Annotated in this window: 42 protein-coding genes; 23 read left to right on the top strand and 19 right to left on the bottom strand. The window is 69.6% G+C overall.

Annotated features, from left to right (window positions below; genetic code table 11):
- Positions 1 to 401: 401 nt before the first annotated feature.
- The 3 genes from ACGF3I_RS32850 to ACGF3I_RS32840 form a co-directional block, all read right to left on the bottom strand.
- A complete protein-coding gene (locus ACGF3I_RS32850; RefSeq protein WP_393138548.1) occupies positions 402 to 644 on the bottom strand; it encodes an exodeoxyribonuclease VII small subunit in 243 nt (80 codons plus the stop codon).
- Positions 645 to 815: 171 nt separating this feature from the next.
- On the bottom strand, positions 816 to 2,030 hold the full coding sequence (gene xseA, locus ACGF3I_RS32845; RefSeq protein WP_393138546.1) for an exodeoxyribonuclease VII large subunit: 1,215 nt from the start codon (positions 2,028 to 2,030) through the stop codon (positions 816 to 818).
- A gap of 9 nt (positions 2,031 to 2,039) precedes the next feature.
- Entirely contained in the window at positions 2,040 to 3,512 is a 1,473-nt protein-coding gene (locus ACGF3I_RS32840; RefSeq protein WP_393138544.1) for an APC family permease, read from the bottom strand.
- A 168-nt stretch (positions 3,513 to 3,680) separates the two neighbouring features.
- On the opposite strand from ACGF3I_RS32840, the gene ACGF3I_RS32835 reads away from it, so the two are divergent.
- Together ACGF3I_RS32835 and ppgK are read left to right on the top strand one after the other, a co-directional pair.
- Positions 3,681 to 4,670, top strand: coding sequence for a 4-hydroxy-3-methylbut-2-enyl diphosphate reductase (locus ACGF3I_RS32835; RefSeq protein WP_393138542.1), 990 nt, complete (start codon positions 3,681 to 3,683; stop codon positions 4,668 to 4,670).
- Positions 4,671 to 4,718: 48 nt separating this feature from the next.
- On the top strand, positions 4,719 to 5,465 hold the full coding sequence (ppgK, locus tag ACGF3I_RS32830) for a polyphosphate--glucose phosphotransferase (RefSeq protein WP_393138550.1): 747 nt from the start codon (positions 4,719 to 4,721) through the stop codon (positions 5,463 to 5,465).
- Between the two features lie 239 nt (positions 5,466 to 5,704).
- Here ppgK and ACGF3I_RS32825 read toward each other — a convergent pair whose 3' ends face one another.
- Positions 5,705 to 6,439, bottom strand: coding sequence for a DUF6542 domain-containing protein (locus ACGF3I_RS32825; RefSeq protein ID WP_393138540.1), 735 nt, complete (start codon positions 6,437 to 6,439; stop codon positions 5,705 to 5,707).
- A 249-nt stretch (positions 6,440 to 6,688) separates the two neighbouring features.
- Here ACGF3I_RS32825 and ychF point away from each other — a divergent pair, with 249 nt between their 5' ends.
- The 5 genes from ychF to ACGF3I_RS32800 all read left to right on the top strand — a co-directional run bounded on the left by ychF (position 6,689) and on the right by ACGF3I_RS32800 (position 9,924).
- Positions 6,689 to 7,777, top strand: coding sequence for a redox-regulated ATPase YchF (gene ychF, locus ACGF3I_RS32820; protein ID WP_393138538.1), 1,089 nt, complete (start codon positions 6,689 to 6,691; stop codon positions 7,775 to 7,777).
- A 331-nt stretch (positions 7,778 to 8,108) separates the two neighbouring features.
- On the top strand, positions 8,109 to 8,300 hold the full coding sequence (locus ACGF3I_RS32815; protein ID WP_069572180.1) for a hypothetical protein: 192 nt from the start codon (positions 8,109 to 8,111) through the stop codon (positions 8,298 to 8,300).
- Positions 8,284 to 8,829 (top strand): DUF6879 family protein, encoded by a 546-nt coding sequence (locus ACGF3I_RS32810; protein WP_393138535.1) that lies wholly within the window; start codon positions 8,284 to 8,286, stop codon positions 8,827 to 8,829. The genes ACGF3I_RS32815 and ACGF3I_RS32810 overlap by 17 nt, the downstream gene beginning before the upstream one ends.
- Positions 8,826 to 9,656 carry a helix-turn-helix domain-containing protein gene (locus ACGF3I_RS32805; protein WP_393138533.1) on the top strand — a complete coding sequence of 277 codons (831 nt, stop codon included), beginning with the start codon at positions 8,826 to 8,828 and terminating at the stop codon, positions 9,654 to 9,656. The genes ACGF3I_RS32810 and ACGF3I_RS32805 overlap by 4 nt, the downstream gene beginning before the upstream one ends.
- Before the next feature lie 82 nt (positions 9,657 to 9,738).
- Positions 9,739 to 9,924, top strand: coding sequence for a hypothetical protein (locus ACGF3I_RS32800; RefSeq protein WP_393138531.1), 186 nt, complete (start codon positions 9,739 to 9,741; stop codon positions 9,922 to 9,924).
- Between the two features lie 590 nt (positions 9,925 to 10,514).
- Here the strand turns inward: ACGF3I_RS32800 and ACGF3I_RS32795 are convergent.
- Both ACGF3I_RS32795 and ACGF3I_RS32790 read right to left on the bottom strand, forming a co-directional pair.
- On the bottom strand, positions 10,515 to 10,787 hold the full coding sequence (locus ACGF3I_RS32795; RefSeq protein ID WP_393138529.1) for a hypothetical protein: 273 nt from the start codon (positions 10,785 to 10,787) through the stop codon (positions 10,515 to 10,517).
- Positions 10,788 to 11,035: 248 nt separating this feature from the next.
- Positions 11,036 to 11,428, bottom strand: a complete 393-nt coding sequence (locus ACGF3I_RS32790; RefSeq protein WP_393138527.1) for a hypothetical protein — start codon at positions 11,426 to 11,428, stop codon at positions 11,036 to 11,038.
- Between the two features lie 369 nt (positions 11,429 to 11,797).
- On the opposite strand from ACGF3I_RS32790, the gene ACGF3I_RS32785 reads away from it, so the two are divergent.
- From ACGF3I_RS32785 to ACGF3I_RS32770, 4 genes are all read left to right on the top strand, one after another.
- On the top strand, positions 11,798 to 14,866 hold the full coding sequence (locus ACGF3I_RS32785) for a type I restriction-modification system subunit M (RefSeq protein ID WP_393138525.1): 3,069 nt from the start codon (positions 11,798 to 11,800) through the stop codon (positions 14,864 to 14,866).
- Positions 14,863 to 17,976 carry a type I restriction endonuclease subunit R gene (locus ACGF3I_RS32780; protein WP_393138523.1) on the top strand — a complete coding sequence of 1,038 codons (3,114 nt, stop codon included), beginning with the start codon at positions 14,863 to 14,865 and terminating at the stop codon, positions 17,974 to 17,976. Before ACGF3I_RS32785 ends, ACGF3I_RS32780 begins: the two co-directional genes overlap by 4 nt.
- A complete protein-coding gene (locus tag ACGF3I_RS32775; RefSeq protein ID WP_393138521.1) occupies positions 17,963 to 18,685 on the top strand; it encodes a M48 family metallopeptidase in 723 nt (240 codons plus the stop codon). The genes ACGF3I_RS32780 and ACGF3I_RS32775 overlap by 14 nt, the downstream gene beginning before the upstream one ends.
- A 167-nt stretch (positions 18,686 to 18,852) precedes the next feature.
- Positions 18,853 to 20,847, top strand: coding sequence for an ATP-binding protein (locus ACGF3I_RS32770; RefSeq protein WP_393138519.1), 1,995 nt, complete (start codon positions 18,853 to 18,855; stop codon positions 20,845 to 20,847).
- Positions 20,848 to 21,396: 549 nt separating this feature from the next.
- Here ACGF3I_RS32770 and ACGF3I_RS32765 read toward each other — a convergent pair.
- A complete protein-coding gene (locus tag ACGF3I_RS32765; protein WP_393138517.1) occupies positions 21,397 to 22,344 on the bottom strand; it encodes an AAA family ATPase in 948 nt (315 codons plus the stop codon).
- 112 nt (positions 22,345 to 22,456) lie between these two features.
- On the bottom strand, positions 22,457 to 22,621 hold the full coding sequence (locus tag ACGF3I_RS32760) for a helix-turn-helix domain-containing protein (protein ID WP_393138515.1): 165 nt from the start codon (positions 22,619 to 22,621) through the stop codon (positions 22,457 to 22,459).
- 143 nt (positions 22,622 to 22,764) lie between these two features.
- Between ACGF3I_RS32760 and ACGF3I_RS32755 the strand changes: the two genes are divergently transcribed.
- The 4 genes from ACGF3I_RS32755 (at position 22,765) to ACGF3I_RS32740 (ending at position 25,374) form a co-directional block, all read left to right on the top strand.
- On the top strand, positions 22,765 to 23,328 hold the full coding sequence (locus ACGF3I_RS32755) for a hypothetical protein (RefSeq protein WP_393138513.1): 564 nt from the start codon (positions 22,765 to 22,767) through the stop codon (positions 23,326 to 23,328).
- Positions 23,303 to 24,502 carry a tyrosine-type recombinase/integrase gene (locus ACGF3I_RS32750; protein ID WP_393138511.1) on the top strand — a complete coding sequence of 400 codons (1,200 nt, stop codon included), beginning with the start codon at positions 23,303 to 23,305 and terminating at the stop codon, positions 24,500 to 24,502. Before ACGF3I_RS32755 ends, ACGF3I_RS32750 begins: the two co-directional genes overlap by 26 nt.
- A 192-nt stretch (positions 24,503 to 24,694) precedes the next feature.
- Positions 24,695 to 24,979, top strand: coding sequence for a hypothetical protein (locus tag ACGF3I_RS32745; RefSeq protein ID WP_393138509.1), 285 nt, complete (start codon positions 24,695 to 24,697; stop codon positions 24,977 to 24,979).
- The gene (locus ACGF3I_RS32740; protein WP_393138507.1) at positions 24,961 to 25,374 is read left to right on the top strand and encodes a DNA-binding protein; all 414 of its coding nucleotides are present in this window, start codon (positions 24,961 to 24,963) and stop codon (positions 25,372 to 25,374) included. The genes ACGF3I_RS32745 and ACGF3I_RS32740 overlap by 19 nt, the downstream gene beginning before the upstream one ends.
- Positions 25,375 to 25,390: 16 nt before the next feature.
- Here the strand turns inward: ACGF3I_RS32740 and ACGF3I_RS32735 are convergent, their stop codons facing one another.
- Positions 25,391 to 26,056: a hypothetical protein gene (locus tag ACGF3I_RS32735; protein ID WP_393138505.1), complete on the bottom strand. Its 666-nt coding sequence runs from the start codon at positions 26,054 to 26,056 to the stop codon at positions 25,391 to 25,393.
- Positions 26,057 to 26,464: 408 nt separating this feature from the next.
- Between ACGF3I_RS32735 and ACGF3I_RS32730 the strand changes: the two genes are divergently transcribed.
- Together ACGF3I_RS32730 and ACGF3I_RS32725 are read left to right on the top strand one after the other, a co-directional pair.
- Positions 26,465 to 26,776: a trypco2 family protein gene (locus tag ACGF3I_RS32730; protein ID WP_393138504.1), complete on the top strand. Its 312-nt coding sequence runs from the start codon at positions 26,465 to 26,467 to the stop codon at positions 26,774 to 26,776.
- Positions 26,766 to 29,729 (top strand): trypsin-like peptidase domain-containing protein, encoded by a 2,964-nt coding sequence (locus tag ACGF3I_RS32725; RefSeq protein WP_393138502.1) that lies wholly within the window; start codon positions 26,766 to 26,768, stop codon positions 29,727 to 29,729. Before ACGF3I_RS32730 ends, ACGF3I_RS32725 begins: the two co-directional genes overlap by 11 nt.
- A 97-nt stretch (positions 29,730 to 29,826) precedes the next feature.
- Here the strand turns inward: ACGF3I_RS32725 and ACGF3I_RS32720 are convergent, their stop codons facing one another.
- The 5 genes from ACGF3I_RS32720 to sbnB form a co-directional block, all read right to left on the bottom strand.
- Positions 29,827 to 30,507 (bottom strand): 4'-phosphopantetheinyl transferase, encoded by a 681-nt coding sequence (locus ACGF3I_RS32720; RefSeq protein WP_393138500.1) that lies wholly within the window; start codon positions 30,505 to 30,507, stop codon positions 29,827 to 29,829.
- Positions 30,504 to 30,800, bottom strand: a complete 297-nt coding sequence (locus ACGF3I_RS32715) for an acyl carrier protein (RefSeq protein ID WP_393138498.1) — start codon at positions 30,798 to 30,800, stop codon at positions 30,504 to 30,506. Before ACGF3I_RS32715 ends, ACGF3I_RS32720 begins: the two co-directional genes overlap by 4 nt.
- On the bottom strand, positions 30,797 to 32,677 hold the full coding sequence (locus ACGF3I_RS32710; RefSeq protein WP_393138496.1) for a fatty acyl-AMP ligase: 1,881 nt from the start codon (positions 32,675 to 32,677) through the stop codon (positions 30,797 to 30,799). The genes ACGF3I_RS32715 and ACGF3I_RS32710 overlap by 4 nt, the downstream gene beginning before the upstream one ends.
- Before the next feature lie 442 nt (positions 32,678 to 33,119).
- On the bottom strand, positions 33,120 to 34,097 hold the full coding sequence (gene sbnA, locus ACGF3I_RS32705; protein WP_393138494.1) for a 2,3-diaminopropionate biosynthesis protein SbnA: 978 nt from the start codon (positions 34,095 to 34,097) through the stop codon (positions 33,120 to 33,122).
- 15 nt (positions 34,098 to 34,112) lie between these two features.
- Positions 34,113 to 35,171 (bottom strand): 2,3-diaminopropionate biosynthesis protein SbnB, encoded by a 1,059-nt coding sequence (gene sbnB, locus ACGF3I_RS32700; protein WP_393138492.1) that lies wholly within the window; start codon positions 35,169 to 35,171, stop codon positions 34,113 to 34,115.
- A gap of 302 nt (positions 35,172 to 35,473) precedes the next feature.
- Between sbnB and ACGF3I_RS32695 the strand changes: the two genes are divergently transcribed.
- The 3 genes from ACGF3I_RS32695 to ACGF3I_RS32685 are packed head-to-tail and all read left to right on the top strand — an operon-like array spanning position 35,474 to position 38,861.
- Entirely contained in the window at positions 35,474 to 37,024 is a 1,551-nt protein-coding gene (locus ACGF3I_RS32695; protein WP_393138490.1) for a tryptophan halogenase family protein, read from the top strand.
- Between the two features lie 23 nt (positions 37,025 to 37,047).
- Positions 37,048 to 38,340, top strand: coding sequence for a cation:proton antiporter (locus ACGF3I_RS32690; RefSeq protein WP_393138488.1), 1,293 nt, complete (start codon positions 37,048 to 37,050; stop codon positions 38,338 to 38,340).
- Positions 38,337 to 38,861, top strand: a complete 525-nt coding sequence (locus ACGF3I_RS32685) for a flavin reductase family protein (protein WP_393138486.1) — start codon at positions 38,337 to 38,339, stop codon at positions 38,859 to 38,861. Before ACGF3I_RS32690 ends, ACGF3I_RS32685 begins: the two co-directional genes overlap by 4 nt.
- Before the next feature lie 114 nt (positions 38,862 to 38,975).
- Here ACGF3I_RS32685 and ACGF3I_RS32680 read toward each other — a convergent pair whose 3' ends face one another.
- The 3 genes from ACGF3I_RS32680 to ACGF3I_RS32670 form a co-directional block, all read right to left on the bottom strand.
- Positions 38,976 to 39,986 (bottom strand): ArsR/SmtB family transcription factor, encoded by a 1,011-nt coding sequence (locus ACGF3I_RS32680; RefSeq protein ID WP_393138484.1) that lies wholly within the window; start codon positions 39,984 to 39,986, stop codon positions 38,976 to 38,978.
- A gap of 323 nt (positions 39,987 to 40,309) precedes the next feature.
- Positions 40,310 to 40,921 carry a DNA-binding response regulator gene (locus ACGF3I_RS32675; protein ID WP_393138482.1) on the bottom strand — a complete coding sequence of 204 codons (612 nt, stop codon included), beginning with the start codon at positions 40,919 to 40,921 and terminating at the stop codon, positions 40,310 to 40,312.
- Entirely contained in the window at positions 40,918 to 42,234 is a 1,317-nt protein-coding gene (locus ACGF3I_RS32670; RefSeq protein ID WP_393138480.1) for a sensor histidine kinase, read from the bottom strand. The genes ACGF3I_RS32675 and ACGF3I_RS32670 overlap by 4 nt, the downstream gene beginning before the upstream one ends.
- A 480-nt stretch (positions 42,235 to 42,714) precedes the next feature.
- On the opposite strand from ACGF3I_RS32670, the gene ACGF3I_RS32665 reads away from it, so the two are divergent.
- The 3 genes from ACGF3I_RS32665 to ACGF3I_RS32655 all read left to right on the top strand — a co-directional run bounded on the left by ACGF3I_RS32665 (position 42,715) and on the right by ACGF3I_RS32655 (position 45,758).
- Positions 42,715 to 43,656, top strand: a complete 942-nt coding sequence (locus tag ACGF3I_RS32665) for an ArsR/SmtB family transcription factor (RefSeq protein WP_393138478.1) — start codon at positions 42,715 to 42,717, stop codon at positions 43,654 to 43,656.
- 241 nt (positions 43,657 to 43,897) lie between these two features.
- On the top strand, positions 43,898 to 44,635 hold the full coding sequence (locus ACGF3I_RS32660; protein ID WP_393138476.1) for a BTAD domain-containing putative transcriptional regulator: 738 nt from the start codon (positions 43,898 to 43,900) through the stop codon (positions 44,633 to 44,635).
- A gap of 154 nt (positions 44,636 to 44,789) precedes the next feature.
- A complete protein-coding gene (locus ACGF3I_RS32655; protein WP_393138474.1) occupies positions 44,790 to 45,758 on the top strand; it encodes a LysR substrate-binding domain-containing protein in 969 nt (322 codons plus the stop codon).
- 32 nt (positions 45,759 to 45,790) lie between these two features.
- Here the strand turns inward: ACGF3I_RS32655 and ACGF3I_RS32650 are convergent, their stop codons facing one another.
- A complete protein-coding gene (locus ACGF3I_RS32650) occupies positions 45,791 to 47,710 on the bottom strand; it encodes an FtsX-like permease family protein (RefSeq protein ID WP_393138472.1) in 1,920 nt (639 codons plus the stop codon).
- Positions 47,710 to 48,465, bottom strand: a complete 756-nt coding sequence (locus ACGF3I_RS32645; RefSeq protein WP_393138470.1) for an ABC transporter ATP-binding protein — start codon at positions 48,463 to 48,465, stop codon at positions 47,710 to 47,712. The genes ACGF3I_RS32650 and ACGF3I_RS32645 overlap by 1 nt, the downstream gene beginning before the upstream one ends.
- Positions 48,466 to 49,308: the final 843 nt, after the last annotated feature.

Here is a 49,308-nt window from a genome sequence, read left to right as displayed (position 1 = left end):
GGGGTCCGAGGGGCGGAGCCCCTCAGGGGGTCTGGGGCGCAGCCCCAGGGCCAGGCACCCTCCAACCCCCCGCACGGGCGGGCGGGTGGGCAAACTCCTGGGGGTCTGGGGCGCAGCCCCAGGGCCAGGCACCCTCCAACCCCCGTCACGGGCGGGCGGGTGGGCCAATTCCTCGGGGTCTGGGGCGGAGCCCCAGGGCTCAGCCGATGCAACCCGCTGCACGGGCGGGTGGGTGGGCAAGCGCCCCGGGGTCTGGGGCGGAGCCCCAGGGAGCCGAGCCAGTGGCAACCCCCCGGGGCGGAGCCCCAGCCCGGCCGGGCCGCTCACCCCCGTACGGGCAGGAAAGACCCCCGGCCCCAGGGCCGACCCGGGTCAGGCGGAGCCGTAAGGGGAGCCGGGGCTCAGGATTCCCCGGCCGGCTCCGCCAGCGCCGCATCGAGCCGAGCCCGAGCCCCCTCGAGCCACCGCCGGCACACCTTGGCCAGCTCCTCCCCCCGCTCCCACAGCGCGAGCGACTCCTCAAGGCTGGTCCCGCCCGCCTCCAGCCTCCGTACGACGTCGATCAACTCGTCCCGGGCCTGCTCGTACCCCAGCGCCGCGTCACCCGACACGACCGCGTCCTCGTCCTCGTCCGTCTTGGCCATGGGCCCCACCCTAAGTCCGGGGTACGACAGCGAGGCGCGGCTCGCCCTCGGGGCCCGGGCCGACAGCGCCCCCGCACCAAGCAGGCAAGGCGCAGTCGACCCACCTGCAAGCACCCGGGGCCCCAGCCACCCGCGCCCCCAACGCACCCCAGCCCCAAGCACCCCCCGACGCTAACCCCCCCGCACCACACTCACATGCAGCTCCCCCTCAGCCACCCGCGCCCGCAGCTCCTCGCCGGGCGCCACCTCCCCCGCCGAGCGCACCACCTCACCCCCCGCCCGTTGCAGCACCGCGTACCCCCGCTCCAGCGTCGCCGCGGGCGAGAGCGCCACCACGCGGGCGTGGGTGTGCGAGAGCTCCGAGTCGGCCCGGTCCAACAGGTGGCCGAGGACTCGGCGCGAGCGGTGGACGAGCGCGTCCACCTCGTCCTCCCGGTCGTCCACCATGCGCTGCGGCCGTTCCATCCAGGGCCGCCCGAGCACCCCCGCCAGACCCCGCTCCTCGCGGTCGACGAGCCCGACGACATGGCGGCGCGCCCGGTCCCGCAGCAGCCGTACCCGCTCCAGCTCCTCGCCCACGTCCGGCACGACCTTCTTCGCCGCGTCCGTCGGCGTGGACGCGCGCAGGTCCGCCACCAGGTCGAGCAGCGGCGCGTCCGGCTCGTGCCCGATCGCGGAGACGACCGGCGTACGGCACCGGCCCACCGCCCGCACCAACTCCTCGTCCGAGAACGGCAGCAGGTCCTCCACGCTGCCGCCGCCCCGCGCCACGATGATGACGTCGACGTCGTCCAGCTCGTCCAGCTCCCGCACCGCCCGCACCACCTGCGGCACCGCGTGCACCCCCTGCACCGCCACGTTGCGCACCTCGAAGCGCACCGCGGGCCAGCGTCGCCGCGCGTTCTCCAGGACGTCCCGCTCGGCCGCCGACGCCCGCCCCACGACGAGCCCGACGAGCTGCGGCAGGAAGGGCAGCGGACGCTTGCGGTCGAGGGCGAACAGCCCCTCCGACGCCAGGCTCCGCTTCAACTGCTCCAGCCTGGCGAGCAGTTCACCGATGCCGACCGGCTTTATCTCCACCGCGCGCAGCGAGAGCTGGCCCCGCGGCGCGTACCACTCGGGCTTGGCGTGCACCACGACCCGGGCGCCCTCGGACACCACGTCGGCCACCGCGTCGAACACCTGGCGATAGCAGGTCACGCCCACCGAGATGTCGTGCGAGGGATCGCGCAGCGTCAGGAAGACCACACCCGCGCCGGGCCGCCGCGAGAGCTGGGTGATCTGCCCCTCGACCCACACCGCCCCGAGCCGGTTGATCCACCCCCCGATGAGCCGGGACACCTCGCCGACGGGAAGCGGCGCGTCCGCACTCGTATTCAGAGCCATGTACGCAGGCTAGCCCGGCCCACCGACAGATCCGCCCCGCGCCGTCGACCGCTCCGGGCGGTCCGGGTGGTCGGGCCCCGAACGCCGCCCCCACTGCATCGCCAGGACCACCAGGCCCACCGCGAGCCAGCCGAGGCCGACCAGCTGGGCCGTCGCCGTCGCCTCCCGGACCACCGCCACGATGACGGCCGCGCCGAGCACCGGGACCACCACGTGCCGCAGCCAGCTGAACGCGCCCTCCATGCGGCGCACCGCGTACCAGACGACCACCGAGGCGTGCAGCAGGAAGAACGCGGTGAGGGCCCCCATGTCGACCACCGACACCAGGTGGTCCATCCCGTCGTCGCGCCGGGCCGCCCACACCGCGGCGACCAGCGTCACCACCGCGGCCAGCAGCAGCGCGGCGCGCGGCACCCCCGACTCGGTCCGCGACAGGACGCGCGGCAGCCGCCGGTCGCGGGCCATCGCGAACACCAGCCGCCCCGCCGCCGCCTGCCCGGCCAGCGCCGCGAACGCCGCCCCGATCGCCTTGCTGACCGCCACCAGGGTGTGCAGCCAGCCGCCCACCGAGGTTTCGACCGTGTCGTAGAACGCCGAGCCCTGCTTGACCGGGTCGGCCGCCAGCTGCGCCGACGACATCGGTTCGAGCAGCGCCGCCAGATAGGACTGCACGACGAACAGGGTCCCCGCGAGCACCAGGCAGAACAGCACCGCCCGCGCCACCTTCGCCGAACCCCCCGTCACCTCCTCGGCGAACGTGGCGATCGCGTCGAAGCCCAGGTACGACAGGACGGCCACCGACACCGCCCCGAGCACCGCCCCGAGCGTGAACCCGGCGTCCCCGCTCAGCGGCGAGAGCCAGCCCCGCTGCGCCCCGTCCCGTACGAGCACGACCACCGCCGCCACCACGAAGACGAGCAGCACCACGATCTCCATCGCGAGCACCGCGAAGCCGACCCGCGCCGCGGCCCGCACCCCCCACAGGTTCAGGAGCGTGGTGATCACCACCGCGGCGGCCGTCCACACCCAGCGCGAGACCGACGGCACCAGCGAGTTCATCGCGATGCCGGAGAACAGGTAGGCGACGGCCGGAATCAGCAGGTAGTCGAGCATCGCCATCCAGCCCGCGATGAACCCCGGCCCCTCGCCGAGCGCCTTGCGCGCGTACGCGAACACCGACCCGGCGAGCGGTACGACCCGCACCATCTGCGCGTAGCTGTACGCGGTGAACCCCATCGCGACCGTGGCCACCAGGTACACCAGGGCGACCGCGCCGTGCGACTTGGCGTCCAGGGTGCCGAAGATGCCGACCGGCGCCATGGGCGCGATGAACAGCAGCCCGTAGACGACCAGGTCCCGGAACCCGAGACTCCGCCGCAGCTGCCCGGTCCCCTCGGCCACCTCGCCGCCCTCACCCGGCTCGGCGCCCCGCCGGTGGCGGGGCTCTCCCGGGTCCTCGTGCTCCTCGCGTACGCCACTCATGCGGCCAGTCTCACCGGCCCCGCGATCTTTGGCCCGCGGGGCACGCCGGACGGGCACGCCGGTACCGGTACGCCGGACGGGCGCCCAGGGCGGGCACGCCGGTACCAGTACGCCGACGGGCACGCCGGTACCGGTACGCCGGCCGGGCTGTCGGCGCCAGCCCCTACCATGGACGGCATGACTGCTACTGCTGCCCGCCGGGTCCTGCTCGCCGCTCCCCGTGGCTACTGCGCGGGTGTCGACCGTGCCGTGATCGCCGTGGAGAAGGCCCTGGAGCAGTACGGGGCGCCCATCTACGTCCGGCACGAGATCGTCCACAACAAGTACGTCGTGCAGACGCTGGAGAAGAAGGGCGCGATCTTCGTCGAGCAGACGGCGGAGGTGCCGGAGGGCTCCATCGTGATGTTCTCGGCCCACGGCGTGGCCCCGACCGTCCACGCGGAGGCCGCCGAGCGCAAGCTGGCCACCATCGACGCGACGTGCCCGCTGGTCACCAAGGTCCACAAGGAGGCCGTGCGGTACGCGAAGGAGGACTACGACATCCTCCTGATCGGCCACGAGGGCCACGAGGAGGTCATCGGCACCTCCGGCGAGGCCCCCGACCACATCACCCTGGTCGACGGCCCGGACGACGTGGCCAACGTCGAGGTGCGCGACGAGTCGAAGGTCGTCTGGCTCTCCCAGACCACGCTGTCCGTCGACGAGACGATGGAGACGGTCGGCGCCCTCAAGAACAAGTTCCCCAACCTGCTCTCGCCGCCCAGCGACGACATCTGCTACGCCACGCAGAACCGCCAGGTCGCGGTGAAGAAGCTCGCCGAGGACGCGCAGCTGGTCATCGTCGTCGGCTCCAAGAACTCCTCGAACTCGATCCGCATGGTCGAGGTCGCCCTCGACGCCGGCGCCCCCGCCGCCCACCTGGTCGACTTCGCGGACGAGATCGACGAGGCCTGGCTCGAAGGCGTCACCACGGTCGGCCTGACCTCCGGCGCCTCGGTGCCGGACGTCCTGGTCGACGGCGTCCTGGAGTGGCTGGCCCAGCGCGGCTACGGCGACGTCGAGACGGTGAAGACGGCGGACGAGTCGATCACGTTCTCGCTGCCCAAGGAACTGCGCCGCGACCTGCGCGCCGAGGCGGCCGAACTCTCGGGCGAGTAGCCCCGCCGGTCCGCCGCCTCCACCCGTACGGTGGATCTCATGAACGCCATGAGGAACGTGCTGGGAGTGGACGTCGGCGGAACCGGGATCAAGGGCGCCCCGGTCGATCTGGAGCGGGGCGACCTGGCCCAGGAGCGGCACAAGGTGCTGACCCCGCAGCCCGCGACGCCCGAGGCGGTCGCGGACTGCGTCGCCGAGGTCGTCGGCCACTTCGACTGGTCGGGCCCGGTCGGCATCACCTTTCCGGGAGTGATCACCGCCAACACCGTGCGCACCGCCGCGAACGTGTCCAAGAAGTGGGTGGGCGTGGACGCGGCCCGGCTGCTGGCCGACCGCCTGGGCGGCCTGCCCGTCACCGTCCTGAACGACGCGGACGCGGCGGGCGTCGCCGAGATGCGCTGCGGCGCGGGCCGGGACCACAAGGGCACGGTGATCCTCCTGACCTTCGGCACGGGCATCGGCAGCGCGCTCTTCACCGACGGCCGGCTCGTCCCGAACACCGAACTCGGCCATCTGGAACTGCACGGCCACGAGGCGGAGAAGCACGCCTCGACCAAGGTCAAGGAGGACGAGGACCTGAGCTGGTCGCACTGGGCGCGCCGGGTCCAGAAGTACCTGGCCCATGTGGAGATGCTGTTCTCGCCGGACCTGTTCATCATCGGCGGCGGCGTCAGCCGCAAGGCGGAGAAGTTCCTGCCGCTGATCGAGGGGGTGCAGGCGGAGATCGTCCCGGCACAGCTGCAGAACAACGCGGGGATCGTGGGGGCGGCGATGGCGGCGGCAGCAGGGCGGTAGCGGGCGGTAGGGCGTGCGGGCCGCTTGCGGCACGGGGCCCGGGGCTGATCGGCGCGGGGCCCGGCCTGGTGCTGATCGGCGTCGACCAGCGCCGGCCGACCTGCCGCACCGCCGGTCGGCGTCGGCCGACGCCCTTGGCTCTGCTTGGCGCAGGTGGGACCCGGCTCTGCTTGGCGCACGTGGGCGTAAGCCCAGCTCAGCGCAGGTCAGCCGCAGCTCCGCTCGGCGCTCAGCTCTGCTCAGCGCCGAGCAGCCTTCCCCGCGCCACCGCCACCGCCACCGCCCCCGGCCTTGACGCCGGCCCCGGCCGCCTTGTCACCGGCAGCACCTTTCACGCCGGCGCCCCGGCCCCGGCCACCCTCAGCCTTGGCAACGCCCACCTTGCCGCCCCCGGCCTTGGCACCCCCGAGCTTGAGCGCCCCGCGCCGGCGCCGAACGAGTCGTACCTTCCGTACGGTCGCGATCACCCCGGCCACCAGGGTGCCCGCGTACAGCCACCCCGCGTGCAGGGCGAGCGCGGTGACCACGGCCATGGTCTGGCCGCCGAACCCGCCGGCGCCGCCCGCGACGGGAATGATGCCCACCGCGAAGGCGATGGGTACGCAGATGGGCGCGGTCACCAGGTCGGCCGGCCGTACCCAGAGGGCGGTCACCGCGCTGACCGGCAGGAACAGCACCCCGTACACGACGGGCGAGCCGTCGAAGAGCAGCCGGTCCAGGGTGGCGAGCACGAACATCACCGCCGCGGCGAAGAGCCCGCCGCCGAGCCCGGTGAGCCGGGGGGACGGCAGTCTGCGCAGCGCGAGGACGATGGGCGGCACCCGTCGCGAGCCGCCCGCCGCCCGGTAGACGGAGGCACTCTCACCGGCGGTGGCGGCCCCGGCAGGCACACCGAGTGGCGCCCGGGAGGTCCCCGGCGCCGAGGTCCGTGCTCGCTGTTCGTGCTGCGGGGTGCGCGTCCTGTATTGCTCCACCGGACCAACGTAGGTCGCCATGGGGGAGTAACCGCCCATTGGACACGCCCTTTGACCGAGCTTGCCCGAGCGTTCGACGGGTGGGGGGCCGTGGGGGCAGCGACCCCGGGGGCTCTTCGCAGGGCAGCACCCGCGGCCGTCCACCGGGACCCTCGACTCCGGGCCCGTCACGCCCGCCGACGGGCGCCCGTAAACTGGTGGGCGGTCCTCTCCGGACCGTCCACCGCCCTCGTACCGGGAAGTCGCCACGTGTCGCTCACGATCGGAATCGTCGGTCTGCCGAATGTCGGCAAGTCGACCCTGTTCAACGCCCTGACCAAGAACGACGTACTGGCGGCCAACTACCCGTTCGCCACCATCGAGCCGAACGTCGGCGTCGTGGGCGTCCCGGACGCCCGCCTGGCCAAGCTGGCCGAGGTCTTCAACTCCCAGCGCATCCTGCCCGCCACGGTCGACTTCGTCGACATCGCCGGCATCGTGCGCGGCGCGAGCGAGGGCGAGGGCCTGGGCAACAAGTTCCTCGCCAACATCCGCGAGTCGGACGCGATCTGCCAGGTCATCCGTGCCTTCAAGGACGAGAACGTCGTCCACGTGGACGGCAAGGTGTCCCCGAAGGACGACATCGAGACGATCAACACCGAGCTGATCCTCGCCGACCTGCAGTCCGTCGAGAAGGCGGTGCCGCGCCTGACGAAGGAGTCCCGCCTCCAGAAGGACAAGATCGCGGTCCTGGCGGCGGTCGAGAAGGCGCAGAAGATCCTCGAAGCCGGCGAGACGCTGTTCTCGGCGGGCATCACCAAGGGCACCGAGCAGGGCGACCTGCTGCACGAGCTGCACCTGCTGACCACCAAGCCGTTCCTCTATGTCTTCAACGTGGACGAGGACGAGCTGGTGGACGAGGACTTCAAGAACGAGCAGCGCGCCCTGGTCGCCCCCGCGGAGGCGATCTTCCTGAACGCGAAGATCGAGTCCGAGCTGATCGAACTCGACGACGACGAGGCCCTCGAACTCCTCCAGTCCATGGGCCAGGAGGAGCCCGGCCTGGCCACTCTGGGCCGCGTCGGCTTCGCCACCCTGGGCCTCCAGACCTACCTGACGGCCGGCCCGAAGGAAACCCGCGCCTGGACCATCCCCCAGGGCGCCACGGCCCCCGAGGCGGCGGGCGTCATCCACACGGACTTCCAGAAGGGCTTCATCAAGGCGGAGGTCATCTCCTTCGACGACCTGATCGAAGCCGGCTCGGTGGCCGAGGCCCGCTCGCGCGGCAAGGCGCGCATGGAGGGCAAGGAGTACGTGATGCAGGACGGGGACGTGGTGGAGTTCCGCTTCAACGTGTAGCGGCTGATTCCTTGATCGCCGAAAGTGGCTGGTCGAGGTAGGAAACCCCAGTTCAGGGGCCAGATCTTCGGGTCTGGCCCCTTCCTGTTTTCTCCGGCCGATTCCGGGCTTTTCCTGGTCGCGTGCTGACTTGGTGCTGACCCTGCTGAGGGCTCACGGCAGCTCTGACCTGGGGCTCCCGAGAGAGGAGGGAAGTCAGCCCACGGGAGTGACACGGACACCGTGACGGGGGAGCGGTTTCCCGTTCCGGAAACCCGAACCACTTGTGGCGCAGGCCGCCGGCTCGGAACGATGAACACGACACCGGAGCACGGGACCGAGGGGGCACCGTATGAGGCTGACCAAGCTGGCCACGACCTGTGAGAACGGGGACTGTCCCACCCTGTACGCGACAGACAAGGGAACCCTGATCGTGCAGGGAGGCGTGCCGACCGGACACGGCCTCGACGTGCCGGAGGGCGAAGCCCTGGTGGAAATCCCGATGGACCTCATCCGGAAGGCAATCCGTGATCAGCGCATCTAACGACCTGGCCGCCCGCTTCTCCACCTTCCAGGAGGAGGCGTTCCGGCTGGAGACCCTCGACGACTACAGCAACTCCGGAAACCCCGCCGCCTACCGCTCCTTCCTCGCAGGAGAGCCCAAGCCCGCGGACTACAACGCGGGCTGGCTGGAGACCGTGAGCAAGGCGACGGAGAGCGGCAAGCGCATGGTGCGCGTACACGTCCTGTCCCGCCCTCTCACGTCGTACCTCCGTTACGAGCTGGGCTGGGGCTACCTGACGAACATGACGGCGGGCGAAGAGTTCCATATCCTCGACACGACCGATCGCCCGAACCCGTTGGAGGGTGTGCCTGACTTCTGGCTCTTCGACGGCCGAGAGCCGGTCGTTCTCAACTACGACGAGAACGGCGCGTTCACTGGTCCGACCTTCATCCCGGCGGAGAGCGCGTTGCCCACAGGTAAGGAGTTCGAGTACGCCACGTATCGAAGCGTCGCTCTGGCCATGTCGGTGCCCTTCACCGAGTGGTGGGAGAAGCACGGAGCAGCGTGAATCCGGCAGAACTGGGCGCCGCGCTGCGGGCGCTACGGCAGGCATCCGGCAAGGAGGCCAAGGCCGTCGCCCGCAGCGCCGTCATGTCGACTGCCAAGCTGTCGAAGATCGAGAACGGGCGAGTAGCCCCTGCGACGGCGGACGTAGAGCGCATTCTTACAGCCTTGGACGTGTCCCCGGAGATCAAGGCCGAGTACCTTGCCGTAGCCCGCGCACAGGCCACGGAGGCGACCGCATGGCGCCTCTTCCGACGCATGGGCTACCACAAGAAGCAGGAGCAGATCAGAGCGCTTGAGTTCTCCATGACGCTCCTGCGCCTCTTCCAGCCCTCCCTCGTTCCCGGCCTTCTCCAGACCCCCGAATACATCCGTGCTGTGCTGGAGCCGAAGGGCCTCACCGACGAACAGCTCTCCCGTACGGTCTCCGCTCGGATCGAGCGGCAACGCGTCCTGTACGACACCAGCAAGGCGCTGCGCTTCGTGGTGACGGAACCCGTCCTGCGCTGGCGCCTCCTCCCACCCGCGATGATGGCGGGCCAGCTGGACCGCATCGTCTCCGTGTCCCGCCTCCCCAACGTGGAGGTAAGAGTGGTCCCCCTCGACAGACCGCAACGCGACGTTCCCGGCCACTCCTTCGTCATCCGAGACGACCGTGTGGTGACGGTCGAGACGACGCACGCCGAGATGGTGGTGACTGACCCACGGGACGTCTCCCTGTACGTCGAGAAGTTCGACCGCTTCACCTCCGTGTCTCTCACTGGGGACGCGATGCGCGACATGGTCGAGGGCATCCGGGACACGTTCTTGCGGGAACAGGAAACAGACTAGGACCAGCCCGCTGGACCGGCTGACGATGGCCTCTTCGACGAGATGCGGGGAGGCGTACGAGATGCGTGGAAAACATACGACGATGGCAGAGTCGGTGACCCTGTCCCTACCGCCGGCACGGCCGGAACCTGTCCCGGGCTGCCGGGACTGTCTCGGCTTCGCGGTGCAGCGGGTCAACGCGGGATCAGTCGGGGACTACTCCAAGGTCTCGGACATGAACGTGACCCTGCGGGCGCACCTGCGCGACGCGCACGGGAGCGCGCGATGACCCGAGCTGTCCTTCGGTACGTGGCACATCGGATCACCCAGCATCCGGACACCGACGTGACATTTGAAGCCGAGTGCCTGAGCTACGGCTGCGAGTGGACGGCCCAGCCGACGCAGGACGGTGCGGCCGTCGACATCGCATGCATGGGCCACACCGGCCGCAGTGGGCACCGCGGCTTCCGGCGTCTGTGTGCGTCGTTCGCCTTTGTGGTGAGGGCTGAGGCTGATGAACAGCCTGATGCGGCAGAGGGCGAGCGCGCTCCGAGACGAGACAACGACGATGGGCCAAGCTGCGCCCCGACGATATGCGGCCCGGAGAGTGCCACACGGCCGGTGCACGGCATGGGGACCCTGGCGAGGTAACCATGACCAGAGAGGAATGGATCGAGCGACAGCTGGCCAACGCGCCGGAGAGAAGCGACGAGTGGGTAGCTGCGATGCTGCACCGATTCGGGCTCAACCCGACGATGCCTTCGACGGCTACCGATCCTGCCGTGCCCTCCATCGCTCAAGACTGTGTGGGTGGCACCGCGACCGATGGGGCGCTATCCCAGGTTGGTGAGGACCTGCCGAGGGTGACAGGCCAGACGTTCACCTGACCGATGATGCGAACGCCAAGAGGGGCCCGGCGGCCTTGCTCCATGACTGGCCTCGCGCGAGAGCGACCGTACCCTCGGTGCGCAGGGAGTCGACCACAGGTGCGAGGAGGTCGGTTCGCCAGTGCTCTCTGGTCTCCGGCTTCATGCCGCTCGCGTCGACCACGGCCCCCACTCTGGCCTCAATGACAGCCGCCCCTTGCGCGATGTCGTCCCCGATCCACTCGTCCATGTGCTCGGCCACCAGGGCCCATGTCACCTTGATCATGCGGGGGAGCGTACGGCCGGAGCGAGTCATTCGGGAGAGCAGGCGGCACGGCGCGCAAGGGGGTGGGGGTATGACCCCTTTAGGTCGTCCTCCCCGGCCGCCGCGTCTTAGCAGCTCGGAATCTGCCACGGTTCCAGGGGCGATGACGGCCTTGCGCTCACACGGCCAAGCGGGTGCATCTCCGCAGGTCATCGAAGGCGCGAGCGTTCTGCAGGGCCTCCGCTGACGCTGTACGGGTATGAGAGGCGTTAGGCCGCAGCTTCACCAGGGTCTTCATCCTCGTCCTCCGATGAGCCGCCCCGCTCGTAACCCGATACGTCGATCTCGCGACCGTCCTTGAGCCGCCTCTTGTGCGGGACGACGTTGTGCCTGTCGGGCGATTTCCGCTGCTCGGTCTCCTCCGTGGAGTCGCCCGTCGACTCGATATCCTTCGGGCCTGTGGTGCCCTCGGTGTGCCCGGCGAACTCAGCTTCGTCTTCAGCCGTGGCGCGCGGTGCGAGGACTCCGACCACGACAGCCATGCCCACAGTAGCTACTGCGGCTTTGGCGAAGCGGACCGTCCTGGGGTGCCTCTCGGCCCAGTCCTTCGCCTTCTCGCGGAAGGTGGTGGGTTCGCCGCCCTCGGGCGTGGAGTCAGTCACGAGCACAGATCTACCGGACCTATCCCTCACTTGTCAGGCAATCACCTGACATCGCCAGATCAGGTTCCGTGGCGTCCGTACGTCTTCGCGCTTTCGCGAAGGTGCAACCTTTGGCCGCCGCAGCCGATGGCCGCCTGCGCTCTGTCCTCCGATCGACGGGCGCCCCTGCTTGGCCTCGGTCGCGAGGTGTCTCTCTTCCCATACAGGTCAGCTCGGCCGTTCTCTCTACTACGCTTCCTGCGTGGACTCGGCTGCCGCTTGCGTGGAACTCGCATCGACGGCTGGAAACGGCCGCGCGACGTGCGTCACGCCGCAGGCATCAGGGTTGGCGGCCCGCGCGACCGCCATGACTTACCGGGAAGAAGAGCCTTGGCCCTCAAGAAGACAGACCTCTACAGCTCGCTCTGGAAGAGCTGCGACGAGCTGCGCGGCGGGATGGACGCCGGCCAGTACAAGGACTACATCCTCACGCTGCTCTTCGTGAAGTACGTCTCCGACAAGGCCAAGGCGGACCCCGACAGCCTCATCGACGTCCCGCCCGGCGGTTCCTTCGACGACATGGTCGCCGCCAAGGGAGACAAGGAGATCGGCGACCGCTTCAACAAGATCATCTATAAGCTCGCCGAGGCCAACGACCTGCGTAACGTCATCGACCTCGCCAACTTCAACGACGACGAGAAGCTCGGTAAGGGCAAAGAGATCCAGGATCGACTGTCGAAGCTGGTGGCGATCTTCAGCGACCTCGACTTCCGAGGCTCCCGAGCCGAGGGTGACGATCTCCTCGGTGATGCCTACGAGTACCTCATGCGCCACTTCGCCACGGAGTCCGGCAAGAGTAAGGGCCAGTTCTATACCCCCGCCGAGGTATCCCGCGTGCTGGCCAAGGTGGTCGGCATCACCAGGGATACCCGCCAGGACCAGACGGTCTACGACCCTACCTGTGGTTCCGGCTCGCTTCTCCTGAAGGTTGCCGCCGAGACCTCACGCGGCATCTCGATCTACGGTCAGGAGAAGGACAACGCCACCTGGGCACTGTCCAAGATGAACATGATCCTGCACGGGAACGAGGACGCCGAGATCCTCAAGGGCGACACGATCACCAGCCCTCAGTTCACCAGCGGGAACGCACTCCAGACCTTCGACTTCGCGGTGGCCAACCCGCCGTTCTCGATCAAGTCCTGGAGCAATGGTCTGGAGCTGGAGTATGGCCGATTCGAGTACGGTCGGCCGCCGGAGAAGAATGGCGACTACGCCTTCCTTCTGCATATCCTCAAGTCACTCAAGAGCACGGGCAAGGCAGCCGTCATTCTTCCGCACGGCGTACTCTCCCGCCCCCACGCCGAAGCAGAGATCCGCAGACGCCTGCTTAAGCAGGGGTTCATCAAGGGCATCATCGGCCTCCCTTCGAACTTGTTCTACGGGACCAGCATCCCCGCCTGCATCATCGTTCTGGACAAGGAGAACGCGGTCGGCCGCACAGGCGTCTTCATGATCGACGCCTCCAAGGGTTTCATCAAGGACGGAAACAAGAACCGCCTCCGCAGTCAGGACATCCACAAGATCGTTGACGTCTTCACGCGGCAGACCGCGATTGAACGCTACTCGCGCATGGTTCCGCTCTCGGAGATCGCCGACCCCAAGAACGACTACAACCTCAACATCACCCGCTACATCGATTCCTCCGAGCCCGAGGACATCCAGGACCTACACGCGCACCTACACGGTGGCATTCCTGACCATGACCTCGATGCGCTCAGCGGCTACTGGGACGCATTCCCACAGTTGCGCGGCCAACTGTTCCAGCTGAACCGCCCTGGCTACAGCGACCTGACGATCGAAGTCAGCCAGGTTCAGCAGGCTATTCTTGATTCTCCCGAGTTCCAGAGGTTCACGAGCGAGGCCCGGGAGCTTGCCACCGAGTGGTTCGCTGCCCATCGCAAGCGGCTCGAAGAGATCGACGAGACCACTCGGCCAAATGACCTCATTGCCGCTCTTGGTGACGACCTTCTCACCCGCTTCAAACCAGTTCCTTTGCTTGACGAGTACGACGTCTATGAACAGCTCATGACGTACTGGCACGACGTTGTGCACGATGACGTCTTCATGGTGATGAATGACGGTTGGCTCGAAGCTGCCAAGCCACGCAAGATCGTGGTGGACAGGGACCGAAACCTTTCGGAGACACCTGACCTTGTTGTGGGGGCGGGCCGCAGTGCTGCCAAGTACAAGATGGACCTCATCCCGCCGGACCTGATCGTCACGCGCTACTTCGCAAAGGAGCGCACCGAAGTCGATGAGCTCGTGTCGGCATGGGAGGAGGCCAGTCGCGCGGTCGAGGAGTACGTCGAGGAGCACGCCGTCGAGGACGGCCTCCTGGCGGAAGCAATGGACGATGAAAAGATCAACAAGGTATTCGCATCGGCCCGCCTGAAAAAGGCGCGATACGAGGGTGCAGATGCTGACGAGGTGGCAGCCCTGTCACATTTGATCAAGCTGTACAACGCGGAGTCGGTGGCTAAGAAGGCTGCCAAGGAGGCGCAAGAGGCGCTACGCGTCGCGACGCTGAAGAAATACGGCGACCTCACGGAGGTTGACGTGAAGACTCTCGTGCTGGACGACAAGTGGTATGAGACAGTCGCTTCGCGGATCACAAGTGAAGTTACGGCGCTGACCTTCGCCTTGGTAGCCCGGATTCAGGAGCTAGGTGCACGTTATGCGGAAACCGTGGCCGAACTGAACGCGAGGCTGGAGAAGCTCGAAGCCGAGATTTCGGGGAGCTTGAAGAAGATGGGGTTGCAAGGGTCCACGCGACAACTTCTCACCGGGGAGACCCGCCTCCCCGGATTCTTTTCTGGTGAATGGACTTCCAGACCCCTCCGGGAGGGTGTGTCGCTAATTTCTGGAAATCACGTCATGGCGAAGGACTGTAACACGCAAGGAATTGGAACGCCGTACCTCACCGGCCCCGCAGACTTCCCTGATGGTCGGATTAAGCAGACGAAATTTACCACTCGGCCGGCGGTGTTGTGTAAGGCTGGCGATATCCTCATCACCGTCAAGGGGTCTGGTTCGGGTTCGATGGTTGAGGCTGATGCGGAGTACTGCATCAGTCGACAGCTTATGGCTGTACGACCTTCATCTGGATGGGATGCACGCTTCCTCTTCTACTCTCTTTGGTGCAATGCTTCGCAAATCAAGGCTGCATCTACCGGTCTAATTCCAGGACTTTCACGGTCTGACATTCTTGATCAGAAACTGCCAATCCCGCCTACGGTGGCGGAGCAGCGTGCTGTTGCTGCAGTTCTATCGGCCGTTGATCTCCAAGTTGATAATTTGGAAAGCTTGATTTCCAAGAAAGAGGAAATTAAGCAGGGCATGATGCAGGAACTGCTGACAGGCCGGACGCGCCTGCCAGCTCAGGGGGAGACTGAGGCGTGAGTGACGTCGGGCAGGTAGAGCGCGAGACTCAGAAGCGTGTCATCCGGATGTTTGAGAAGCGGCTGCGCTACCGCTATCTCGGCAACCATGAGCGCCGTGCTGGCAACTCGAACATCGAGGTCGGGCTGCTGGAGGAGAACCTCCGTACGCGGGGCTACAGCAACCTCCTCATTGCCAGGGCGATCGACCAGCTGAAGAAGGCCGCCGCGCTAGGCGGTGGCCGCGACCTGTACGAGGCGAACCGTGATGTCTACGGGTTGCTGCGCTACGGGGTAAGCGTCAATCCGGGAGGCGATGAGAAGAACAAGACGGTCTGGCTCATCGACTGGAAGAAGCCGCAGGAGAACGACTTCGCCATCGCCGAGGAAGTCACTGTCGTTGGGCGGCAGACGAAGCGCCCCGACATCGTGCTCTACGTCAACGGCCTGGCACTGTCGACTCTGGAACTTAAGCGGTCCCATGTGGCAGTGAGTGAGGGTATCCGGCAGACGATCGGCAATCAGCGGCCCGATTTCATCCGGCCGTTCTTCTCCACGGTTCATCTCGTCCTCGCCGGCAACGACGTCGAAGGGCTGCGCTACGGAGTCATCGACACCCCAGAGAAGTACTGGCTGGAGTGGAAGGAGGAGGAAGAGGCGGAGGAAGCGTCCTCCTCCGAGGGGCCGTTGGACCGCGCCCTGCTCCAACTCTGCAACAAGGAGCGGATCCTGGAGCTGATCCACGACTTCACCGTGTTCGACTCCGGTGTCCGCAAAGCGTGCCGCCACAACCAGTACTTCGGCGTGAAGAAGGCACAGGAACGTATCGGTCGTCGTGAGGGCGGCATCATCTGGCACACCCAGGGGTCGGGCAAGTCGCTCACGATGGTGTGGCTGGCGAAGTGGATCCGTGAGAACCAGAAGGACCCCCGTGTCCTCCTCATCACCGACCGCGAAGAGCTGGACGAGCAGATCGAGAAGGTCTTCAACGGCGTCAACGAGAAGATCTACCGCACCAAGTCCGGCGCGGATCTCCTGGACACCTTGAACAAGTCCACCGAGTGGCTCATCTGCTCCCTCGTGCACAAGTTCCGCAGCTCTGTGGGCAAGGTAGGCGACGAGGAGAAGGCGCAGGACAAGTTCATCGAGGAGCTCAAGGCCAACGTCCCAAAGGACTTCAAGGCCAAGGGCAACCTGTTCGTCTTCATCGACGAAGCCCACCGCACCCAGTCCGGCAAGATGCATGCCGCGATGAAGCGCCTGCTGCCCGGCGCGATGTTCATCGGCTTCACCGGAACGCCCCTGCTCAAGGCGGACAAGGGCACGAGCATGGAGACCTTCGGTACCTTCATCCACGAGTACAGGTTCGACGAGGCCATCAAGGACGGCGTCGTACTCGACCTGAGCTATGAGGCGCGTGCGATCGACCAGCGGCTGACCTCTGCCGCGCACGTCGACAAGTGGTTCGCGGCCAAGACCAAGGGCATGACGGACCTGTCCAAGGCGGAGCTGAAGAAGCGCTGGGGGACGATGCAGAAGGTCGTCTCCTCCGAGCCTCGGGCGATGCAGATCGTCCAGGACATCCTGATGGACATGGAGACCAAGGACCGTCTGAAGGACGGCCGCGGGAACGCCATGCTGGTCGGTGACAGCGTCTACCAGGCATGCAAGTTCTACGAGTTGTTCTCCAAGGCGGGCTTCGACGGCAAATGCGCCATCGTCACCAGCTACAAGCCGAATCCGGGAGACATCTCCAAGGAGGACTCCGGTGCCGGCCACACAGAGAACCTCCGGAAGTACGAGATCTACCGGAAGATGTTGGCCGCCCACTTCAACGAGCCCGAAGACGTGGCGATGAGGAAGGTCGAGGAGTTCGAGAAGGAGGTCAAGAGGCAATTCGTCGAGGAACCTGGCCGTATGCGCCTCCTCATCGTGGTCGACAAACTCCTGACCGGCTTCGACGCGCCGAGTGCCACGTACCTCTACATCGACAAGAAGATGCGCGACCACGGACTGTTCCAGGCCATCTGCCGCGTCAACCGGCTCGACGGGGATGACAAGCAGTACGGCTACATCGTCGACTACCGCGACCTCTTCAACTCGCTTCAGGACGCCGTCACCGACTACACGTCCGGGATGTTCGACGCCTATGAGCGGCAGGACATCGAGGGCCTGTTGAGCGACCGTATCGACAAGGGGCGAAAGGACCTGGACGATGCGCTGGAACGTATCCGCGCACTGTGTGAGCCGGTCGCGCCGCCCCGAGGCACACTCCAGTACCAGCAGTACTTCTGCGCCGCTGAGCAGGGCAACGCCGCACAGCTCAAGGCTAACGAGCCCAAGCGTGTCGAGCTGTACAAGGCCGTCGCAGCGGTGACGCGGGCCTTCGCCAACCTGGCGAACGACATGGAGGTAGCCAAGTACTCGCCGCAGGCCGCCGAGGACATCCGCAAGGAGGTCCGCCACTACGTGGACGTCCGGGCCGAGGTGAAGCTCGGCGCAGGCGAAGACGTCGACTTCAAGCAGTATGAGGCAGGCATGCGCTTCCTCCTGGACACCTATATCCAGGCGGACGCGTCTAGGACCGTGTCCGACTTCGAGGACGCCGGACTCATCCAGCTCATCGTCGAACTGGGTGCGGGCGCCGTCGACAAGCTGCCTACGGGCATCAAGAGCAACCCCGAAGCCGTTGCCGCGACCATCACCAACAACGTGCGCAAGGTGATCGTCGACGAGCGTGCGACGAACCCGAAGTACTTCGACGAGATGTCACAGCTGCTCGACGCGATAATCGAGGAGCGTCGCAAGGGTGCGATCGAGTACGAGGAGTACCTCGCCAAGTTGCTGGAGACGGCGGCGGATCTTGGAAACAGGAACTCAGGCGACGCCGAGCGGTACCCGAAGTGGGCTGACAACGGCGCGCGCAGAGCGCTGTGCGACTTCTTCCGCGACGACCAGCAGCTGGCTATCCAAGTCGACACCACGGTGCTGCACAACAAGCCGCACAACTGGGCGGGAAGCCCAATGAGGGAGAAGAAGCTGCGCATCGCGGTCAAGCGTGCGCTGCCCGACGACTTCGACCGGCTCGATGAGCTCTTCGAACTGGTGAAAGCAAGGCATGAGTATCACTAGCACGCGGATCACCGTCCTCGGCATCGATGTCCAGGTGGACTTCAAGGACATCAAGAACCTGCACATCGGTGTCTATCCGCCGATGGGCCGTGTCCGGGTGGCGGCACCCCAGCGGATGGATGACGACCAGGTCAGGCTGGCCGTCATCCAGCGGCTGCCGTGGATCAGGCGACAGCAGGACGAGCTGCGATCGGCTCGACGGCAGTCCGTGCGAGAAATGGTGGGTGGAGAGTCCCACTACAGCTGGGGTGTGAGGCGACGCCTGAAGGTGGTTGAACGCCCCGGACGTCCGCACGTGGAGATCGACGGAGATCGACTAGTCCTGTACGCGCTTCCGGGAACTGACGACCGGGGACGCCAAGACCTGCTCGACCAGTGGTACCGAGAGCAGCTCCGACGCGCCGTTCCTCCGCTCATCGAGCGGTGGGAGGCGAAGATCGGCGTCTCGGTGCCTTGGTGGGGCATCCGCCGGATGAAAACCAAGTGGGGCTCGTGCAACCAGGAGACCGGCCGTCTGTGGTTCAACTCCGAGTTGGCTAAGAAGCACCCGGCGTCTCTTGAGTACGTCATCGTCCACGAGATGACGCACCTCCTCGAACGCGGGCATGGCCCGCGCTTCGCCCGGCTGATGGATAACTGTCTGCCGGACTGGCGCAGTCGCCGCGACGATTTGGACGCGGAGCCGCTCGCCGACGAGCTGTGGACGTGACGCGCCAGGCCGCGCAGGCGAAGGAGGAGATCGTGGACGCACGTCCGGCGCTCGAAAACAGTGAGTGACGTTCATCAGGTACCGAGTTAATGACAATGGCGTGGGAAGCGTTCTGCCCCCTCCCCGCAGGACCTATGAGATGACGCTGACGTGAAAGGTGCCGCCCCATGGCGAAACTTCGATTGACCGTAGGGCGTGGGCACGTCGAGGAGCTTGCTCGGCTGCGTCACCCTGTCGGAGCCGTCGAGGAGCTGATCTGGAACTCGCTCGACGCGGACGCCGAGAACGTGACAGTCGTGCTTGAGCGGAACGAGATCGGTGGCGTCGACCGGGTCGCGGTGATCGACGACGGCACCGGTATCGCGGCGGAGAAGTGTGGCGACTACTTCGAGCAGATCGGTACGTCGTGGAAGAAGCGCACGCAGGTCAGTGAGGTCAAGAAGCGTGTGCTGCACGGGAAGAACGGGCGGGGTCGTGTCCGGGCGTTCGCGCTCGGGAGCGAGGTGCGCTGGAGCAGCGTGAGCGGGGAGCAGGGAAGCCGCCGTCGAGTCGTCATCGAGTCCGATCGCAGTTCCATGGACGAGTTCGACGTCAGTGACCCTGAGGCGACGGCGGATGCGACGGGGACGGCCTTCGAGGCGTTCGGCGGCGAAGATCTCCAGAAGCTGACCGAGGACGCGGCCCGCACCATGCTCACGGCTGCTTTCGCGCTCCATCTAGAGGCGTACCCGGACATCTGCATCACCTACGACGGGACGCGTCTTGACCCGGCGTCGGAGCAGGTTCACGTCGTGACGTACGAGGTGGCGGCGCCGTCGGGAAGTCCTCATCCGCCGGCCCAGCTGAAGATCATCGAGTGGTCGCGTCCGTACTCGCGGGCGCTGATCCTGTGCGACGACCGAGAGATGTCGTTGGCGCAGTTGAAGCCGGAGATCCAGGCCCCGGGCTTCCACTTCACGGCGTACCTCTCCTGGTCCGGGTTCGAGGACGAAGCGGTCGGTGACCTTGCCTTTGCCGACTGGGCACCGGAAGGGCCCGCTGCCGAGGTGTTGGCCGAGGCTCGGGAGCGCATGCGTGTGCACTTCCGGTCACGCGCCGACGAGCGGCGTCAGGAGCTCGTCGACTCCTGGCGCGCGGAAGGCTTCTATCCGTACGCGGGCGAGCCCGCCAACGACCAGGAGCGCGCGGAACGGGAGACCTTCGACGCTGTGGCGACGGCGGTGGTGCGGCATCTGCCGGCGAGCAAGCGAGCCCAGAAGGTGTCCTTCGCCCTGCTGCGTTCCGTCCTGACGCACGAGCCGGGGGAGGTGCTGCGGATCGCCGAGGAGCTCTTCGCGCTCTCCAAGCAGGAGCAGACGGAACTCAGTCGGCTGCTTGACCGTACGCCGCTGTCCGCTCTGATCAAGGCGTCGACGGCGACGACGGGACGTCTCGACTTCCTGTCCGCTCTGGAGCACCTCGTCTTCGAGCCCGTGGCCAAGAGGCGAGTTCAGGAGCGCACCGAGTTGCACCGGATTCTGGCGAACGAGTGCTGGATCTTCGGTGAGGAGTACGGACTGCATGTCAGCGACCGCAGCCTCAACGAGGTGCTGAGGCAGCACTGCCGCCTTCTCGGCCGGGACACACCGGCTCCGGCCCCTGTGCTGAGGGAGGACGGTAGCCGGGGGATCGTCGACCTGATGTTGTCCCGCGCCGCCCGGCAGCGGAAGGGAGAGCGCCACCATCTCGTGGTGGAACTCAAGAGGTCGAGTGTCACCCTCGGTATGGGCGAGTTCGCGCAGATCAACAGCTACGCGCAAGCGGTCATGAACGACGACAGGTTCCGGGACCCCAAGGTGACCTGGGACTTCTGGCTCGTCGGCAATGCCATGGACGACGGCCTTCGCCAAATCGCGCATCAGCCTGACCGGATGCCCGGCTGCGCCGTCAATCAGCCCGCCTACCGGATCTGGGTGCGTACCTGGGGCGAGATCATCGAGGACGCTCAGGAACGACTCCGCTTCTACAGCGAGCAGCTTGAGTACCAGTCGTCGACCGAGCACGCCATGGACTATCTGATCAGAGAACACGCCGATACAGTCGCGGACTTGGTGAGTGACGGCACGGTGCCCGTGGCCAGAGCGGGTGAGAGCGGGCCGGTTTGGGATGCCATCAACCGCTGACTCGCTGCCCCTGCGTCGTCCTCTTCCTGTGTGGTACGTCTGCTGTAACGAACGGACGTTGTATTAGGCGGCGGCGAGGAAGCCATGATCTACGCGGAAGTGGCCGCGTAGCGGCCCCAGCGGCAAGTGACCTTGCCGAGCACTTCACCCTGTCCGGCCCCGGCAGGGGCCGTAGTCGCCAGGAGCTTTCTGTTGCGGGCGGCCGGACGGCCGCCCAGTTCGGCGTAACCCTTTGCTCTGGGGGCGCTGTCGCGCCCGTCAATCCTTCGCCGTCGAGGCTGGCTTGTTCTGTCGGCCCCTCCAGGGCCGCGCCGTTGCTTCATGCTTGCCATGAGATTTGAGTCAGGGCCGCGCAGCGGCCCTCTTGGGCTTCCTAACCTTTTCCCAGCGGCCTGAGTGCTGGTCGGCCAGAGGCCGCCAGAGTTCAGAGATCCTGGCGTACTTGAGCAAGAGGGCAGGTCAAGTACGGAGCGAGGCTTGCCGAGCGGAGCGAGGTGGAGGTTGATGACGAAGTCTCTATAAGGGGGAGGCGTCATCATCAGCACCTCTCTACGCCGCTGCCCACCCCCCGCCGCTGCGGACGACGAGCTTCGGGAGCTCCGCGCGGATGGTGCTGGGGGCTCTGCCGACGGATTCGGCGTAGCGATGGGCGAGGCCGGCGATGGTCGCTTCTTCCGGCTGCTCCTTGAGGACCTGTTCGGCGAGGAGTGTCTGCCACTGGGGCGCTGTTCGAATGCCCGGCTCGCGCTGGAGCTTCGTGTCCAGGCGCTCCCAGATCGGCACCTCGCTGGACTTGCCGGCCGGGCGTACGGAGACTCGCAGGTTCAGATCCTCCGTGGCCCGGTTGATGGTGGTCTGGATACGGCGTCCGTACTTCTCGGAGTTGCGCAAGGCGATCACCGCCCGGGAACCTGCCGCGATCGCGCGGCCTCCGATGGGCGACGAGGCGACGGTCATGCCTTCTGCCGGTCCCTTGGGCGTATGGGTCACGAGGAGCACAGGGATGCCGGCTTCGCTGATCGGCTTCAGGCTGCGCATCATGCGCTGCGCGGTGACGGAGGAGGCGATGTCCTCACCAGGGGCGAGTGCGCCGATGATGTTGTCCAGGACGAACAGTCCGGGCTGCATGTGGATGAGGTCGTCCGCGATGCCGGGCCAGTAGCCGGAGTCCCCAGGGTCCTCGACGGGGAACACGGTCACCGAGTCTTCCGGTACGGCCCCGTGGAGGCGTTCCTTCAGCTCCTCAGGGGCGCCGTCGTCGGTCAGGCCGAACACGATGTGGTCCAGCTTCCGGAGTACTGGCTGCCCGAGGAACTCGGTCTCGCCGTTGATCAGCGCAATGCCCATCCCTGCGGCGAACAGCGTCTTGCCGGCTTTCGGCTCACCGGCCAGGGTCGTGATGCGGGTCGAGAGGAGATCGCCGATGAGGAAGGCGTCCTCGTACGGGACGCGTTCGATCTGGTGGAGCCGCAGCCCCTTGTCCTTGATGGCTCCCATGACGGGTGGCCGCCTTTCCTGCGTGGCGCTCAGGTGCGCCGGTGCCCTCCCGCCGGGCGGCGGGATCATGTGACCTCCTTTCGGTCAGATAGAGGTGAGAGGGGCGTCCTGGTCAGGCCGAGGCCGGGCACTCCCGGTCGATCCAGCGGTCGACCTCGGACAGGCGGAAGCGCAGGCTGCCGCCGACCTTCCGGGACGGGATGCCGAGTGCCCGGTGGTTGTTGTAGATCCACGCGGGCTTCTTGCCCAGGTACTCGGCCAGTTCGTTGATGGTCATGAGGCGGTTGTGGTGCAAAGGCGGGTCTCCTTCGGGAGCTGCGGGTGGACGTTCACATCTTGAGCTCCTCATCCGGCTTGGTCAAGTCCGGCTGTGTCGCATCCGGACTTGACGGAGCTGGGTGATCGACTTACGTTTCGACTATGAACACGACACCTCAGCCACCCGGAGCGGAGAGCCGTTCCGGTGTGACCGTCATGAAGCGCATGGGTGCATGGATGGTGACCATGTACTGGCCGGAGGGCACTGGCGGAACGGTAGGCCCGCGAGAGATCCAGATCGTTCCTGCGGACGACGCTGACCCGCAGGAGGTGGCGCGCGGCATCTCCAGCACCGTTCTCCGGCGGATCAACACCACGCCGAGTAAGGACTTCGCCGCGATGCGGTCGCTGGCGGAGGCCGTCGACGTGGACGTCCGCGAACTCGGTGAGCGGTTGGCCGTCATGCCGGACGGAGTCACGGATGAGCGCCTGGCGGTGCTTTCCGCTCTCTATGTGCATTACGTCGATGCGGGAGAGCGGGCCCCGGCGCAGCGCCTCGCGCTCGGGTTCGACTTGAACCCGGCCACCGTGAAGGGCCATCTGCGCGCCGCCCGGCAGAGGGGATTCCTGACGAAGGTTGAAGGGAAAGCCGGCGGTCGACTGACGGAGAAGGCCAACGAAGTACTCAGGGGGATGAAGCATGGCGCAGGTACTGAAGAAGTGTGACTGCCGGAACAAGACCCGGTGCGGGCACCGGTGGACGGTCCGCTACCGGGAGCCGGGAGGGCGTAGCGCACGACAGCGGGAGAAGTCGTTCCCCACGAAGAAGGAAGCCGAGAGCTTCGGCGTCAAGGCGGAGAACGACAAGCGCCAGGGTGTCTACATCGACCCCCAGCTCGGTCAGATCTCGCTGCGGAAGTGGGCCGAGGAGTGGCTGGAGCAGCACCAGGTGAACGAGTCCACGCGGCGCAACTACCAGGGCTTTCTCTCCAACTACCTGATCCCCGAACTGGGCTCCCGCACCCTCTCCGGTCTGGCCGTCGCGGACGTGAAGAAGCTCCAGACCACGATGGTGGGCCGAGGGCTGACGGCCGCGACGGTCAACGACCGCCTGAACATCCTGCGCAGCATGATGACGGCGGCCGTGAAGGAGCGCCGGATACCCGACAGTCCGTGCGACGAAGTGGCGCCGCTCAAGACGGCAGGTGCTGCGGTCGATCCGGACGAGATCCCGATGCTTGCCGAGGTGTACGCCATCGCGGCAGCCATGTCCGAGCAGTACCGGCTCACGGTGTGGCTCCAGGCAGGCGCTGGCCTGCGAATCAGCGAGACCCTCGGATTCTCGGCTGACTGTCAGCGTGACGGCTTCCTTCGGCTGCGACGTCAGATCAGCGCGAAGGCGAACCAAGGCGACTGCGTCACGCGGTTCGTGCCGTTGAAGCACCGCACGGCGGAGGAGTTCCGAGACGTACCCACGCCGACCTTCCTTGATCAGGAGATCGGACTGCACCTGAAGCGCTGGGGAACGGTCGAGCTTGATGGCCTGGAGGTCCTGTTCGCGCCTCGCGAGCGTGGCAAGGGCAAGATGCCCACGGCGTCGACGTACGGCTACCACTGGCGCAAGGCGTTGAAGGCCTCCGGAGTGACGACGCCGGACGGGAAGCCGAAGTACACGCCGCACTCATTGCGGCACTTCTTCGCCTCGACGGCGTTGGCGAACGGCGTCCCGATCCACGAAGTGAGCCGCTGGCTCGGTCACCGCAACATCAAGACGACCGTCGACACGTACGGGCACCTCGTACCGGAGGCGTGGGACCGCTGCCGGAACGTCATGCAGGAGGCGCTGCGTCCGTCCGTTCCCCGTCAGCCATCGGCTCCGGCGAAGGCGTTGGCGGCGTGACGTGCTGGCTGTTCGACACCGTGCTGACTTGGTGCTGACCCTGCGCCCCATTGAAGGGCTGAAACTCTTGGAAATACTGGGGAGTGAGGGGTTTCATGAACGTTCCGCTTCAACGTGTAGCCGGGCGCCGGCCGTGCTGTGAAGGTAGTGCGGACGTGGCACTCTTCCTACTCGTTTGACACAATCGGGGGCATGGCTGAGGCGACGTACGGCATCGGGGAAGGGCCGGCGACGCGGGTGAGCCTGTCGCTGCCGGAGGGGACCGCGGAGGCGATCCGGGCGCGGGTGGGCAAGCGGGAGTTCTCCGCGTTCATCGCAGAGGCGGTCGAGCGTGAGCTGCGCGGGCAGGTCCTGGACGAGTACCTGGCGGACTACGAGAGCCGCAAGGGGCCGGTCTCCGAGCCGGCCCGTCAGCGGGCGCGGCAGGTCTTCGACGAGGTGTTTGCCGAGGGGGCCGAGTGGCCCGCCGCAGGCTGAGTCATGAGGGGACGCTGGTCCTCGACAGCGAGGGACTCTCGAAGCTGCTCGCTGACGAAGAGCAGGTGGTGGCTCTGGTCGCTGAGGCGCGGTCGCGCGGTATGGAGGTTGTGACCAGTGCGCTCACCATCATCGAGGCCGTCCACGCGCGTACGAACGAGTCCCGCCTGAACTGGGTGTTTTCCGGGCTGCGGGTCGTCCCGGTCGGTGACGAGGAGGCGAGGGCGGCCTCGAAGTTGCTGATGGATGCCGGGTTGCACGGACACATGTACGCGATCGATGCGGCCGTCGCCGAGGCCGCGCTGCGACAGCACCGCCCTGTGGTCATGCTGACTTCCGATAGTGACGACATGGCCAAGCTGTGCGGCGATCGGGTGCGGCTCGTGGCGGTGTGATTTCCCCTGGTCCCCCTCACGTCTGTTGCGGGCATCGGGACGGATCGTCATCTCCCGCTCGGCCTCGAAGCCGGCCGGCGCCTGCGCCATGAGTGTTGTGGTCAGGGCCCGCCAGTGTGTCGCGCACCGCGTCGAGGGGCACAGGGCGTTCGTAGTAGGCCGCGAAGTGGCTCTGGATCGATTCGGGGGTGCGGTCGGTGAGGAGGCCGAGGAGGTGGGTCGAGCCGTCCGGGTCCTCGGTTCCGGTCGGGAACTCGATGCCGGAACCTGTGTGCCAGGCCGTGTCGGCGGGCTCGCGCCACAGGCAGAACGTCGCCCTGGGGCAGTCGAAGTCCCCTGCGCGGAACGCGGGGTCGTTCAGAAACGGACGGAGCGCTGTGGGTACGTCATCGATGACGCCGGGCCAGACCTCCTCGTCCTCGTTCGTGTACGGGCTCATCGGTGACTCGTGGTCGAAGCCGCGTATGAGCACTCCGGCGGGGGTGAACAGGACGGCGAAGTCGTCCCCGGCACCGTTGTCCATCAACGCCGCCTCGCTGGCCTGGCCCCAGGCGGCGAAGGAGTACGTGCAGTAGGCGGGGTCGTCGCCGATGGCGGTGTCGAGGACGGCCAACGCCCGGAGATGGGCGCGGAGTTCGGCGGGGCCGGGGAGCAGGTCGGCGGCGTCGTGCACGGTGGTCATGCCGCCAGGAAAGCAGCCGCCTCTGACAATCCGCGGGGCGCGGGGCGCCTCGGTCCTGGACCCGGGCCCGCGCCAACCCAGCCGCCCTGATCGCGCCGAACCCGGGCCGCGTCGACCGGCTCGATCCGACGGCGACGGCGACGGCGACGGTGACAGCGACGACCCCGGCCCGCGTCGCCAGAGCCACCCCCCCCAGGACCCGGCCCCGGGCCGCTCCCCCGACCAGGCCCTCCGCGAGCACCGCCCCCGGGGCCACATCGGCCGGCCCGCCCGAACCGCGATCGACCCGTGCCGACCAAGCTCCCGGCAGAGGGCCGAACTACGCATGCCACACACCCAGTTGACGCCCCCTGGGTATGCTCGACAGGCAGACAACACGGGCCAGTCGGAGCAGGGCGGGGGCTGAGGGTGGACGACGCGGTGGAGCTGGCCGACATGATCGCTCAGCTGCGGAGCGAGCTGAGCCGGGCCATGGCGGACGGGGAGGGTGAGGGGCTCCGGTTCCAGGCGGAGAAGCTCGACCTCGAACTCACCGTGGGGGTGGAGCGCAGCCGCGAACCGGGGGCCAAAGTGCGGTTCTGGGTCTTCGACGTCCACCACTCCACGCGCAGCGCGCAGACGGTGACCCAGCGGCTCACGCTCACCCTCAAGCCCGTCCGCGCGGACGAGCCCGATCGCCCGGCGTTGATCTCGGGTGCCGAGCTGCTCGATGAGGGCTGAGCCGGCGTCCGACGGATGTGGGCTCGACCCGCACCACATTGCCGAAATCATCGTCGAGACCGGCAGCGGCAGGCGGCGCGGGTCCGGATACCGCATCGCCGGCGGGGTGGTCCTGACCGCCGCGCACGTAGTCGCCGATGCGCGCACCCTGGTCGTACGGTGCGACGCCGACCGCACGGGGGAATGGTCCGCCCCGGCCGACGTGGCGTGGGCGCAGCAGGGCTTCGACCTCGCCGTACTGAGCATCGCGCCACCGCCCTCCGCGCCCGCCGTCGCCGAGCGGGCCCGCTTCGGGCGCATCGCGGACGACCGGCACGCCGTGATCGACGTGTGCGCCGCGGGGTTCCCGCTGTGGAAGCGCCGCGCCCGGCCCCAAGGCGGTGGATCCTTCCGGGAGTTGCACCAGGCGGACGGCACCGTCGCCGCGCTCTCCAATCTGCGGACCGGCACCCTGGAGATGACCGTCGCCCCGGCCGGTGCGGACCCCGACCCGGCGTCCTCGCCCTGGGCGGGCATGTCCGGCGCGGCGGTGTGGGCGGGGCGACGCATCGTCGGCGTGATGGCCGAGCACCACCGCTCCGAGGGCACCGGCCGGCTCACCGCCGTCCGCCTCGACCACGTCCTGCGGGGCCTCGACGGCGCGGCCCGCACCGCACTCTGCCGCCTGCTCGGCCTCGACGCGGGTGAACCCCTGCCCTTCGCGGGGCCGGGCGTGAGCCGGCCCGCGGAAGCGCGCGGCGAGTGGGAACCTGACCCGCGCGTGGTGGGCGTCCCCGTGGCGTACGGCATCGAGCTGTTCAAGAACCGCACCAGTGAACGCGACTCCATCGCACGGCACTTGAGCGACCCCGCGATCCGTATGGTGACCATCACCGGGCCGCGTGGTATCGGCAAGAGCGCGCTCGCCGCGAAGGTCATGGATCTCCTCGACCGCGGCGAATGGCCGGGCACCGTCCAGGGCCCGCTGCCGGCCGGCCTGGTCAACCTCTCCACCCGTACCTCCGGGATCTCCCTCGAGCGTCTCTACTTCGACTGCGCCCGGCTGCTCGGTCCCGAACGCCACGCCGAACTGCGGGCCGCCTGGAGCGCTGGCGGGTCGCCGCAGGACCGGCTCGCCGACCTGCACGACGCCCTGGGCGAGCGCCTGATCATCGTCCTCATGGACAACCTGGAGGACCTTCTCGACGACGACGGCAGCATCGTCGACGGGGAACTGACGGCCATCCTCGACTGGCTCTTCCGGGTCCGCTCCACACCGCGCCTGCTCGTCACCAGCCAGGTGCCGGTGCGCCTCGCGCCCGAGCTGCGGCGCTTCGCCGCCCATGTGGAGCTCTCCGAGGGCCTCAGCCCCGCCGAGGCGGCGGCCCTGCTGCGCGAACTCGACCGGGACGGCAGCCTCGGCATCGCGGAACTGTCCGACGACGAGCTGCTGCACGCCGCGGTGCACGTCCACGGCGTACCGCGCGCCCTCGAACTCCTCATCGGTGCGCTCGCCGACGACGCCGTACTGCTGCCCACCCTCCAGGACGTCCTGAAGGACTTCACCCGGCGCCACGACGTCGTGGCCGATCTCGCCCAGGACCGCTACAAGCGCCTGGACGAACGCGCGCACGCCGTCCTCGGTGTGCTCGCCGCGCTCCGTACGCCCGTGCCGCAGAGCGCGGTCGAGGAGATCCTGTCCGGGCTCGATCCCGAGCTGCCCGCGGCCCCCGTACTCATCTCGCTCGTCCGAAGACACCTGGTCTCGGTGGACCGGGCGCACCGCACCTTCGCGCTGCACCCACTGGACGCGGAGATCGCCTACGGACGGATGCCGCGGCACGGACCCCACAGGAGGCAAACGGTGGAACGCGAGATCGCGTCCTGGTACGGCCGGCAGACCCGGCCGCGGGGCGAGTGGCGCACCCTGGAGGACATCGAGCCGAACCGGCGCCGGTTCGACCACCTGGTGCGGGCCGAGGACCACGACGCCGCCGCTCGGGTGCTGTGCGACATCAGCGAATGGCTGGTGTGGCACGGCTCGGTACTGGCCGCGGTCTCGATGCACCTCGCGGTCGAAGGACGCATCCGCGACGAACGGGTACGCCTCGCCCACGCGGTCGCCTACGGGCACGCCCGGCTCAGCGCGGGCCCGATGGAGCAGGCGGTACGGCTGTTCGGCGAGGCCGCCGCCCTGGCCGAGCGCCTCGACGACCGGCCCGCCCTCCAGAGCGCGCTGTTCGGACTCGGCGACGCCCACCGCCAGCTCGGCGACCAGGGCGCCACCATCGCCCCGCTCACGCGCGCCGCCGAGCTGGCCCGTGAACTGGGCGACACCGAACGCGAGGTGCACGCCCTGTTGTCCCTCAGCCTCGCCCACAGCTATCTGGGCGACGGCAGCAGCGCGCTCACGGTGGCCGACCGGCTGACCGAACTCGCCGTGACCGGCGGTGACTTGCTGACCAGGGCGCGTGCGGGCAACGCGCGCACCATCGCCCTCCTCACCCTCGGCCGCTGGCAGGAGACCGCCGACGCGGGAGCCGAAACCGCCCGCGCCTACCGGGCCGCCGACAGCCGCGAGGCGATCGCCTACGCCCTCAACGCGCAAGGAATCGCCCTGCTCGCCCTCGACGCACCGGACCGCGCGGCCGCGATCCTGGAGGAGGCCCGCCACGAGGCCTCGCTGATGGAGAACCCGCGGGCCGAGGGGGTCTGTCTGCTGAACCTGGCCTGGGCGTACTGGTGCGACGGCCGCGCCGGGGAATCCGCCACCACGGCCGACCGCGCCTCCGCCGCCCTGGACATCGCGGGCGCCACCCAGGCAGCCGCGGCCCGCGCCCTGGCCCGCGCCGCCCACGCCCTCCCCACCGCCCCGGCCGAAGCCCTGGCCGAGGCCGCAGCCGCGCTCGACGGCAACGCGGAAGTCATCCGACCGGAGTGGGTGCTTGCGTGGGCGGGGCGGGCTCCGGAGTAGCGCCGGCCGAGACGGGCGGTGGGTGGGCTGCTGTGCCCGCGACGGAGTGCACGTCAGGGGCGGCAGCTGCCAGAGGGTGTTGCTTCGAGACGCGCGCTCAGGGGCGCGGACCGGAAGACGCCGGCACCCCCACCCCCGCCACCACCACCCCCCTCCCCACCCCCCAAACCCCCTCGAACGCCATCTGCTCCCCCCGCCCCGGCAGCACCACCGCGTGGAAGGTTCCGGTCGTGCGGCGCAGGGTTGCCTCTATGTGGTGGAAGCTCGTCGGGCGCGGGCCGGGGGTGTGGATGCCTTCCGGGAACCAGGCCTTGAACGTCGCCTCCTTCGCGCAGAAGAGCAGACGGTCCCAGTGCACCGACGGGTCGAGCGCGGCCAGGGCCGACAGGGCGGCGCGCTCCCGCGGGGTCGCCACCGCGTCCAGGACGCCGTCCCGCAGCGGGCGGTGCGGCTCCGCGTCGAGGCCGAGGGCCCGCACCGCGGTGGCTCGCGCGACCACCGCCGCGCGGTAGCCACGGCAGTGCGTCATGCTGCCCACGATCCCCGGCGGCCAGCGCGGCGCGCCCCACTCGTCGGGGAGCAGCGGCGCCGCCGCCGCACCCAGCGCCGCCATCGCCGCGCGCGCGCAGTGCCGCACCGTGGTGAACTCCCGACGCCGCCCGGCCCCCACCCCCGCCACCAGCGCCCGCTCCTGCGGGAACAGGCCCTCCCCGTCGGGGGTGTCGCCGAAGTGTTCCGCGGTGGCCGTCGCCGGGTGCGGGAAGAGCGCCTCGATCACGAGGTGGCCGGTGCGGTCAGCGCCGCCACCACGTCCTGGGCCACCTCCGTCACGCTCGGCCGGTGCACCAGCAGGGCCCGGTCGATCGGCACGCCGCAGCGTGCGCTCAGTGCGGACGTCAGCCAGGTGCCGGTCATCGAGTCGATTCCGTAGGCGCTCAGGGGGACGTCCGGGTCGATCAGGTCATGGTCCAAGTCCAGGTGCTGGGACAGGAGGTGGGCCAGATGGGTGGCCACGTCCTCTTCGGTGACCGTGCATCGCGGCGCCGGTGATCCGGCCGTACGGCTGCTCATGCGGACGTGCTCCTCTCCTCGCGGCCGGGCGCTGCGGCCCGCCGGCTCGACCACTGGGCGAGCAGGGGCACCCGGCCCGCCCTCACCTCGCTCGCGCAGTCGCGGCGCCTCGTCTTGCCGCTGGTCGTACGCGGCACCTGGTCGCGGGCCACCGCGAACACGCTCACCGGGGCCGGCAGGGTCCTGGCAACCGCGATGCCCGCCGCCCGCACCGCGTGCGCGAGCACCCGCGGATCCCGCTCCGCCGTCTCCACCACCACCGCGACCCCCGGCGCCCCCTCGTCCAGCGGCCACGCCGCGACCCGCTGGTGCGCGAAGGCCTCGTGCGCGGCGCCCGCCACCGCCTCCACGTCCTGCGGGAAGTAGTTCTCGCCGGCCACCACCAGGACGTCCTTGAGGCGGCCCGTCACATACAGCTCGCCGTCCTCGTCCACCCACCCCAGATCCCCTGTGCGGACGTAGCGACCCGCTGAGGGGGCGGGAGGCCGTCCGTCGTACGGGGGTGCCACGTCGAAGGGGTCTGCGGGTGCCGACGGCCCGCCCGTCCAGTAACCCAGGCCGTTTCCGGGGGAGTTGACCCATATCTCGCCCACCTCCCCGGCGGGCAGCGCCCGCCGTGTCGCCGGGTCGACGATCCGCAGCTCCACCCCCGGCAACGGACGCCCGCAGCCGACCAGTTCGACCGCCGGCCCCGGCGAGGACGCCGCCCCGGCCCGGCCGCGGGCCAGCGCCTCCCGGTCGCAGCGGCGGACCGGCGCCTCGTACAGGGGGCGGCCCAGCGTCACCCCCAGGGTGCACTCCGCGAGGCCGTACCCCGCCGAGAACACCTCCGGGCGGAAGAACGACGCGCGGAACGCGTCCGCGAAGCGGCGCAGCGTCTCCGCCCGCACCGGCTCGGCCCCGTTCGCGGCGATCCGCCACGTCGACAGGTCCACCCGGCCGCGCTCGGCCGCCGGGATCCGGCGCACGCACAGCTCGTACGCGAAGTCCGGAGCCGCGGCGAACACGTCCTCCTCGGCCTCGATCGCACGCAGCCACACCATCGGGTTCCGCACGAACGTGGCCGGCTCCATCGTGACCGCCGCCGCACCCGAGACCAGGGGCAGCACCACGCTGGTGCACAGTCCCATGTCGTGGAAGAACGGCAGCCAACTCACGACGGTGGTACCGGAGTCGACCTCGCACCGGTCGCGCAACGCCGTCTGGTTGGCGATCAGATTGTGGTGGGTGAGCATCACACCGCGCGGGGCGCTCGTGGACCCCGAGGTGTACTGGAGGAGGGCGATGGTGTTCGGGTCGAGCGCCGTGGGGTGGGGCTGGTGACGCAACAAGGCCGCCTCCGGCACGGGCCCCTCCGGCTCCCCCCGCCGGGCAGGCCCCTCCGGCCCCGCGGGCGCCCCCCGCTCCGCCCGGCGTACGGGTACGCGGAGCCGGCCCCCGGGCGCCTCCCGCTCGGCCTCCGCCGCCGTCGACACGAGTACCGCCACCGCGTCGCAGTCCCGCCCGATCGCCCCGAGGCGCGACGGTCCGCACGCGGGGGTACGCGGACGTTCCTCGCGGTCCAGCGGCGGTACGGGTACGGCGACGCGGCCCGCGTACAGGCAGGCCAGGAAGCCCACCGGGAAGTCCAGGCCGGGCAGGGCCGGGACGATCACGCGGTCGCCGGGCCCGCCCACCTCGCTCAGCGCGGCGGCCGTGGCCCGGACCCGGGCCAGGAGTTCGACGGCGGTCAGCCGCGCCAGACGCCCGCCCTCGGCGTCCAGCGCGGTGAACACCGGGCGGTCCGCGTCCGGGCCCGAGGCACGCAGCAGCAGGGCCTCCACGAGCGTCGCGGGGGTGGGGAGTTGGGGCGGAGTGGTCGCGGGGTGCAGGTCCATGGGGATGCGCGCTCCTCTCGGCTGGCGCCGCTCGGGAAGGCGTCCGCGGCCGTGCCGCGCGTCGCTGCCCCCGGCGACCCTCGGCCGATCGTCCCGCCCACCCCTGACGCACGGCTGACGCACCTGGCAGAGCCCCGGCCCCGCTTGCCCCGCCCCCCGGCGCACCTCGCGAAGGCCGGCCCGGCGCACCCGGCAGAACCCCGGCCCCGCGCGCCGCCCTCGCGGACCCCGGCCCCGCTTGCCCCGGGCGGGGCCGCCCGCCGCACTGTGCGAGACGCCGAACCGGCGGGGGATTCCGGTCCGGCGTCCGTTCATGGCCAGGCGCTCCTTTCATCTGCGCCTGGGCGTGGGGGAGTTTGGGGCGCGGCGGCCGGGCGAGGGCCGTGCGCCCGGGCAGGGCCGGGCCGCCGCCCCGCGTCGATTCCGCGACCCGCCCGAGCGCTCAGCCCGTGCGGACCGGCCCGAGGTCCAGGGCGTGGGCGCCGTAGAGGTCGCTCACCCAGTTGCTCTGGTAGATCGAATCCAGGTACCGCTCGCCGAGGTCCGGCGAGATGGCCACCGCCGTGCAGGGGACGCCCTCGCGGTGCTCGGCCAGCCAGCCGAGCGCGCCCGAGACGACCGTGCCGGTGGAGCCGCCGAACAGGAAACCTCCGGCGGCCAGCCGGTGCGCCACCCGGATCGTGTCGATCTCCGGGACCAGCACCACCTCGTCCACGTACGACGTGTCCAGGAGCGGCGGCCTGACCCCGGAGCCCAGGCCCGGGATCATGCGGGGTGCCGGCGGCCCGCCGAAGGTGACCGAGCCGACCGAGTCGACGGCCACCACGGTGACCCGGCCGCCCGCCTCCTTGAAGTACCGCGCGCACCCCATCAGCGTCCCGGTCGTGCCCGCGCCGACGAAGAGCACGTCGAGATCCGGGAAGCGCCGCGCGATGGCGGGCGCCGTCGAGCGGTAGTGCGCCTGCCAGTTGCTCGGGTTGGCGTACTGGTTGAGCCACACGTGCCGCTCGTCGGAGGCGCACAGCTGGCGTACGTGGTCGAGCCTCGCCCCGAGGAACCCCGCCTCGGGGTGGGGCTCGGTGATGGTGTGCACCCGGGCGCCCATCGCCTCCATCAGCCGCCGGGTGTTCAGGTTGCAGCGGGTGTCCGTGACGCACAGGAACTGGTAGCCCCGGCTCGCCGCGATCATGCTCAGCGCGACGCCGAGGTTCCCCGACGAGGACTCGACGATGATCGAGTCCTGGTGCAGGATCCCCTTGCGCTCGGCGTCGGCGATCATCGCCCGCGCCGCCTTCAGCTTGATCGACCCGGCGAAGTTGAAGCCCTCGCACTTCAGATACAGCGGCACGTCCAGGACGGACCGCAGGTCCACATAGAGATCCTCCGAGTGGAAGTCCTCGGGTACGGAGATCACCGGCACTTGGGCCCCCTCACCTCAGGAACGGCTGTCGGTCGCGGCGCGCCCATACCTGTCCACCTCGTGGAAGAACCCGTCGATGACGCGCAGTTCACCCCGGGCGGCCACCTCGTCGTACACGAACTTGCCGACCGCGAGGTCGAGCACACCGAGCCCGAACGGCGAGAACACCACGGGGCGGTCCGTGGGTATCACCACCTTTCCCGCCATCACCTCGGCGAGCGTCCCGTCGATGAACTCCCGTGAACCGGTGCGCTGTTCGGTCAGATGCGGCGAGGTGTCCGCCTTCAGGCAGTGCTCCACGTCGTCGACCACGTTCGCCGACGCGAGCAGCACCTCCGGCGACAGATCGCGCAGCGAGACGTTCAGGACCACGGGGTTGTGCGCGAACCAGGCCGGGTCGTGGACGTGCGGCGCCGCCGCGACCGTCGCGAAGACCACCAGGTCCGAGGAGCGGACCAGCTCCTCGGCACTGTCGTGCACGGTGATCCGTCCGCTCTCGCCCGCACCCTCCAGGTACGAGCGGAACTCGCCGGCGTACGCGGCGGACAGGTCGTGCACCCCCACCTCCTCGAACGTCCAGCCGGTGCCGGCGAGGTAGGTGTGGATGTGGCGGGCGATGAAGCCGGAGCCGATGAACCCGACCCTGCGCGGACGCGGACGCCCCCGCGAGAGCCGGTCGGCGCCGAGCGCCGCGGAGGCCGCCGTGCGGGCGGCGCTGATGATCGAACTCTCCAGGCACGCCAAGGGGTAGCCCGTGGCATGGTCGTTGAGCACCAGCACCGCGGAGGCACGGGGGATCCCCGAGGCCACGTTCTCCGGGAAACTGGAGATCCACTTCAGTCCGTCAACCCGGTTCGGGCCGCCGACGGAGGCCGGCAGCGCGATGATCCGGGCGGTCGGGCGGTCCGGAAAGCGCAGGAAATACGACGGCGGGTTGACCGTGTCGCCCTCGCCGTGCAGCCGGTAGGCGGCCTCCACCAGATCCATCGTGCGCTGCTCGTGGCCGGTCAGTACGCGATGTACCTGCGAGCCGGGGATCACGGCGAACGGCGGGACGGTTTCTTCCTTTGTCATCCACATCTCCATTGCAGCGGGCGGGCGGAGCGATTCCCACCCGGTAACCCCGCCTTTCATGCTCCCCGAGTCCGCTGACAGTGGGCTGACGCCGACCCGGCGCCGACCCGGCGCCCCTACCGGATCTTGCCGCCATCTGTCCATGGGGTTAGCCCCACCTGCGCTTTTCGGTCAACACTTAAGGATCTGGGCCCGAAGTCGGCCCACCCCTAGTCTCATTTCTCGGTGGCGCCACCCAGGAAAAACGCAACGGGGGCCGGAGCCACTGGCGAAACCCGTGGACTACCGAACAGGAGTCACCAGTGCTCAACAAAGTCGTGATCGTGGGTGGCGGCACAGCCGGTTGGATGACGGCCTCGTATCTCAAGGCCGCGTTCGGAGAGCGCATAAACGTCACGCTCGTCGAGTCCGGAAATGTCGGCGCGGTCGGCGTCGGCGAGGCCACGTTCAGCGACATCCGCCACTTCTTCGAGTTCCTCGGACTCAAGGAGAAGGACTGGATGCCGGCCTGCAACGCCACGTACAAGCTCGCCGTCCGGTTCGAGAACTGGCGCGAGAAGGGCCACTACTTCTACCACCCCTTCGAGCAGATGCGCTCGGTCAACGGCTTCCCGCTGACCGACTGGTGGCTCCAGCAGGGGCCGACCGACCGGTTCGACAAGGACTGCTTCGTCATGGCCTCGGTCATCGACGCCGGACTCAGCCCGCGCAACCTCGACGGCGCGCTCATCGACCAGCCCTTCGACGAGGGCGCGGACGAGATGCAGGGCCTGACGATGTCCGAGCACCAGGGCAAGACGCAGTTCCCCTACGCCTACCAGTTCGAAGCCGCGCTGCTGGCGAAATACCTCACCAAGTACTCGGTGGAACGCGGCGTGCGGCACATCGTCGACGACGTCCAGAAGGTCGACCTCGACGAACGCGGCTGGATCAGCGGCGTCACCACCGCCGAACACGGCGACCTCACCGGCGACCTGTACATCGACTGCACCGGGTTCCGCGCACTGCTCATCAACAAGGCGCTGAACGAACCCTTCATCTCCTACCAGGACACGCTGCCCAACGACAGCGCGGTCGCCCTCCAGGTCCCGATGGACATGGAACGGCGCGGCATCCTGCCCTGCACCACCGCCACCGCCCAGGACGCCGGGTGGATCTGGACCATTCCGCTGATGGGCCGGGTCGGCACCGGATACGTCTACGCCAAGGACTACCTCTCGCCCGAGGACGCCGAGCGCACCCTGCGCGAATTCGTCGGACCGGCCGCCGCCGACGTCAACGCCAACCACATCAAGATGCGCATCGGCCGCAGCCGCAATTCCTGGGTCAACAACTGTGTCGCCGTGGGCCTTTCCAGCGGATTCGTGGAGCCCCTCGAATCCACCGGAATCTTCTTCATCCACCACGCCATCGAGCAGATCGCCAAAAACTTCCCGAACGAGGACTGGAACCCCAACCAGCGCCTGCTCTACAACCGCTCGGTCTCCCACGTCATGGACGGCATCCGCGAATTCCTGGTCCTCCACTACGTGTCCGCCAAGCGCCAGGACACGCAGTACTGGCGCGACACCAAGACCCGCGTCATTCCGGACTCCCTCGCCGAACGCCTGGAAATGTGGAAGACCCAGGTCCCGGACTCCGAGAGCATTTTCCCGTACTACCACGGCCTTCCCGCCTATTCGTACATGTGCGTACTGCTCGGCATGGGCGGCATCGAACTGAAGCCGTCACCGGCGCTCGCCCTGTCCGACCCCACCGCCGCCGAACGCGAGTTCGCGGCCATCCGCGAGAAGACCGAGCGGCTCACCCGCACGCTCCCCAAGGCGTACGAATACTTCGCCCAGCACCACTGAGCGGACGACGGGGGAACCGCGACATGGAAACGCTGAGGCTCCTCGGCGACGCGACGCGCGTCGCCCACGTCCTGGCGGCGCTCGCCGTCATTCTCCTGATAGCCCTGGCCGGGCGCGCCCTGGCCAGGACCCTGCGCCAGCCCGTCGTCATCGGGGAGATCGTCGTCGGTCTGCTCTGCGGACCCGCCGTGATCGCCCTGTTCGGACGCGGCGCCCTGGACGCGGCCCTGCCCGCGCCCGTGTTCGACGTCGTCAAGCTGATCTCCCAGGCCGGCCTCGTCCTCTTCCTGGTGGGTCTCGCCCACCAGCTGGGGGCCGAGCACGGCGGACCGCGCCGCGGCGGCACCCTGTGGGTCGCGGCCGGGGCGCTGGCCCCGCCCCTGATCACCGGCCTGATGCTGGCAGGACTCGTCCTCGTCACCGACGACGGCGCGGCCCGCGGAAGCGCCCCGCTGCCGGCCTTCGTCCTGATGGTCGCGGTGTCGATGTCCATCACCGCCGTACCCGTCATGGCCCGGATCCTGGCGGACCGGGGCATGACCCGCTCACAGGCCGGCCAGACCGCGCTCGCCGCCGCCATCGTCATCGACGCGGTCGGCTGGCTCCTGCTCACCCTCGCCATCAGCCTCGGCAAGGGAAGCGTCGACGGACTGCTGCACTCGGCCCGGGCCCTCGCCTTCGGCGTGCTGTGCGCCCTGGCCGTCCGCCACGGCCTGCGCACCCGCACCGCCCGCGCAGCCTGCGCACGGCTGCCGCGCACCGCGGCCCTCACCCTCGGCGCGGTGGCCCTCACGGTCGCGCTCGCCATGGAACACCTCGGCATGACGGCGATCCTCGGCGCGGCCCTGGTCGGCTTCGCCGTCCCCGCAGGGCAGGACGCCCCCTGGGAACGCCCCGTCGCCGCCGTCCGACGGGCAGGCTCCCTGCTGGCCCCCGCCTTCTTCGTGGTCACCGGGATCACCGTGCTCACCGGCTCGTACGCCGACACCTCCTGGGAGCTCATCGCCGCCGCCGTGGTGCTCGGCTGCCTCGGCAAGGGGCTCGGCGGCTATCTCGGGGCGCGCCGGGGCGGCCGTTCACCCCGGACCGCCCGCCAGGTCGCCGTCCTGATGAACACCCGCGGCCTGACCGAACTCATCGCCCTGCAGGCCGGGTTGAGCGCCGGAATCCTGACCGGGCCCATCGTCCTCGCACTGATCGTCATGGCGCTCACCACCACGGCCATGACGGGACCGCTGCTCAACCTCCTCGACCGGGGCGAGCGCCGCCCCGTCACCGGCCCGCTCGCCGTAGCGACAGAAAGCAGTGTCCGATGACCGAACACACCGTCAACGTCGAAGTGGTGGCCGACCGGACGACGCCCGACCGCTTCCGCGCGATGATGAGCGGCTTCCCCACCGGCGTCGGCGTGGTCACCTCCACCGGCCAGGACGGGGCACCGCGCGGCATGACCTGCTCCTCGGTGTGCAGCGTCACGCTGAAGCCGCCGACGCTCCTGGTCTGCCTGCGCGAAGGCAGCCCCACCCTGGAGGCCATCCTGGAACGCGGCACCTTCGCGGTGAACCTGCTGCACGAAGGGGCCCAGGAGACGGCCGAGCTGTTCGCCTCCGGCAACCCCGAACGGTTCCACATGGTGCCCTGGGAGCAGGAGGCCGACTCGGGAGGCCCGCACCTGGTGCGGGACGCGCACACCGTGGCCGACTGCGACGTGAGCGCCCTGCACCGCACCGGCGACCACGTCACCGTCTTCGGCGCGGCCCGCCTCATCACCCAACGGCAGGGCGCACTGCCGCTGTTGTACGGCCTGCGCCAGTTCCGCCCCTGGTCCCGCCTGTGACCCGAGGGCCCGCCCGTACGGTGCGGCAAAGGTCCGGCCCCCTGAAGAAGGGGGCCGGACCTTTGTGGCGTCATGGGCACAAGTGCGGGGTCGAACAGCACAATTGATGGCGCGTCAGGAGACGTGCTGCGCGATCCGCTGCGGGACCGCGTCCAGGGCGTGGCGCCACAGCTGGGCCGGGGTGGCCCGTTCGGGCTCGCGGTCGCACGCGGTACGGGCCGGCAGGCCGTCGAGGAGGGCGAGGCCGAGGGGAGTCACCGTGTGCAGCACCGTGTTGCGGATGCGGCGGGTGGTGATCAGACCGGTCTGACGCAGCACCGTGGTGTGCTGGCTCGCGCCGGCCGCCGAGATGCCGAGCCGATGGGCGAGCTGGCCGGTGGTGCAGGTGGCGCGCAGCACCCGCAGCGCGGCGGCCCGGGTCTGGCCGACCAGCGCGCCGAGCGACTGCGCGCTGTCGTCGGGCTCGTCCCACAGGGCCGAGGCCCGCTGGACGTCCGGCGGCGCGGCGAACGCGAGCACCAGCTCGCCGCCCTCGCTGCGCCGCCCCGTGAGCTGGGCCGGCCGGTGGTGCAGGAACACCGACGGGGTGAGCGTCAGACCGCGCCGGTCGAGGTGGATGTCCTCGTCAGGGCCGCCAGGAATCTCCAGGACCTGCGAGCGCCAGGTGATCCGCGGGTGCAGGGTGGTCAGCAGCAGCCCCACGCCGCCCGCCATCACCACGCGGCCGCGCGCCTCGCACTCGCCCTCCAGATACGCCTCCATGTGGTCCCAGTACGGTGCGATGGCCGCCTGCCACACCTCCGAGAGCCCGGCCGCCTCGCGATAGGCCGACAACTGGGCGGCCAGGACGTCCGGTTGGGCCACATCACCGCTCAGGCCCTCGGTGCCGTTGTGCTCGATCAGACGCAGCAGCGCCTCGGGGTCGCTCACCTGGCTGACCCCGCCCGACCGTAACCTCGGCCAGGCGGGCAGCCGGGTGGCGACCTGCTTGCGCCAGCGCGCGTACGCCGGTGTGACGCCCCGGGCCAGCAGCCCGTACGCGAAGGCCGTCTCGATCAGCGGCCCGGCGGTGGTCGTCAGGCGGGTCTTGGCTATGTCGGCAGCGGTGAAGTGGATGCGTTGCATAACTGCCCCCGTTGGTGAGCGCGTTCGCGAAAGGAACGGTCGGGCCGACAGCCGCTGGACGTCAGGGGGACGTCGTCGCCCCGGCGGGGCCGGCCTCCTGTGGGCGGCCCCGGACATCGGGACATGACACGTGCGGGTCGTACGGCCCGTGCCCTCATGCTTGTCGTGGACGCTGACGCGGAGCTGACAGCCCGGTGACCATCAGCCGTCGTCGGCCGTCGTCGGTCACCATCGGCCGGTACTGGTCGGCCGGCACTGGGCGGCGGTCAGCGGTCAGCGGTCATCCGCCTTCTGTTATCCGTCAGTTGTCGGCCGTCAGCCGGTCACAGGAGCCAGTCGGCGTCCCGGGCGATCTTGATGGCGTCCACCCGGTTGCGCGCCTTGAGCTTGGTGACCACGGTCGTCAGATAGTTGCGGACGGTGCCGAGGGAGAGCCCGAGACGCCGGGCCACCTCGGTTGGTTTGAGGCCCTCGGCGGCCAGTTGGAGCACCTCGGTCTCCCGCGCGGTCAGCGGGCTCTCGGTGCTGTTCCAGACGGAGAGGGCGAGCTGGGAATCGATGACGCGCCGGCCCGCCGCCACCGTGCGCACCGCCGTGGCCAGTTCCTGCGGGGGCGCGTCCTTGAGCAGATAGCCGGACACCTGGGCGGTCAGGGCCCGGCGCAGGGTGCCGGGGCGGCCGAGGCTGGTGAGGATCAGGACCGCGCATTCGGGGAGCCGCTCGCGCAGCCGTGCCGCGGCGGTCAGGCCGTCGGTGCCGGGCAGCCCGACGTCGATGATGGCGACGTCCGGCCGGTGTTCCAGGGCCGCCGCCACGATCCGGTCACCGTGCTCCAGCTCGCAGACCACCTCGAAGTCGTCCTCCAGGTCGAGCAGCGCCACCAGTGCGCCCCGCACCATGTTCATGTCCTCGGCCAGCAGGATGCGGATCGTCACGAGGGCAGTTCCTCTCTCGGGCCTCTCCCACGCTCACCCCGCCGCGGCGCTCCCTGCGGGGCGTACGAGGCGGGCGCGGTGGGGCGGGCGGGTCCGGTGGTGGCGGCGGGCGCGGGTGCCGGCGCGGGCGTGGGTGCGGTGGCGGGGGCCCGGGCCGTCAGGCGGAAGGTGGGGCCCGGGCCGTGGACGGTGGTGAGCCGGCCGCCGAGTGCCCCGACCCGGTCGCGCAGGTTGTCCAGCCCGCTCCCGCCGTCCGGTGAGAGGTCGCGGTAGGACGAGTGGACGCCGTCGTTCTCCACGGAGAGCCGCACCCACCCCGCCTCCTCGGCCGCCTCGATCACACAGCTGTCGGCCCGTGAGTGCCGCAGCACATTGGTGACGGCCTCGCGCAGCACCGCCGCGAGCACGGCGTCCACCGCCGGTTCGGTCGCGCCGGTCCGGTGCTCGGCCCGTACGCGGATGCCGGCCGCCCGCAGCAGGGACTCGGCCGCGCCCAGCTCCTGCTCCAGGGACATGCGGCGCATGCCGTGCGAGACGGCGCGCATGTCGGCGAGCGACTGGCGGGCGATGGTGAGCACCTCCGCGACCTCGTCCAGGGCGCGCCCCGGACGCACCGGGATGAGCCGGAGGACCAGTTCGCTCTTGATCGTGATCGCCGAGAGGCTGTAGCCGAGCAGGTCGTGCAGGTCACGGGCGAAGCGCAGCCGCTCCTGGGTGACGGCGAGTCCCGCGAGCCGGCCCCGCGTCCGGTGCAGCACCAGGATGAGTTCCGCCATGCGGGTCAGGCCGTACACGACGAGTCCGGTCAGCAGCGTCGACTGGCCGAGCGAGACCATTTCGCGTACGGAGAGCCCGTCGAGCGTCGGCGGGATCAGCACGGACACCCCGACCACTCCGTAGGCGGGCCACGCCCAGCGGGCGGGCAGGAGCAGCAGCAGCGAGCCGGCCAGGAATCCGGCCATGGCGGCCCAGCGGTGCTGGAAGGCCACGATGGGCACATAGGTGAGCAGCGCCTGCGCGGCCAGGGTGGTGGCCCGCTGCCAGGCGGGGGCGTGGCGGGCGCGCGGGCTCGAATGCCGCAGCTGGATGAGGAAGACCAGGCCCAGACAGCCCAGCGAGACGACCAGCCGCGGTGGATCGGGCTGCGCGCCCTGGAGGTTGGTCACCATCACGCTCAGCTGCCCGAGCAGGACGACCGTGAGGATGAGCCGCGCGAGCCGGGGCGCGGGCAGATCGCGTGTGTCGAGCGCGGCGGCGGCCTCGGCTCCCGGCGGCGCCTCCTGAAGCGGTTCCCTCTCCTCGTGACGTGGCATCTCGTCCGCCCGCCCAGTCCCTTTCGATCTCGCCCGGTAGACCCACCGACACCACTGCGTCGTCGACCGGAGTTTAAGCGCTTGCCCCGAACTGGTGGGCGCCGCAAGGCAATTGGCGGCGGGTTGGTATGGCCGGGCGGCTGTTGGGGGCCTGCTCGCGGCGGCGGTCCGGGCGGGTCCGGGTCGTCCTGCGGGTGTGAGTTCTTCACTGTCGCGCCGTGAGAAGCAGAGATCGTCAACGGCACCGAACGCGCTTACTCTGACGACGGAGCGGTCCGGACGCGGCGCGAGCCCGCCGGGCGGCCGGGGCCGGTCAGCCGTGCGTCAGCGGATGACCGGAACCTGAGGTTTTCGGTGCGCGAACGGGACGGACGGCAGGACACGGGCCGCGTCCGGGCGCAACCACCCATGGACACAACGGTGTTGGCCGGTCCCGGACCGGCACGTCCAGCACGTCACGCGACAGATGGGGGCGACGCTGTGCAACGCATCCACTTCTCCGCGGCCGACCTGGCCAGGACCCGCCTCACGGCCGGCGCCGGGCCGCTGGTCGAGACGGCTTTCGCGGCCGGCCTGCTCGGCCGCGGCGTCCAGGCGCCCTATCTGCGCTGGCAGCGGCAGCTGGCCAACCGGCTGCCGCTGCCGCAGGCGCGGGCCCGGGGCGGCGGGCGGTGTGCGGAGGCGAACGACCGGGCGGGTTACGCGCTGCGCTTCGGCGTCGTGACGGGCGTCCCACAACTGCCGTTCACCGCACGTCAGTTGAACTGGCCGCCCGGTGTCGACCTGCTCGATGTGTGGCGCGCGGCCGTCGCGCCGTACTGGGACAACATGCAGGCCTATCTGGAGGCCGAGTGCGAGGCGCGGGTGCGTACCGTGATGGCCGGCGGGGTCGAGCAGCTCATGACCACCCTGCACCCCCGGATCACCTGGGCCTCGCCCGTCCTGGAGATCCCCGGCGGCCCGGACGAGGACGTGGTGCTCGGCGGTACGGGCCTGGTGGTGGCGCCCTCGGTGTTCCTCAACCACCGTCCCGCCCAGCTCATCCACCCGTCCGACGGCGGCGACCGGCCGACCCTGGTGGTGGCCGCGCCCCCGCAGCCGCAGGAGGCCGCCGCGCTGTGGGCGGAGCCGGAGGACACCGCGGAGGCGCTCGGGGCGCTGGTCGGCCAGACCCGGGCCGCCGCGCTGCGGGTGCTGCGCGGTGCCTGCACCACGTCGGAGCTCGCCGACCGGCTCGGGATTTCGGCCGCGGGCGCGAGCCAGCACACCGCGGTGCTGCGCCGCACCGGCCTGATCACCAGCCGCCGCATCCGCAACTCGATGCTGCACACGGTCACCCCGCTCGGCCTCGCGCTGCTCGAGGGCAGACCCGCGATCGTGCCCGCGCAGCAGACGCGTACCAGGTCATTGAGCGTCCGGTGAACAATACGGACGGGCCGGCGGGGGGCTCGTACGGAAAAAGGGGACCGGATCGCGGCCGCGGCGGCCCGAGATCGAAACCAAGCCATACTGATGACGCCTCCTTTCCCGCCGAGATGGTATTTCCCCCGGCGGAATCCTCCTGGGCATCATGTGCGAGTCCGCGAGATGACATGGGGGTCCTGCTATGGAAATCAACGTTCTTGGTCCGCTTTACCTCGCGCACGGAAGCAAGCGGTACACGATGGCCTCGAAGCGGGCCGGGGTGGTGCTCACCATGCTGGCCCTCTCTCCGGGCATACCGGTCAGTTCCGACCGAATGGTCGACGAGCTGTGGGGTGAGCAGCCGATGGCCAACGCGCGCAACGCACTTCAAGCCAATGTGAGACGGCTGCGCAAATTGCTGCAGTCGGTGACCGGCACCACCGAGCCGCTGCGCACCGTCAGCAGCGGATATCTGCTCGACGTGCCGGTGGCGAGTGTGGACGCGCACCGCTTCCTCGAACTCGCCGACGTCGGTGCCGCGCTGGTCGACGGCGACCCGCACCGGGCCATCGTCACCCTGGAGTCGGCGCTCGGCCTGTGGCGCGGGCCCGCGCTGCTCGACGCCCGCGACGGCATGCGCTGCCGGATCCAGGCCGATCACCTCGAAGAGCGCCGCATCACCGCGTACGAGGACCTGACGGCGGCCAAGCTCTCGGTGGACGCGGCCCGGGTCCCGGTCTCCGAACTGCGGCAACTCGCCGTCGAGCACAGCGGTCGCGAGCGGCTGAGCGAGCTGCTGATGCTCGCCCTCTACCGGGACGGCCGGCAGGCCGAGGCGCTGGAGATCTTCCACGGTGCACGCCGCCGTCTCGCGGTGGATCTGGGACTCGAACCGGGCCGTGCGCTGCACCGGGCCTATGAGGCGATTCTCCGCCAGGACGAAACGCTCGGCGAGCCGCGCTGTGTGCTCGCGCACGCCCTTCCCGCGGCCGGCTGACCGATTTCCGTTGCATTCCCCCGATGTCGTCCGGCGGCCCCCGCCCCCACTGGGCACCGATATGGACTGAACGTGTGCGTCCTGTTAGCGTGCGACCGGTCCGGGCCTTCTGCCGGATGGACGTCCGCGGGTGTCGGTCGCGAACGGGGGATAAGTGAACGTCGAGTTACGTCATGCCAGGATCGTGATGGCCATCGACTGTGCCGGGAGCATATCCAAGGCAGCGGTGGAATTGAACCTTCCGCAATCGAGCCTCACCGCGCAATTGCACCGCATTGAAAGAGCCATCGGCGGCGAACTATTCGTGCGGAGCCGCTCGGGCGTAATTCCCACCTCGCGCGGGGAGCGGCTGCTGCCGCTGCTCGCCGACCTCGTGCACCAGGCCGACCTGGTGATCGCCGAGGCCGGGGCGTACTCCTCGGAGGTGTTCCGCTTCGGCAACGCCGAATGGACTCCGCCGTCCTTGCGCATGGTGCTCCAGGAGGCGCTGCCCGTCGGCGAGGTGCGCAGCGAGACCCTCGCGCCGGCCGCCGCCGTGGCCGCCGTACGGGGCGGGGCGCTGAACGCGGCGCTGGTGCCCAGCATGGCGCTGGTGGCCCCGGCCGACGTGCTGGAGCCGGCCCTGGCCAAGACGGTCATCGTGCGTGAGCCGGTCTGGCTGGCCGTGCCGCGCGGCCACCCGCTCGCCGACCGGACCGGGGTGGGCGTCGCCGACCTCGCCGGCCTGACCTGGGTGCGGTACGCGCGGGACCACTGGTTCCACCCCATCGAGAAGCACCTCTTCGCCAAGTTCGACCACACCGACCCCGAGGTGCTCCACTACGTGGACGGCCACCACGAGGCGATGAACTGGGTGCGGGACGCGGGCGCCGTGGCCCTGACCACGCCGACCGGGGCCACCAAGGAGGTCGCGCTGGTGCCGGTGAGCGGCACGGCCAGCACCGAGATGCTGCTCGTGTGGCGCAGCGACTCGCTGGCCCGCAGCACCGTGCGCAGCCTGGTGGACACCGTACGGCGCTACTACTGCGAGTACGCCCGTACGATCGCCCGCTACTGGGCCTGGATCGCCCAACACCCCGAATCCTTCGCGGAGTTGAGACCCTTCCTGCCGGGCACCGCCTGACGGGTGCCCGGCGCCGGACGCGACCGTCCGGCTCACGGCATGGCCAGCACCTCCGCGGGCCGGGAACGCAGGGCCACCCGGGTGGGCAGCAGGGTGGCCAGGAGGGTGAGCACCCCGACCCCGGTCACGATCGCGAGATAGACCACGACGCCGCCACCCGGCAGCCACGAGCCGTCGAGGGCGAGGCTGAAGGGCACCAGCGTCGCCAGGGCCACGAACGACCCGAGCGCGATGCCCATCACCGCGACCAGCAGCGCCTCCACGGTCACCATGCGCAGGATCTGCCCCGGTGTGGCGCCGACCAGGCGTTGCAGCGCGAACTCGCGGCGGCGTTCGGACGCGGCCACCACCAGGGTGTTCACCAGGGAGATCACCGCGTAGCCGATGATGGTGCCGGCCAGCAGGTAGTTGATCCACGCGCTGGTGGCCTCGCCGCCGCCGCTCAGCTGGAGGTAGATCAGCGCGGTGGCCAGACCCGTGGCGAGGACCACCGGGGTCACCGCGCCGGCCGTGCGGATCCTGCGGGCGCGGGCGTTGTCCGACGCCAACTCCCCTGCCAGGCCCGGCAGTAGGCGCAGGGGCGGCCGCAGCAGGGCGAGCAGGACCCGGGTCGGGCCGGGGGCGATCAGGGCGACGCCGCCGGTCCACAGCATGGCGGCGGGGCCCGCGGTGCTGGAGGCCACCGAGCCGTCCATCACCGTGGCGGTGACGAACGCGAGCGCCGCGGCGAGCGCGAAGCAGAGCAGCGCGCACACCAGACGGGGCGCGCTCAGCCAGCGGGTGGGCAGCGCGGACTCACTGAGGGCCGCCGTCGGCGGGGCGAGCGCGGCCCTGCGCGAGGCGATGAACGCCGCGGCGATGGCCGCGCAGAACGCCGTACCGGCGGCGGTGCCCAGCGGGATCCACCCCGCCCGGTAGACGATCTCGGAGTCCACGACGCCCGCTCCCGCCAGCTGATGGAGCATCAACTCGCCCGCGGCGCGCCCCGGATAGAGCGCGAGCGCCGTCGCGATGACCCCGACCACCAGCGTCTCGCCCACCACCATGCGCCGGATCTGGCCGGGCAGTGCGCCGATCGCCCGCAGCAGGGCCATCTCCCGCATGCGCTGCTGGATGAGTACGGCGAGGGTGGAGCCCACGACGAACACCGCGACCATGGCGGCGATCCCGCCGAAGACGGCGGACATCGAGATCAGCGGGGAGGCGCCACCCTCGGAGTCGGGGAACTCCACGGTGCCCCGGTCCTCGCCGGTCACCGCGGTGGCGTCGAGACCCCGCAGGACCGGATCGATCCGCGCCTTCAACTGGCTTGCATCCAGAACCGGTTGGGGCAGCACGGCGATGGCGTCGACCTTGCCGGGGGTGCCGCGCAGCTGCTGGGCCCGGACGTCCGTGAAGTACAGGGCGGCGCCGGTGCCGGCGGAGGGGCGCACCACGCCGCTCACCCGTACGGCCACCGGTGTGCCGGAGACCGTCAGGCGCAGATGGTCGCCCGGCCGCACACCGAGGCGGCCGGCGAGCCCGGCGTCCAGGGCCGCCTCGCCGGCCGTACGCGGTGCGGCGCCCTCGGCGAGCGGGGCGCCGGCCAGCACCGCGGAGGACCAGCCGTGCCCGGTCATGCCGTCGTCCGCGCTCGCGCCCCGGTCGGGCGCGAGCGCGGGGAACGACACGTCGCCCAGGGCCTGGCGGACGCCGGGCACGGCCGCGAGCCGCGCGGTGAGCGAGGCGTCGAGCCGGTCGTAGGCGAGCACCAGGTCGCCGTCGGTGGACTGGCCGCGGGCGACCACCACGGGGGCGGTGGCATAGCGCTGGGGCGGCACGTCGGCGCGTACGCCGGTCTCCATGAGACCACCGCACGCGGCGAGGATCAGGGCGCCGAAGAACAGCGCGATGAAGGAGGCGAGGAAGCCCCCCTTGCGGAACCGGAGCGTTTGCAGGGTCTGACGGAACATCACAGGGCTCCCTTGAGGGAGGAGCGGGCGCCGGGCAGGTCGCCCCACGCGCCGAGGTGGGTCATGCGTTCGGCGATCGTGTCGGCCGAGGCGCCGTGCAGCTCGTCGACCACCTGGCCGTCGGCGAGGAAGACCACGCGGTCGGCGTGGGAGGCGGCCACGGGGTCGTGGGTGACGACGATCGCGGTCTGCCCGCCGTCCCGCACCGCCGAGCGCAGCAGGTGCAGCACTTCGAGGGCGGTACGGGTGTCCAGGGCGCCGGTGGGTTCGTCGCCGAAGATGACGGCGGGGTCGGTGATCAGGGCGCGGGCGATGGCGACGCGCTGCTGCTGGCCGCCGGACAACTCGCCCGGCCGGTGCCCGAGCCGGTCCGCGAGGCCGACCCGCTCCAGCGCGTGGGCGACCGCGCCCCGTGCGGGCCTGCGCCCGGCCAGGCGCAGCGGCAGCGTCACGTTGTCCTCGACGGTGAGGGCGGGCAGCAGGTTGAAGGCCTGGAAGATGAACCCGATGCGCTCGCGGCGGAGCTTGGTGAGGGCGCGCTCGCTCAGCCCCGACAGATCGAGCCCGTCGAGGGTGACCGTGCCCGAGGTGGGCCGGTCGAGCCCCGCGGCGCACTGGAGCAGGGTCGTCTTGCCGGACCCGGAGGGGCCCATCACGGCGGTGAAGGTGCCGCGACGGAAGCGGACGGTCACTCCGGCGAGGGCGGGGGTGGGGGTGCGCTGGGTGCCGTAGACGCGGCGGACGTCGCTGAGCACGACTACGTCGTCGGGGCCGTCGTCGTGGCCCTGCCGGGCGTGCGGGGTCTGCGGGGCCGCGGGGGGTTCTGGGCGCGGTCCTGGGGGAGGGCCCGGGTGGGGGCCCGGGTGGGGTCCTGTTCCGGATCCTGGGCGGTTCATCAGATCGACTCCCTGGTCGGGTGCGTACGGCCGGTCGTCGGGGCTGCGGACACTGCTCCGCAGGGACGCCCGTGGGGCGGGCAACTCGGTTTTTGAGGACGGGAGTTGACGCGCTCCCGGGCGGGTGGTGCGAGGGGTTGTGCCGTGTACTCGACCACTCTGACGCGGTGCTGTGTGAAGAGGTTGAGGGGTGGGGGGAGGATTCCACTTTCGGGTGAGGGGGCGCCTAGGATGGTGGGGTTCGGGCGGGGCGGCCAGGTGTTTCATCCCTCGCTGAACAACCCCGGTCAGCGGGGCCGGGGTTGACTTCCGCCCGGGGTGTGCGCAGTTCCCCGCGCCCCTGGTGGGGTTGGTGCGGACCCGCGTGTGCGTTCCGGCCCGCCTTGCGCAGTTCCCCGCGCCCCCAACCCCCTGATCGTGTGCGGACCGTGGTCGCTTCTCGCGCAGTTCCCCGCGCCCCCAGCAGGGTCGGTGTGACCCGCACGTGCGTCCCAGCTTGCGTCGCGCAGTTCCTCGCGCCCCTGACGCCACCGGTGCTGGCCCGGATGGTTGTGCCGGCCTGCCTTGCGCAGTTCCTCGCGCCCCCAACCCCGTGTTCGTGTGCGGGCCGTGGTCGCTTCTCGCGCAGTTCCCCGCGCCCCTTAACTGCTCGGTGCTGGGCAGCACCAGGCCACCTCAGCCCGTCCGGCGATTGAGGACGAG

The organism is Streptomyces sp. NPDC048111, assembly GCF_043202815.1.
Classification (GTDB): domain Bacteria; phylum Actinomycetota; class Actinomycetes; order Streptomycetales; family Streptomycetaceae; genus Streptomyces.
This window is presented reverse-complemented; position numbering and strand designations above follow the sequence as displayed.

What these genes read in the sequence shown, in the direction of transcription:
- ACGF3I_RS32850 (WP_393138548.1), bottom strand. Translation starts at nt 644, where the DNA reads ATGGCCAAGACGGACGAGGACGAGGACGCGGTCGTGTCGGGTGACGCG.
- xseA (WP_393138546.1), bottom strand. Translation starts at nt 2,030, where the DNA reads ATGGCTCTGAATACGAGTGCGGACGCGCCGCTTCCCGTCGGCGAGGTG.
- ACGF3I_RS32840 (WP_393138544.1), bottom strand. Translation starts at nt 3,512, where the DNA reads ATGAGTGGCGTACGCGAGGAGCACGAGGACCCGGGAGAGCCCCGCCAC.
- ACGF3I_RS32835 (WP_393138542.1), top strand. Translation starts at nt 3,681, where the DNA reads ATGGACGGCATGACTGCTACTGCTGCCCGCCGGGTCCTGCTCGCCGCT.
- ppgK (WP_393138550.1), top strand. Translation starts at nt 4,719, where the DNA reads ATGAGGAACGTGCTGGGAGTGGACGTCGGCGGAACCGGGATCAAGGGC.
- ACGF3I_RS32815 (WP_069572180.1), top strand. Translation starts at nt 8,109, where the DNA reads ATGAGGCTGACCAAGCTGGCCACGACCTGTGAGAACGGGGACTGTCCC.
- ACGF3I_RS32800 (WP_393138531.1), top strand. Translation starts at nt 9,739, where the DNA reads ATGGCAGAGTCGGTGACCCTGTCCCTACCGCCGGCACGGCCGGAACCT.
- ACGF3I_RS32795 (WP_393138529.1), bottom strand. Translation starts at nt 10,787, where the DNA reads ATGATCAAGGTGACATGGGCCCTGGTGGCCGAGCACATGGACGAGTGG.
- ACGF3I_RS32775 (WP_393138521.1), top strand. Translation starts at nt 17,963, where the DNA reads ATGAGTATCACTAGCACGCGGATCACCGTCCTCGGCATCGATGTCCAG.
- ACGF3I_RS32770 (WP_393138519.1), top strand. Translation starts at nt 18,853, where the DNA reads ATGGCGAAACTTCGATTGACCGTAGGGCGTGGGCACGTCGAGGAGCTT.
- ACGF3I_RS32765 (WP_393138517.1), bottom strand. Translation starts at nt 22,344, where the DNA reads ATGGGAGCCATCAAGGACAAGGGGCTGCGGCTCCACCAGATCGAACGC.
- ACGF3I_RS32760 (WP_393138515.1), bottom strand. Translation starts at nt 22,621, where the DNA reads ATGACCATCAACGAACTGGCCGAGTACCTGGGCAAGAAGCCCGCGTGG.
- ACGF3I_RS32755 (WP_393138513.1), top strand. Translation starts at nt 22,765, where the DNA reads ATGAACACGACACCTCAGCCACCCGGAGCGGAGAGCCGTTCCGGTGTG.
- ACGF3I_RS32750 (WP_393138511.1), top strand. Translation starts at nt 23,303, where the DNA reads ATGGCGCAGGTACTGAAGAAGTGTGACTGCCGGAACAAGACCCGGTGC.
- ACGF3I_RS32745 (WP_393138509.1), top strand. Translation starts at nt 24,695, where the DNA reads ATGGCTGAGGCGACGTACGGCATCGGGGAAGGGCCGGCGACGCGGGTG.
- ACGF3I_RS32735 (WP_393138505.1), bottom strand. Translation starts at nt 26,056, where the DNA reads ATGACCACCGTGCACGACGCCGCCGACCTGCTCCCCGGCCCCGCCGAA.
- ACGF3I_RS32725 (WP_393138502.1), top strand. Translation starts at nt 26,766, where the DNA reads ATGAGGGCTGAGCCGGCGTCCGACGGATGTGGGCTCGACCCGCACCAC.
- ACGF3I_RS32715 (WP_393138498.1), bottom strand. Translation starts at nt 30,800, where the DNA reads ATGAGCAGCCGTACGGCCGGATCACCGGCGCCGCGATGCACGGTCACC.
- ACGF3I_RS32710 (WP_393138496.1), bottom strand. Translation starts at nt 32,677, where the DNA reads ATGGACCTGCACCCCGCGACCACTCCGCCCCAACTCCCCACCCCCGCG.
- sbnB (WP_393138492.1), bottom strand. Translation starts at nt 35,171, where the DNA reads ATGACAAAGGAAGAAACCGTCCCGCCGTTCGCCGTGATCCCCGGCTCG.
- ACGF3I_RS32690 (WP_393138488.1), top strand. Translation starts at nt 37,048, where the DNA reads ATGGAAACGCTGAGGCTCCTCGGCGACGCGACGCGCGTCGCCCACGTC.
- ACGF3I_RS32685 (WP_393138486.1), top strand. Translation starts at nt 38,337, where the DNA reads ATGACCGAACACACCGTCAACGTCGAAGTGGTGGCCGACCGGACGACG.
- ACGF3I_RS32680 (WP_393138484.1), bottom strand. Translation starts at nt 39,986, where the DNA reads ATGCAACGCATCCACTTCACCGCTGCCGACATAGCCAAGACCCGCCTG.
- ACGF3I_RS32670 (WP_393138480.1), bottom strand. Translation starts at nt 42,234, where the DNA reads ATGCCACGTCACGAGGAGAGGGAACCGCTTCAGGAGGCGCCGCCGGGA.
- ACGF3I_RS32660 (WP_393138476.1), top strand. Translation starts at nt 43,898, where the DNA reads ATGGCCTCGAAGCGGGCCGGGGTGGTGCTCACCATGCTGGCCCTCTCT.
- ACGF3I_RS32650 (WP_393138472.1), bottom strand. Translation starts at nt 47,710, where the DNA reads ATGTTCCGTCAGACCCTGCAAACGCTCCGGTTCCGCAAGGGGGGCTTC.